This is a genomic window from Kangiella koreensis DSM 16069 (genome assembly GCF_000024085.1).
Lineage (GTDB): Bacteria > Pseudomonadota > Gammaproteobacteria > Enterobacterales > Kangiellaceae > Kangiella > Kangiella koreensis.
Genome location: NC_013166.1, coordinates 2708661 through 2766331 on the forward strand (window position 1 = coordinate 2708661; position 57671 = coordinate 2766331).

The 57671-nt window shown below is 44.2% G+C and carries 57 protein-coding genes and 1 pseudogene (2 of these 58 cut by a window edge); 37 read left to right on the forward strand and 21 right to left on the reverse strand.

Features of this window, described 5'->3' with window-relative positions; genetic code table 11:
• On the reverse strand, positions 1 to 413 hold the start of the coding sequence (gene tagH, locus KKOR_RS12570; RefSeq protein ID WP_015781517.1) for a type VI secretion system-associated FHA domain protein TagH. 988 nt of this gene lie to the left of the window's left edge; only the first 413 of its 1401 coding nucleotides appear in the window; the start codon lies at positions 411 to 413; its stop codon lies beyond the left edge, outside the window.
• A 363-nt stretch (positions 414 to 776) separates the two neighbouring features.
• Here tagH and KKOR_RS12575 point away from each other — a divergent pair, with 363 nt between their 5' ends.
• Positions 777 to 2864: a serine/threonine-protein kinase gene (locus KKOR_RS12575; RefSeq protein WP_015781518.1), complete on the forward strand. Its 2088-nt coding sequence runs from the start codon at positions 777 to 779 to the stop codon at positions 2862 to 2864.
• 15 nt (positions 2865 to 2879) lie between these two features.
• Here KKOR_RS12575 and KKOR_RS12580 read toward each other — a convergent pair whose 3' ends face one another.
• The 3 genes from KKOR_RS12580 to KKOR_RS12590 are packed head-to-tail and all read right to left on the reverse strand — an operon-like array spanning position 2880 to position 5584.
• The gene (locus tag KKOR_RS12580) at positions 2880 to 3761 is read right to left on the reverse strand and encodes an aspartoacylase (protein ID WP_015781519.1); all 882 of its coding nucleotides are present in this window, start codon (positions 3759 to 3761) and stop codon (positions 2880 to 2882) included.
• The gene (locus KKOR_RS12585; protein ID WP_041296064.1) at positions 3746 to 4240 is read right to left on the reverse strand and encodes a thermonuclease family protein; all 495 of its coding nucleotides are present in this window, start codon (positions 4238 to 4240) and stop codon (positions 3746 to 3748) included. The genes KKOR_RS12580 and KKOR_RS12585 overlap by 16 nt, the downstream gene beginning before the upstream one ends.
• Before the next feature lie 33 nt (positions 4241 to 4273).
• Positions 4274 to 5584 (reverse strand): threonine/serine exporter family protein, encoded by a 1311-nt coding sequence (locus tag KKOR_RS12590; protein ID WP_015781521.1) that lies wholly within the window; start codon positions 5582 to 5584, stop codon positions 4274 to 4276.
• 187 nt (positions 5585 to 5771) lie between these two features.
• On the opposite strand from KKOR_RS12590, the gene KKOR_RS12595 reads away from it, so the two are divergent.
• From KKOR_RS12595 to KKOR_RS12610, 4 genes are all read left to right on the forward strand, one after another.
• The gene (locus KKOR_RS12595) at positions 5772 to 6044 is read left to right on the forward strand and encodes a hypothetical protein (protein ID WP_015781522.1); all 273 of its coding nucleotides are present in this window, start codon (positions 5772 to 5774) and stop codon (positions 6042 to 6044) included.
• 75 nt (positions 6045 to 6119) lie between these two features.
• Positions 6120 to 8432, forward strand: coding sequence for a TonB-dependent receptor (locus tag KKOR_RS12600; RefSeq protein ID WP_015781523.1), 2313 nt, complete (start codon positions 6120 to 6122; stop codon positions 8430 to 8432).
• Between the two features lie 178 nt (positions 8433 to 8610).
• The gene (locus KKOR_RS12605) at positions 8611 to 9099 is read left to right on the forward strand and encodes a DUF2165 family protein (protein WP_015781524.1); all 489 of its coding nucleotides are present in this window, start codon (positions 8611 to 8613) and stop codon (positions 9097 to 9099) included.
• Positions 9100 to 9191: 92 nt separating this feature from the next.
• Positions 9192 to 10433, forward strand: a complete 1242-nt coding sequence (locus KKOR_RS12610) for a pepsin-like aspartic protease (protein WP_228638648.1) — start codon at positions 9192 to 9194, stop codon at positions 10431 to 10433.
• A 32-nt stretch (positions 10434 to 10465) separates the two neighbouring features.
• On the opposite strand, the gene KKOR_RS12615 is transcribed toward KKOR_RS12610, so the two are convergent.
• The 3 genes from KKOR_RS12615 to KKOR_RS12625 all read right to left on the reverse strand — a co-directional run bounded on the left by KKOR_RS12615 (position 10466) and on the right by KKOR_RS12625 (position 13798).
• Positions 10466 to 12241, reverse strand: coding sequence for an SLC13 family permease (locus KKOR_RS12615; RefSeq protein ID WP_015781526.1), 1776 nt, complete (start codon positions 12239 to 12241; stop codon positions 10466 to 10468).
• Between the two features lie 127 nt (positions 12242 to 12368).
• Complete coding sequence (gene rarD / locus KKOR_RS12620) at positions 12369 to 13301, reverse strand: EamA family transporter RarD (RefSeq protein WP_015781527.1); 933 nt, start codon at positions 13299 to 13301, stop codon at positions 12369 to 12371.
• Between the two features lie 35 nt (positions 13302 to 13336).
• The gene (locus tag KKOR_RS12625) at positions 13337 to 13798 is read right to left on the reverse strand and encodes a thioesterase family protein (RefSeq protein WP_015781528.1); all 462 of its coding nucleotides are present in this window, start codon (positions 13796 to 13798) and stop codon (positions 13337 to 13339) included.
• 206 nt (positions 13799 to 14004) lie between these two features.
• Here KKOR_RS12625 and KKOR_RS12630 point away from each other — a divergent pair, with 206 nt between their 5' ends.
• From KKOR_RS12630 to queG, 3 genes are all read left to right on the forward strand, one after another.
• The gene (locus tag KKOR_RS12630; RefSeq protein ID WP_015781529.1) at positions 14005 to 14448 is read left to right on the forward strand and encodes a c-type cytochrome; all 444 of its coding nucleotides are present in this window, start codon (positions 14005 to 14007) and stop codon (positions 14446 to 14448) included.
• A gap of 86 nt (positions 14449 to 14534) precedes the next feature.
• Positions 14535 to 14849, forward strand: a complete 315-nt coding sequence (locus KKOR_RS12635; protein WP_015781530.1) for a c-type cytochrome — start codon at positions 14535 to 14537, stop codon at positions 14847 to 14849.
• Positions 14850 to 14864: 15 nt separating this feature from the next.
• Positions 14865 to 16037, forward strand: coding sequence for a tRNA epoxyqueuosine(34) reductase QueG (gene queG, locus KKOR_RS12640; protein WP_015781531.1), 1173 nt, complete (start codon positions 14865 to 14867; stop codon positions 16035 to 16037).
• Here the strand turns inward: queG and KKOR_RS12645 are convergent.
• Positions 16034 to 16711 (reverse strand): YoaK family protein, encoded by a 678-nt coding sequence (locus KKOR_RS12645; RefSeq protein ID WP_015781532.1) that lies wholly within the window; start codon positions 16709 to 16711, stop codon positions 16034 to 16036. The genes queG and KKOR_RS12645 overlap by 4 nt on opposite strands.
• Before the next feature lie 167 nt (positions 16712 to 16878).
• On the opposite strand from KKOR_RS12645, the gene KKOR_RS12650 reads away from it, so the two are divergent.
• Entirely contained in the window at positions 16879 to 17286 is a 408-nt protein-coding gene (locus KKOR_RS12650; RefSeq protein WP_015781533.1) for an SRPBCC domain-containing protein, read from the forward strand.
• Between the two features lie 72 nt (positions 17287 to 17358).
• Here KKOR_RS12650 and KKOR_RS12655 read toward each other — a convergent pair whose 3' ends face one another.
• From KKOR_RS12655 to KKOR_RS12665, 3 genes are all read right to left on the reverse strand, one after another.
• Positions 17359 to 17706, reverse strand: coding sequence for a PDZ domain-containing protein (locus KKOR_RS12655; protein WP_015781534.1), 348 nt, complete (start codon positions 17704 to 17706; stop codon positions 17359 to 17361).
• A gap of 113 nt (positions 17707 to 17819) precedes the next feature.
• Positions 17820 to 18188: a SpoIIAA family protein gene (locus KKOR_RS12660; RefSeq protein ID WP_015781535.1), complete on the reverse strand. Its 369-nt coding sequence runs from the start codon at positions 18186 to 18188 to the stop codon at positions 17820 to 17822.
• Positions 18189 to 18233: 45 nt separating this feature from the next.
• On the reverse strand, positions 18234 to 18602 hold the full coding sequence (locus tag KKOR_RS12665) for a VOC family protein (RefSeq protein WP_015781536.1): 369 nt from the start codon (positions 18600 to 18602) through the stop codon (positions 18234 to 18236).
• Positions 18603 to 18893: 291 nt separating this feature from the next.
• Between KKOR_RS12665 and KKOR_RS12670 the strand changes: the two genes are divergently transcribed.
• From KKOR_RS12670 to KKOR_RS12680, 3 genes are all read left to right on the forward strand, one after another.
• Positions 18894 to 19724: a DUF2971 domain-containing protein gene (locus KKOR_RS12670; protein WP_015781537.1), complete on the forward strand. Its 831-nt coding sequence runs from the start codon at positions 18894 to 18896 to the stop codon at positions 19722 to 19724.
• Between the two features lie 123 nt (positions 19725 to 19847).
• Positions 19848 to 20396 carry a hypothetical protein gene (locus KKOR_RS12675; RefSeq protein ID WP_015781538.1) on the forward strand — a complete coding sequence of 183 codons (549 nt, stop codon included), beginning with the start codon at positions 19848 to 19850 and terminating at the stop codon, positions 20394 to 20396.
• Between the two features lie 3 nt (positions 20397 to 20399).
• Positions 20400 to 21038 (forward strand): hypothetical protein, encoded by a 639-nt coding sequence (locus tag KKOR_RS12680; protein WP_015781539.1) that lies wholly within the window; start codon positions 20400 to 20402, stop codon positions 21036 to 21038.
• A gap of 4 nt (positions 21039 to 21042) precedes the next feature.
• Here the strand turns inward: KKOR_RS12680 and KKOR_RS12685 are convergent, their stop codons facing one another.
• Positions 21043 to 21732: a penicillin-insensitive murein endopeptidase gene (locus tag KKOR_RS12685; RefSeq protein WP_015781540.1), complete on the reverse strand. Its 690-nt coding sequence runs from the start codon at positions 21730 to 21732 to the stop codon at positions 21043 to 21045.
• Between the two features lie 143 nt (positions 21733 to 21875).
• On the opposite strand from KKOR_RS12685, the pseudogene KKOR_RS13805 reads away from it, so the two are divergent.
• The 5 genes and pseudogenes from KKOR_RS13805 to KKOR_RS12710 all read left to right on the forward strand — a co-directional run bounded on the left by KKOR_RS13805 (position 21876) and on the right by KKOR_RS12710 (position 28802).
• Positions 21876 to 22514 (forward strand): annotated as a pseudogene (locus KKOR_RS13805) (glutathione S-transferase family protein).
• A 42-nt stretch (positions 22515 to 22556) separates the two neighbouring features.
• Positions 22557 to 23003: a hypothetical protein gene (locus KKOR_RS12695; protein ID WP_015781541.1), complete on the forward strand. Its 447-nt coding sequence runs from the start codon at positions 22557 to 22559 to the stop codon at positions 23001 to 23003.
• Positions 23004 to 23197: 194 nt separating this feature from the next.
• Positions 23198 to 23437, forward strand: a complete 240-nt coding sequence (locus tag KKOR_RS12700; RefSeq protein ID WP_015781542.1) for a hypothetical protein — start codon at positions 23198 to 23200, stop codon at positions 23435 to 23437.
• A 156-nt stretch (positions 23438 to 23593) separates the two neighbouring features.
• Positions 23594 to 26800, forward strand: coding sequence for an amidohydrolase family protein (locus tag KKOR_RS12705; protein WP_015781543.1), 3207 nt, complete (start codon positions 23594 to 23596; stop codon positions 26798 to 26800).
• A 127-nt stretch (positions 26801 to 26927) separates the two neighbouring features.
• On the forward strand, positions 26928 to 28802 hold the full coding sequence (locus KKOR_RS12710) for a tetratricopeptide repeat-containing diguanylate cyclase (RefSeq protein WP_015781544.1): 1875 nt from the start codon (positions 26928 to 26930) through the stop codon (positions 28800 to 28802).
• A gap of 53 nt (positions 28803 to 28855) precedes the next feature.
• On the opposite strand, the gene KKOR_RS12715 is transcribed toward KKOR_RS12710, so the two are convergent.
• A complete protein-coding gene (locus KKOR_RS12715; RefSeq protein ID WP_015781545.1) occupies positions 28856 to 29332 on the reverse strand; it encodes a Dps family protein in 477 nt (158 codons plus the stop codon).
• Positions 29333 to 29512: 180 nt separating this feature from the next.
• Here KKOR_RS12715 and tusA point away from each other — a divergent pair, with 180 nt between their 5' ends.
• From tusA to KKOR_RS12735, 4 genes are read left to right on the forward strand one after another with little or no spacing between them, the layout of a single operon-like run.
• The gene (gene tusA / locus KKOR_RS12720) at positions 29513 to 29767 is read left to right on the forward strand and encodes a sulfurtransferase TusA (RefSeq protein WP_015781546.1); all 255 of its coding nucleotides are present in this window, start codon (positions 29513 to 29515) and stop codon (positions 29765 to 29767) included.
• Position 29768: 1 nt separating this feature from the next.
• Positions 29769 to 30362 (forward strand): DUF1285 domain-containing protein, encoded by a 594-nt coding sequence (locus tag KKOR_RS12725; RefSeq protein WP_015781547.1) that lies wholly within the window; start codon positions 29769 to 29771, stop codon positions 30360 to 30362.
• 14 nt (positions 30363 to 30376) lie between these two features.
• On the forward strand, positions 30377 to 30610 hold the full coding sequence (locus KKOR_RS12730; RefSeq protein ID WP_015781548.1) for a hypothetical protein: 234 nt from the start codon (positions 30377 to 30379) through the stop codon (positions 30608 to 30610).
• A 59-nt stretch (positions 30611 to 30669) separates the two neighbouring features.
• Complete coding sequence (locus tag KKOR_RS12735) at positions 30670 to 31401, forward strand: L,D-transpeptidase family protein (RefSeq protein WP_015781549.1); 732 nt, start codon at positions 30670 to 30672, stop codon at positions 31399 to 31401.
• A 149-nt stretch (positions 31402 to 31550) separates the two neighbouring features.
• Here the strand turns inward: KKOR_RS12735 and KKOR_RS12740 are convergent, their stop codons facing one another.
• Entirely contained in the window at positions 31551 to 32099 is a 549-nt protein-coding gene (locus KKOR_RS12740) for a DNA-3-methyladenine glycosylase I (RefSeq protein WP_015781550.1), read from the reverse strand.
• 519 nt (positions 32100 to 32618) lie between these two features.
• Here KKOR_RS12740 and glyQ point away from each other — a divergent pair.
• From glyQ to KKOR_RS12765, 5 genes are all read left to right on the forward strand, one after another.
• Positions 32619 to 33545, forward strand: coding sequence for a glycine--tRNA ligase subunit alpha (glyQ, locus tag KKOR_RS12745; protein ID WP_015781551.1), 927 nt, complete (start codon positions 32619 to 32621; stop codon positions 33543 to 33545).
• Between the two features lie 2 nt (positions 33546 to 33547).
• Complete coding sequence (glyS, locus tag KKOR_RS12750) at positions 33548 to 35620, forward strand: glycine--tRNA ligase subunit beta (protein ID WP_015781552.1); 2073 nt, start codon at positions 33548 to 33550, stop codon at positions 35618 to 35620.
• 14 nt (positions 35621 to 35634) lie between these two features.
• Complete coding sequence (gmhB, locus tag KKOR_RS12755) at positions 35635 to 36183, forward strand: D-glycero-beta-D-manno-heptose 1,7-bisphosphate 7-phosphatase (RefSeq protein ID WP_015781553.1); 549 nt, start codon at positions 35635 to 35637, stop codon at positions 36181 to 36183.
• Complete coding sequence (locus tag KKOR_RS12760) at positions 36176 to 36970, forward strand: sugar nucleotide-binding protein (RefSeq protein WP_015781554.1); 795 nt, start codon at positions 36176 to 36178, stop codon at positions 36968 to 36970. Before gmhB ends, KKOR_RS12760 begins: the two co-directional genes overlap by 8 nt.
• Before the next feature lie 95 nt (positions 36971 to 37065).
• Positions 37066 to 37800: a DUF481 domain-containing protein gene (locus tag KKOR_RS12765; RefSeq protein WP_015781555.1), complete on the forward strand. Its 735-nt coding sequence runs from the start codon at positions 37066 to 37068 to the stop codon at positions 37798 to 37800.
• A 43-nt stretch (positions 37801 to 37843) separates the two neighbouring features.
• Here KKOR_RS12765 and KKOR_RS12770 read toward each other — a convergent pair whose 3' ends face one another.
• Entirely contained in the window at positions 37844 to 38380 is a 537-nt protein-coding gene (locus KKOR_RS12770) for a gamma carbonic anhydrase family protein (protein ID WP_015781556.1), read from the reverse strand.
• A gap of 199 nt (positions 38381 to 38579) precedes the next feature.
• Between KKOR_RS12770 and KKOR_RS12775 the strand changes: the two genes are divergently transcribed.
• The 4 genes from KKOR_RS12775 to KKOR_RS12790 all read left to right on the forward strand — a co-directional run bounded on the left by KKOR_RS12775 (position 38580) and on the right by KKOR_RS12790 (position 44046).
• The gene (locus KKOR_RS12775) at positions 38580 to 41012 is read left to right on the forward strand and encodes a bifunctional diguanylate cyclase/phosphodiesterase (protein ID WP_015781557.1); all 2433 of its coding nucleotides are present in this window, start codon (positions 38580 to 38582) and stop codon (positions 41010 to 41012) included.
• A 62-nt stretch (positions 41013 to 41074) separates the two neighbouring features.
• Positions 41075 to 41983, forward strand: a complete 909-nt coding sequence (locus tag KKOR_RS12780; RefSeq protein WP_015781558.1) for an ATP-grasp domain-containing protein — start codon at positions 41075 to 41077, stop codon at positions 41981 to 41983.
• Positions 41976 to 43004, forward strand: a complete 1029-nt coding sequence (locus tag KKOR_RS12785) for a TraB/GumN family protein (RefSeq protein ID WP_015781559.1) — start codon at positions 41976 to 41978, stop codon at positions 43002 to 43004. Before KKOR_RS12780 ends, KKOR_RS12785 begins: the two co-directional genes overlap by 8 nt.
• Positions 43005 to 43179: 175 nt before the next feature.
• Positions 43180 to 44046 carry a polysaccharide pyruvyl transferase family protein gene (locus tag KKOR_RS12790; RefSeq protein WP_015781560.1) on the forward strand — a complete coding sequence of 289 codons (867 nt, stop codon included), beginning with the start codon at positions 43180 to 43182 and terminating at the stop codon, positions 44044 to 44046.
• Here KKOR_RS12790 and gorA read toward each other — a convergent pair.
• Entirely contained in the window at positions 44033 to 45397 is a 1365-nt protein-coding gene (gorA, locus tag KKOR_RS12795) for a glutathione-disulfide reductase (RefSeq protein WP_015781561.1), read from the reverse strand. The genes KKOR_RS12790 and gorA overlap by 14 nt on opposite strands.
• Before the next feature lie 72 nt (positions 45398 to 45469).
• Here gorA and KKOR_RS12800 point away from each other — a divergent pair, with 72 nt between their 5' ends.
• From KKOR_RS12800 to KKOR_RS12820, 5 genes are read left to right on the forward strand one after another with little or no spacing between them, the layout of a single operon-like run.
• Complete coding sequence (locus tag KKOR_RS12800; RefSeq protein ID WP_015781562.1) at positions 45470 to 46522, forward strand: CDP-glycerol--poly(glycerophosphate) glycerophosphotransferase; 1053 nt, start codon at positions 45470 to 45472, stop codon at positions 46520 to 46522.
• A gap of 18 nt (positions 46523 to 46540) precedes the next feature.
• The gene (locus KKOR_RS12805) at positions 46541 to 46939 is read left to right on the forward strand and encodes an adenylyltransferase/cytidyltransferase family protein (RefSeq protein ID WP_015781563.1); all 399 of its coding nucleotides are present in this window, start codon (positions 46541 to 46543) and stop codon (positions 46937 to 46939) included.
• A gap of 25 nt (positions 46940 to 46964) precedes the next feature.
• Positions 46965 to 47777 (forward strand): glycosyltransferase family 2 protein, encoded by an 813-nt coding sequence (locus tag KKOR_RS12810; protein ID WP_015781564.1) that lies wholly within the window; start codon positions 46965 to 46967, stop codon positions 47775 to 47777.
• Positions 47770 to 49815, forward strand: coding sequence for an oligopeptidase A (prlC, locus tag KKOR_RS12815; RefSeq protein ID WP_015781565.1), 2046 nt, complete (start codon positions 47770 to 47772; stop codon positions 49813 to 49815). Before KKOR_RS12810 ends, prlC begins: the two co-directional genes overlap by 8 nt.
• On the forward strand, positions 49815 to 51356 hold the full coding sequence (locus tag KKOR_RS12820; protein ID WP_015781566.1) for an FGGY-family carbohydrate kinase: 1542 nt from the start codon (positions 49815 to 49817) through the stop codon (positions 51354 to 51356). The genes prlC and KKOR_RS12820 overlap by 1 nt, the downstream gene beginning before the upstream one ends.
• A gap of 321 nt (positions 51357 to 51677) precedes the next feature.
• Here the strand turns inward: KKOR_RS12820 and KKOR_RS12825 are convergent, their stop codons facing one another.
• From KKOR_RS12825 to KKOR_RS12835, 3 genes are read right to left on the reverse strand one after another with little or no spacing between them, the layout of a single operon-like run.
• Complete coding sequence (locus KKOR_RS12825; RefSeq protein WP_015781568.1) at positions 51678 to 52286, reverse strand: TetR/AcrR family transcriptional regulator; 609 nt, start codon at positions 52284 to 52286, stop codon at positions 51678 to 51680.
• A 32-nt stretch (positions 52287 to 52318) separates the two neighbouring features.
• A complete protein-coding gene (locus tag KKOR_RS12830; protein WP_015781569.1) occupies positions 52319 to 53110 on the reverse strand; it encodes an outer membrane lipoprotein-sorting protein in 792 nt (263 codons plus the stop codon).
• A 9-nt stretch (positions 53111 to 53119) separates the two neighbouring features.
• Positions 53120 to 55621, reverse strand: a complete 2502-nt coding sequence (locus KKOR_RS12835; protein WP_015781570.1) for an efflux RND transporter permease subunit — start codon at positions 55619 to 55621, stop codon at positions 53120 to 53122.
• Between the two features lie 153 nt (positions 55622 to 55774).
• Between KKOR_RS12835 and KKOR_RS12840 the strand changes: the two genes are divergently transcribed.
• Both KKOR_RS12840 and KKOR_RS12845 read left to right on the forward strand, forming a co-directional pair.
• A complete protein-coding gene (locus tag KKOR_RS12840; protein ID WP_015781571.1) occupies positions 55775 to 56110 on the forward strand; it encodes a DUF3703 domain-containing protein in 336 nt (111 codons plus the stop codon).
• A gap of 111 nt (positions 56111 to 56221) precedes the next feature.
• Complete coding sequence (locus KKOR_RS12845; RefSeq protein ID WP_015781572.1) at positions 56222 to 56788, forward strand: DUF1415 domain-containing protein; 567 nt, start codon at positions 56222 to 56224, stop codon at positions 56786 to 56788.
• Here KKOR_RS12845 and KKOR_RS12850 read toward each other — a convergent pair.
• Positions 56785 to 57507 (reverse strand): ZIP family metal transporter, encoded by a 723-nt coding sequence (locus KKOR_RS12850; protein WP_015781573.1) that lies wholly within the window; start codon positions 57505 to 57507, stop codon positions 56785 to 56787. The genes KKOR_RS12845 and KKOR_RS12850 overlap by 4 nt on opposite strands.
• A gap of 2 nt (positions 57508 to 57509) precedes the next feature.
• Positions 57510 to 57671: the end of a uracil-DNA glycosylase family protein gene (locus KKOR_RS12855; protein WP_015781574.1), read on the reverse strand. Its footprint extends 438 nt past the window's final position; the window shows 162 of its 600 coding nt (coding positions 439–600); the start codon falls outside the window, past its right edge; the stop codon is at positions 57510 to 57512.

Genomic DNA, 57671 nt, shown 5'->3' on the forward strand with positions numbered 1-57671 from the left:
TTTTTAGCAGCTGATTCAATGTGTGGTTCAGCCTGATAGCTACTTTGCTTCTGCACCCCTCCGGCATGTTCATAATCCATTGCTTCATGATTTCTGACTTCGACCTCGACTTCATACTCACCAATCTGCAAATAATCTCCATCCTGCAATAGGCGAGATTGGCCTTTTCCTACCGGTTCTACAGAACGATTGATAAACAAACCATTGGTTGAATAGTCGGTAACTGAATAACTGCCGGCTTCAAAACTAATAACGGCATGGGTACTCGATACAATCTTTTCTGGGTCAGGTAGCACCCAGTCTGAGTCTGCCGAGCGTCCAATAACACCACCCACTCGATCAAAGGTCTTGGTCGCGACCTGATCCGGAGATAAACGGTGAAAACTGGTAATTCGAAGTGTTAATTGCTTCATCTTCTATGACCTTTGTTCTTATCCCTTTTCGACTAAGTTTCAAAGACACCAAACCTTTTTGCGCCTTCGACTTGTTAGTCCAACAAATATAAACACCTGTTATAACGATTGGTTCTATATCTTTATGATTCTTCAATGATTGTCCTGGGCTTCAATATTGACGCCTGTTGTCGCATCATAGAAGTCGACAAATCACGTAGAAAATAAAAAATTAGCCGCAGATGATAGTTGATTTATTCAACAATTCAAACTCATTTTGGAATATTTGATAAATACTTCTCAGATATATTAAAGAATTGAATATTTATTGAGAATCGGTTAGATTAGCGCGCTTGATAAAGATTGGATCAGAGTTTTAATCAAATGGAACACTCACCGGAAGACAATAAAAACAAGCAGAATCAAGAAGATACAAAAGCATCTAAGTCCTTGGATACAGAGGATTCTCATGATGTAGGATCACAAGCCATTGATAACGACAAAACCATAGTTCAAGATTTTTCTGCTACCAATAAATCAAAAGCCACTACTGAACAGGTTAAATTAGGCGATTTGCTCAGTGAGCGTTACCGTTTGATCGAACTTATTGGCACCGGTGGTATGAGCCATGTCTACAAGGCGATTGACTCTTTTGCTGAAAAGGCTGGAGATACCGAGCCCTATGTTGCGGTTAAGATCTTAACTTCCGAATTTGCCAGCCATCCCGATGCGGTGACCATCATGCAGCGCGAGGCCAAAAAAACGCGCCTGCTCGCTCATCCAAACATTGTCCAGATCCATGACTTCGTTCTAGAAGGCAGATTGTGCTATATCGTGATGGAATATTTGCAAGGAGAAACTCTGGATCAAATCATCAAACGCAGCAAACCTAACGGACTGCCAAAAAATGGCGTGCTCAATATATTAAAACAGATGACTTCCGCCCTTGAGTTTGCCCATCAACAAGGGATTTTGCACAGTGATTTAAAGCCGAGCAATATCTTCATTACCCAGCAACAACGAGTTAAGATTTTTGATTTTGGGGTGTCCCGAGGCTTAAAACAGACAGTCGATGAATATGCAGTGCAACTCCATTCCGACCAGCCGGAATATGACGTCGGCGGCTATACGCCCGCCTATGCCAGTCTCAATATGCTCAACCAGCAACCACATGATGTTAAAGATGATATTTACGGATTAGCCTGTATCACTTACGAAATGTTTAGCAGTAAGCACCCGTATGCGCGTAAGCCAGCCAATAAAGCTTTTGCCGAAAAATTAAAACCACAAAAGATTCAGAAACTGTCCTTCATAAACTGGAAAGGGCTCGAAAAAGGGCTCCAACTTGAGCACGGACAACGCACTGAGTCAGTCAGCCAACTTCAGCAGGATCTGACTCGCAATATCCTTAAGCCTTTAGCCATTGCAGCCTCGGCTCTCGTCGCTTCTGCTTTAGCAATCAATGTATGGCTAAGCTCAAACCAAACGATTAATCAGGCTCAGTCTGAACTGTCACTTTATCAACAACAAGAAGCCCAATATCAACAGTTGCTATCACTTGCTCAGAACGATATGTCAGCATCCCTTGAACAACTTCAAGAGCTTCCGGATGTTTATCGAACGTCCATGCTTAACTTGCTGAATGATGATATTTACCAGCATTTCTATCAAGGTTCCGAACAGTTTCTAAAGCCGACAGACTCTGGCTATGCTGATTATCCCAAAGCTTTAGCAGTTATCGCTCAAGCAGAACGTTATTTAACCGATTCACACAAACTTAACAGCTTTAAACAACAGATTCTTGATTCGCAACAACAGCTGGTTTCAACTTTGGAGCAAAAGTTTAATCAGTTATTAGAACAGCAGGATTATACAAAGCGAGAGTCAGGTGATGATGTTTATTCTTTGCAGCAAACATTACTGACCATTGCTCCAGAACATACACCCAAAATTTCGGTTCAAGCAAAGGAGCTGTTTTTAACCGGCATCCAGCAAGCGTTAGCTGAGCATGATATTGCTGGACTTAATCGCTATCAAAAAGTAGGCGATGCAATTTTTGCCGCTAACAAAGACTATCAGTCACTAAAAAAACAGAGCGAAACATTCCTGTTAGCAGCTAAACAAATCGATGACTATCAAAAGCAGTTAACCGACAATCCAGATACACCATTTCCAAATAAGGCAGCCAGCGTTTTTTATCAGAAGCTGATTACTGACTTAAAAACCAAAATCAACGCTGCTTCCAATACTCGGGAATTAGAGCAGGTTGATGAGGAAGTTTTTGCGCTGGTTTCAACTCTTCCTAGCAACTTTAGGTTATCAATCGATTTACAAAATGATTTGGCGAACGCCTATCTCAAACGTGCGGACGAACTGAATGCAAGTCGCAGTTATCGGGCAGCGGCAAAAGCTCTAAGTCGTGGTCGAGAAATCTTGAATAAGATGAATCAGGGTAATGCAGAGCAAAGCTGACAAACAGGCTTAGCATTACCCAATATGATAGGTTCGCCTTTTCGACATCGAGAAGGCTTTCTTTTCATCGTAGTAGGCGGCTTCATTGATGAAGCTGATGGTGCAGTCTTCCCCTTCATAATGCTCATCCTTGCCATTAAACAGATGAAATATCGGCTCGCCTGACTTTAAGGTTTGGAAGTCTCTATCCTGAATATTTTTATGTACCATGCCACAGATATTGCCGAGCGGGTCAGTGGGTAAGTGCATCACACTGAAATATTCGTATATGTCTATGGACTCAGATGGTTGCGGTAGTTTGTGTTGATTATACAGCTCGATATATTCGGCAATGAGCTGAACCGTCTTTTCCGTTTTTTCAAAGACTTCATGTTTCAGCTGAGCTTGGGGCACGGGCCCAACCTCAACCAGCACATGCCGATCGGCAACCGTCATTAAAAAGTGGTGATCCTGTTGTTGTTCCAAGGTCACCGTCACTTCATCCATGCGTTGTTGGACATAATCGACCAGCATCAGATGAAAAGTATCAGTTTTAGTTAAAACCAGATTAACGCCCATCGGCGCTGTTGAAGTATGCAAATCGACAATCATGTCCACTCGCGAATCCCCCTTGGGGCCGAGCTGATCATTTATTTCTTTGGCACGCGCATTTTCATAACCTGACAATAATGGATCCTTTAAATCAAACAGTTTAAAACTTCGATTTAAGTCACGATCAAGATAGCGTCGATTCTTTTTAAAGGCTTCTGGGTTAGCTAACAGATACTCAACGTCAAAGGTTTTAGGCTGTAGTAAATGAGGATACTCATGATATTTTTCTAACAAATATATCCCTGTGTACTCATTGCCATGAGTTCCACCAATGATTGCTACTTTATTAACTATCTCCCTTTCCATGATCCTCTCCTCATATGTTTCTTGCGCCACTCCCAAGGTTCCATACGCTGATTTTCCGGCAGTGACCATAGCCCCTTTTCTTTCTCTTTAGCGCTATCTTCAAGTTGTTTCAGTTTTTTGCTTTTACTGTAGCGCCAGCGCCAGGCCATACCTTCGCGAATCATAATTTCATTGACGGATTTGCCATCCACTACTAAGTCCACCAACAAGCGACCATACTTATCCCGCTTATCGCCAACTAATTTAACCGGCTTATCCATAACCAATTCCTGCATATAAGCACGGGACTTTTCGGCATAAGGCTGATCCCTCTCCGGTGCATCAATATCTTTTAATCGAATGGTAAAACCATTACCTCGTTCGCAACAGATAATCATACTGTCGCCATCCTGCACGTATTTTACTCGATATTCCGCACTGACCGAATCGCACCCGGTCAGCAGAAATATCAACATCAAACACAATAACCGCTTTATCATTTCTGCCCCCGCCCTTCCTATCAATGCACTCAATTAACTCAATGGCTTGCCTAGCTTTGCTTTTGTTTTTGGTTTTGGCAAAGTCGCTATTGATGAAATCAACAAGCCTGTTACTAACGATATACCTATAATAATCATATTGAAAGCGGTATCCAAACCTCCAATAATGTCATGATCCAGCAGTGCGGTCAGACTTTTAAAGCCGACACTGCCCGGAACCAGAATAATGAAACCGGGCATTAAGCAAGTTGCCGTTGGTACCTGCTTGATACGATAAGCAAGGTTTGCAAACAATCCTACCGATAAGGCACCAATGAATGCACCGCTTGCGGGATTCATCAATTTCACTCCCCAACGCGACACAAAATAGGCAATACATACTGCGGCTATAATCCATGGAAAGCTTTTCCATCGCGTCTGGAACAAAACCACAAACGAAAAAGAGGTAGCAAAAATGGCAATCCATATAGTCCAGGTCGGCAGTAAAGTTAAAGGTGTGATAACGGTGGAAGGAAACAGAAAGTTACCCAGCTGAGTTCCAATTGCCACACCAAAGGTCATCTGGATGAAGATGACCGCAGAACCGAGCAGCCGTGCTGTCCCTGAAACCAGATTCTGAGTCGCTAATTCGGCCATGGCAATGGTTAGCATCATACCGGGCACTAGAATGATGATCCCGGCAACAATGGGAATATAAGTGGAACCAAGGCCTAACCATTTATTAAAACCCACCGATATTACAGACGCCATAAAAGCAGCTAATGCTGGCATTAAGTTAGCCACTGTTTCCGAGCGGGTTCCACCTATATTGACTAACAATCCCACAGATAAGCCAATTGCTGCACCCGTAATGACTTCCAGTAAGCCGCCATTAAAAATTCTGGCAATTGAGGCCGATACCAGCATAAAGCAGATAATGGTCCAGTAACGATTATGGACCGGTTTCGACTTGGTGATTTCATTGAGCTGGATAGCGCCTTCTTCAGTGGTCATATCATCATTAATAACGGCATAGGCGACATCCATGGTGCGACTCAATTTATCCACATCGACTTCACCAGAATTTGAGCGAATCACGTAGGTCTGCGGCTTATCCTCTTCCAGCATGAAGGTCATGGTAATGCTGGTCGGCACTGCAATACACTGCAAACCATAGCCAAGCTGCTCAGCCACATTAGTCAGCAGGCGCTCTAATTCATAGCTGGGCACGCCATAAGTATGCAACGCTTTAACCAGGCGTAACATAAAACCAACCGGTTCATGACGATTGGGGAAATGAGGTACCTTATCGAGCCTACGCTCGGAGATAGAGTCAGGAATTTGCTCGGTTGCCTTTTCACTCATATTTATTGCTCATTAATGCTAAGTTATCCCTCTAAATACAGCCTTGATATTAGGTCTGAGATCGGGTTCTTGGCTTCATGCTACCTGTTTTCGATCACTATTTGTAACATTAATCCGTGATTCTTGTATTGCCTATAAGTTATAAGGTCTTTAGTATATTAGCCCTCTGTAAGAGGAGTCGAAACACATGAGCAAATCCATTAAACACATACTACTGATAGTCGCTTTGCTAGGCATGGCGCTGGTAGGTGTTGCTCATGCTAAAGCTCCCGATCATGACGCCAGCGATTGTGCGATCTGTCTCTATCAACCGTTTAAAGATAGTCACAGCAGCTCTGTGCAACTCGTGGTGCCGTCTCCTTCCTTGATTGCGGAGCATACTCTAGCTTGGCCAACACCTGTAACTCACTCCTGTCCACGAACAGGCTACCGTGGCCGCGCCCCTCCAGTTTCTGCTTAATTTCTCAATTTTCTTTTAATTTATTTGCGTATTAACCGAATAGACGCTGGTCTGTTCGAATGAGGAATCATAAGCATGAAATATTCTGCTATAGCATTACTATTATCTGCGGCTTTAAGCCAACAGGCACAAGCTGCTGACAACTCAACATTATCTGGTGTTCTTCAGGATAGCGAAGGAAAGCCTCTGGCTAATGTTGAAGTTTTTATCTCTTCCCATAATCAATCGGCGACTACCGATGAAAATGGTCGCTTTGAATTTTCCGATCTGGAAACCGGCCGATATGTCCTCGACATCAAAGGCGGTAAACAGGGCCATATTAACAAAGCGGTCCAGCACACGGGTGAGAGCCTAACTGTTACCGTTGATTATTCCGACACTCAGACTCTGGTTATTACCGGTAATCCACTGGAACACACCATTCTTGAGATGGCAGCTCCGGCTGTGATTGTCAGCGGTGATGAGCTGACCCAAAAACGCGGCATAAACATTGGTGAAACGCTGGCGGAAGTGCCTGGCGTTAATCTTTCCAGCTTTGGTGCTGGCGCTGGTCGCCCAGTAATTCGTGGCCAACAAGGTAACCGAGTCACGGTTCTAAGCAACAACAGCACCACTCAGGATGCTTCCAATGCCAGTCCGGATCACTGGATTTCTGCCGAGCCGTTGCTCGCCAAGCGTGTAGAAATACTAAAAGGGCCAGCCACACTGCTGTATGGCGGTGGCGCAGTCGGCGGTGCGGTTAACGTTGTGGATAACCGCATCCCAACAGAACTACCGGACGGCATTGAAGGGGGCGTTGAAGTCCGAATGGGCGATTCCGCCACTGGTGAACGCAGTACCGTAGGGACTTTCTCAACCGCCAATGGTGGTCTTGCATTCAATATTGATGCCTTTAAATCGGAAACTGATGAGCTAGAAATTCCCGGTTTTGCTGAGTCTTATTATTTGCGTGAGCAGGAAGAAGCCGAAGGCGAAGCAGGACATGACGAAGAAGCGTCAGGTATCTTGGAAAATAGCGACACTGACAGCGAAGGCGGCAGCGTCGGTTTCTCCTACATTACTGATGCAGGCTACTGGGGCGTTTCATATTCTGACTACAAAAGAAACTATGGCTTACCAGGCCATGCTGAGCATCATGATGAAGAAGGTGAGCACGAAGAAGAGCATGGTGAAGAAGCTGTTCGTCTCGACCTGCATAAAAAACGCTGGGATATGAAGGGACGCTGGAACACTCCCTTTGATGGCTTCAAAAGTCTGAATCTTCATTTTGCCAGTACCGATTACCAACACCAGGAAATTGAAGGCGCCGAAATCGGCACCACCTTCTTAAACGATGCTCAGGAAACCAGGCTGGAACTGGTACATGATGCCTGGAGTGGCTGGCAGGGTGCTTTTGGTCTGCAATATTCTGACAGCGACTTTGTGACACTTGGCGACGAGGCTTATATCCCCGCTTCCAATACCGAAAAACTCGGTCTTTTCTGGCTGGAAGAATATGAAGTAGGCCAATGGCACACAGAACTTGGCGCTCGCTATGACAAGCAAACCATTACTACCGATCTGTTCGGTCAACGTGATGATAATGCTTTCAGTTTTGCCTTCGGCTCATTGTTGCATATTGATGAACATTGGACCTTGCCAATTAATATCACTCGCGCGCAACGTATAGCTGCTGTTGAAGAACTTTATTCTAATGCTGGTAATGATGAAGCCAATTATGTGCCTCATCTTGCGACTGCGACTATCGAAGTGGGTAATCCAAACCTAAGCAAAGAAACTGCTAATAATATTGATATTGGCGTTCGCTACAACTCTGATGTCGTTAGCGCTTCCGTAGCGATGTTCCACAACCGAATCAATGACTATATTTTCTTAGCCCATGAAGAGCATGAGCCAGCTCCTGGCGAAGTGCATGACCACGAAGAGTTCCCAGTGTTTAAGTATCAACAAGCAGACGCCACCTTTGAGGGTGCTGAAGCTGAGATCAACTGGACACTGGCTACTGACGGTTTAGCTGTTGTGCGTACAGGTTTATTCGGTGACTACACGGTAGCGAAATTGGATGATGGCTCTTACTTGCCACGTATTCCCGCCAAGCGTTTTGGTGGTTCGATAGGCCTTGATTACGACATGTTCACTAGTAATATTACAGCGATTAAAGTGTTCGATCAGGATCGTTTAGCAGAAGATGAACTACCAACCGATGGTTACACTCTGATTAATCTTGATTTAGGCTATAACGTCTTCTTTGATGATTCAGAACTGTTCCTGTTCCTACGCGGGCAGAACCTGGCTGATGCAGAAATCCGTGATCATGCTTCTTTCCTGAAAGACAGAGCGCCACGTGCTGGCCGCTCCTTGACCGCAGGATTCCGCTGGACCTTTTAACCCCTGAAATAAGCGAGTGATAGCTGATGCTATTGCTCGCTTTTCTGCTTCACCTGCCTTAAAACAGCACCTTCTCTTCACCACTTCTTCACCATTATCATTGCTGGCGATTCTGCCAAACTTTTCATATACTCACTCAACTGGTTATATTTTAACCATAACAATAATGGAGGGAGTCATGACTATTCGTCACTTTAAGTGTCTGTTCGTTTTGCTGTTAGCACTCATGTGTTTGATTTACGCATTCCAGAATATCGCCAATCTTGATGCCTGTTATCAAGCTATCGCCTATGTCTTATCGATGCAGGAACATACCGTCTACCCAGATTCGTTTATGCCGACTATCGAAGCCAGCTTTCTGGTGTGGTGTGTGGTGATATTAATTATTGCTACAGAAATATTAGCGGGACTGGTCTTACTTAAAGGCGCCTGGGATCTGTGGTCATCTCGACTAGCAGATGCCATGACATTTAACCACGCAAAAAAGTATGCACTAATCGGAGCCAGCATTGGCATTCTGGTCTGGTTTGGTTATTTTGCCGTCTTTGGTGGAGCCTTGATGCAAATGTGGCAGACACAGGCTGGTAGCATGTCGTTAACCGGTGCTTTCCAATACTTTAGTAGTTGCGTTTTTATTTGGTTAATTGTAAATAGTAAAGATACTTAAACATGAGCCTCATTTGAGGCTCTTTTTTTACCTGCTTTAGTTAGTTTTCTATTCATAAAAGACAAGGAACCATAATAATGCCCAAGGATACGATGAAACTACCGATTACCATAGTGCCTGCCAAGGGCGGCTATTGTGCGCCCATTCAGATTGGCTGCAACCAGGAAGTTGCCCATTTGCTGTTGGATACCGGTAGTAGCACCATTGCCGTCGAAACCAAAGCCTATGATCATGCGAGTGACTTTTACCTGAAGCCAACGCCACTGGCACAAGCCATCACTTATGGCGCGGGTGGCTGGGCCGGGCCCATAGTCGAAACACACTTGTCGTTGGAGCACGGCAGTCAGCGCATGTTGCTAAAAGACGCTCACATCGCTGTCATAAAAACCGAGCAGCAGGATAACTTCTACGGAGCCGATGGCATCTTGGGTCTTGGCTACCGAGAACTGAATCGTGCTCATGACCTTACGGAATATTTCTTTGAGCGAAATCAAGATCCAGCCCACACCTATCCTTGGCCATTTGAGGTTGAATCGAGCAAAAGTGGCATTCGACAATTTCGCAAACAGTTAAAGCAATATCCAGGACTGTACCCCAAAGCCTTTTTTACTCAACTCGAAGAAGAGAAAATCAGTAAAAACAAATTTGCACTTTATACCAAGCGCTCAATTGTGCATGTTGCCGACCCTACCTATACCGATGAACACTTGCATGCCGACCCATTAAATCAGGGGCTGTTAATTCTTGGAGCAGGTGAAGTCCATCGCGAACTTTACCACGGCAATCTGGAAACAATAGACGTTGTGCATGACAGCTACTACAACACCAAACTCATTTCGATGCAGGTGGGCAATGGGCGTGAAATTGCTGCGCCACCCATTCAAACGAATTACCGCAGTAAAGGTCGCTCCAATAGCATCATTGACTGCGGCTCCAGCTTTCTGGTCTTGCAACGTTATTTATATCAAGAATTAATGGATGAGTTGATTGATCTAAATGTTGATTTCATTCGTCATATCGAACGCTTCCAGAACGCCAATCAGGCTGGAAAAGGCTACTTCCCTACCGATTTGGATCTAAACCAATGGCCTGAGGTTCACTTTTATTTCCTTAGTCCTTATGGTGAAAAAATTCGCATGAGCTGTACCCCTGACAACTATTGGCAAATCAATGCGCTGGAACATGGTCGCGCCTATTTCATGGTTATGGATCAGCTGAAAAACTGGCCTGATATGTCGATTATGGGATTGCCACTGATGAGTGATTATTACTGCGTTTTTGATCGTGAATACGATGCCAACGGTGTGATTAAAGTTGCCAAGGTGAAACTCTAATCAGCTTGGCAACCTCTATTGTTGACCCTAATCTAGAAAGGAAAAAAGAGCGGAATGACCGCGGTCGCTAACAGTGCAAAAATAATATTCAACGGAATACCGATCTTTAGGAAGTCTTTAAATTTATAACCGCCAGCGCCGTAAACGAAGGTATTGGTTTGATAGCCAATCGGCGTTGCAAAGCTAGCGCTCGCAGCAAACATCACAGCCATAATAAAAGGTCTCGGGTCGAGCCCCAATTGCTCAGCCAGCGCGATAACCAGCGGGCCAATCAAAACCGCTACCGCGTTATTACTGATCATTTCCGTCAATAGTGATGTCAAAACATATACCGTAAATAATAACCCCACTGGGCCGATACCATCGGTAATACCAACCACTCCATTAACCAGCAACTCAGCAGCACCCGTTTTTTCCATACCCAGACTGAGGCCTAGCATCCCAAAAATCAAAAACAGAATACGCCAGTCAATCGCATCAAAAGCTTCATCAGGATCAACGCAACGCGTCACCATGACAATAGTCGCACCAATAATGGCCAATCCAGCAATAGGTAGTACTTTCATTGCTGCAAGCACCATGATGCCAATAATAGTAATGAAAGCGATAGGAGCCTTGCTGCGTCGGATAGGCCTGTCTTGCGGCTCGGTTAAGTTGATAATGTTTCCATCTTCCAGCAAACGCTTGATCCCTTCTGCTGGTCCCTCAAGTAAAAGGGTATCACCAAACTTTAATTTGATACTTTCAAAATCCTCATTCAAATTCTCGTCATTTCGGTGAATAGCGATCACATAGACCCCGTATTTTCGCGCCAGGCCTAAATCAACCAATCGGCGTCCGAGTAATCGAGACTTTTCGTTGATACTGGCTTCCATCAGCAAAGACTCGCTGGCAGTCACTGGTTCAAATCCCTGCGGCAATGATGAACTAAACTCAACCTGACCATCTTCTTTCAAACTTAACAGCTCGCTGGCATCAGTTTTCAAAATGAAACGATCACCACCCTTAATTTTCAGGTCATTCATTCTTCGCCTGACCGATATATTTCGCCGAACCATGTCGATAACTCTGGCCCCTTGAACGGGCAAGGAGAAGTCTTTTACAGGCTTACCAATATGGTCCGAGTCTGCCGGAATCAGAATTTCAGCAATAAACTTTCGCTCTGGCTGACTGCCAACGATATTAGCAAGAGAGTATCGGTCGGGTAATAGAAAACGGCTTACCAGCATCATATAGGTGAAGCCCACCGCCACAAAAAATAGAGCCGGCAGAGTCATTTCGAACATACCAATTTCTGGCTGGCCATGTTCGGTTGCCACAGTACTCATCAAGATATTAGTAGAGGTTCCGACTAACGTTAATGTCCCCCCGAAGATTGAAGCAAAAGATAAGGGGATCAATAACTTGGAAGGTGCCATATTAATACTGGCCGCCAATGAAATGACCACCGGCGTCAGCATGATGACAATCGGCGTATTATTCATGAAAGCTGACGAAATCATGCTGAAAAACATGATGACCAATATTGAACGAAGATAGGAGCCTTTTGCACTACGTTTGAGGATATTGCTGATGATCTGCAAGACCCCGGTGCGCTCTAACGAAGCACTGATAATAAACATCATGGCAATAGTCATCGGCGCACTACTGCTAAATACTGATAAAAACTCCCCAGTATCCAGAATACCCACCACCATCAAGATGGCTGATGATGCCAAGGCTATAACTTCGGGCGGGTATTTCTCCCAGATAAAAGCGATAAACACCGCCAGAACTAGCGCAAAAATGAACATGACTTCAAAGGTCATACAAACTCCGTTTGTACCATTAATGAATGAGCAGCCTATTCAATTTATCATAATTCGCTGCGTCACCAATATGATTCTCTTCTACGGCTTAGCACAAAAAGTTATTGGTTTTACACACTTTTTCTACTCACTTTTCTTTCAGTTCATTTTCCACCAGCTTTGCTGCTGCCTTTCTGTCCAGTCTTTTTCGGTTCTGCTGTCGCACAACGCCGATGGTATACACGATTAAGCCTGCCCAGATCAGAGCAAAGGTGATCAATAAGTCTGTATTGAAATGTTCTTTGAATACAAACACCGCCAACAAGAAAGTTAATGATGGAGCAAGGTATTGCATAAAACCAATGGTGTTCAGCGGTAGCAGTCTGGCGCCAGCGGAAAACAAAGCTAATGGTACGGTAGTAATAATACCGCCAGCCAGCAACAGCCAGTCAATGGAAACTGAAGTGTGTAGGAAAGCACCGGTTTCGGTGTACCACAAGTAAAGGATGTAACCAGCGGTAATCGGCAACACGATCAAGGTTTCAACCAACAAACCCTGCAATGGCCCGATATTGACCTGCTTACGTAACAAACCATATAAACCAAACGAAAAAGCCAGCCATAAGGAGACCCAAGGCAGGCTTCCTAACGATATAATTCGGTAAACTACGCCTAACGTCGCTAAAATCAAGGCAATCTTGCTCCAAGTTGTCAGCTTCTCCTTCAAAAAGGCAATGCCCAACGCAACGCTAAATAATGGATTAATAAAGTAGCCAAGACTGGTTTCCAGCACCCGCTCATTGGTCACCGCCCAGGTAAAGGCAAGCCAGTTGCCAGAAATTAAGATAGAAGTGATGATAAGAATGGAGATGGTCTTCTTATCTTGCAGGATATTTTTGGGAAAAGGACGCTTAATCGCCCACATGATCAGCAATACCACCGGAACTGACCAGGCAACTCGGTGCGCCAGAATCTCAAGTGCGGAAACACCTTCAAGAGCCTTAAAATAGATTGGCGCAAGCCCCCAGATAACAAATGCCAAAATGCCGTAAATGTATCCCGCGCGATTAATATTTTGCATGCTTACACTCTATTGTCTTTTTAATATTAAGGGGGTTAGCCGACCATATAAGTGCCAGTCGCCACCGCAATTAAAGAACCTTCATTATTTTCCAGCTCCATACGCACCACCGCCACCTTGCGGCCAGCTCTTAGAAGTTGCGCCTTTGCAAAAAACTGCTCGCCCCGGCCGGGACGTAGATAATCCACACGAATGTCTATAGTGCTTAATTTTGCCAGCTTAGTTTTTAACTGTGGTAAGTGGGTTGCTGGGTTGTCATTCAATATGCCCACCGCAGCCATAGTGCCGCCGACCATATCCAACGCCGAAGAAATAACTCCACCATGGAGAATACCATGAAAGTAATTACCTACTAACTCGGGTTTCATATCAAACTTGATAACACATTCCTCGTCACCGACGCTCTCATATTCGAGGCCGATATGGCGATTGAAGGGTATTTTATTGACCAAAGCCTCGCCAAGCATCTCCAGCGCTGTTCGTTTCAAGAATCCCATGCATCCCCCATCTCAGAGCTTTTGCGCTAGTTTGCCTGATTTACCCCTAAAAACCTATGCTCGTTTGCCGATAATTCCGCCTATTTTTTGCGCTGATAGCATTCTGACTATTTGATCGTCGGTCAATAACCGTTATAATCTGCGCCACGTAAAGCCCTCGACTCATGCCGAGCTGGGCGAACAGGCATATATTAGAGAGAGATGTCATGACCAATTTCAAAAACGTATTAGTTTTTATCGCCAGCTTCAGCATTGCCGGTTTTGCTGGTATCGCTACGGCAAAACACATGAGTGATCACAATGTCGAAGAACGCTTGAAGCCTGTTCACAGCGTTTATGTTGAAGGTGATGAAGTGCCACAAGTAGCTAATGCAGCTCCAGCAGCCGCAGGTGGTGGTTCTTCAGCTGCACGTTCTGGCGAGCAAATCTACAACACTAACTGCATGGCCTGCCACACCACTGGCGCAGCGGGCGCACCTAAAATTGGTGATGCTGCTGACTGGAATGCTCGCATGGAAAAAGGCATTGATACGGTTTACTCACACGCTATCGACGGCTTCAACGCCATGCCTCCTAAAGGTACTTGTGCAACCTGTTCAGATGATGAAATCAAAGCAACGGTTGATTACATCTTAGAAAACAGCAACTAAGATTTGTCGTGAAAGCCGATCCAAGTGATCGGCTTTTTTGTGCCTGTCGTTTATAGCCCTGATTAAGAGCACCCAATAGCCCGCCCATGAAAAGCCTACTTTTATTGACCATCATCCTGTTCGCCAGCTTACTATCTGGCTGCACCTCGGAACCGCAAGAGCGCACCGGCGAAAGCATTTACTACCAATCCTGTTTCAGCTGCCATGAACGCGGCCACGGCGGCGCACCCATGCGCGGCGATATGGAACAATGGCAACCGCGACTCGACAAAGGACAGGAAGCCATGATGACTAGCATGGTTGAAGGCTACAAAGGAATGCCACCCAAAGGCGCCTGCTTCGATTGTAGCGAAGCCGACCTGCAAATGGCCTTCGACTTTATGTTATTGCCAAAGGAATAGCGTTACCATGTGGACATGGTAAATTCTAAACCTCCTGAAATGCCCTTAACCGACCAACAACTCGAACAGATCAAACAAACGGCGGTTAAGCTGGCCAAACAGCATGGCTTTCAGGATCTGCGCGTCTCCGATACCAACACCAGCGGTTATTTCGAGCGCTTCAAGCAATGGGTTGATGATGGCTATCATGGCTGCATGTCGTTTCTTGAGCGTAATCAGGAATTGCGCCAAAATCCTGCCGAGCTGCACCCCAATAGCTGTCGTGTTCTCTCTCTGCGCTTTGACTACCTCAATGACAACGCCAGCTTCACGACACCACTCAAAGATAAATCGATTGCCAATATTTCACGTTATGCACTGGGCCGCGATTATCACAAATTGATGCGTAAACGCCTGCAGCAAGTGATCGAAGAATTAAAGTCGACATTAAATGATGAGCTGGATATTGATTATCGGGTATTCGTCGATAGCGCCCCAGTTCTTGAAACCGCCTTCGCCGAAAAGTCTGGGCTGGGCTGGAAAGGCAAACACACGCTGATTATCAATAAAGATGCAGGCTCCTGGTTTTTCCTCGGTGAAATCTTCATCAACCTGCCGCTACCAGTGGATGAGCCCGGCGAAGATATGTGTGGTGGCTGCACTTCCTGCATCACACTCTGCCCAACCAATGCCATTCTGGATGACCGTAAGATTGATGCGCGGCGCTGCATTTCTTATCTGACTATTGAGAATCAGGGAGCTATCCCCGAAGAACTTCGGCCTTTAATGGGTAATAGAATCTATGGCTGCGACGACTGCCAGCTGGCCTGCCCCTGGAATCGCTATTCGAAACAGACACAGATAGATGACTTTTCGCCACGCCATAACCTGCATACTATTTCACTCGAAACCTTATGGGGCTGGGATGAACAAGAATTTCTTGATAATTTTCAGGGGAGTCCAATACGCCGCATCGGCTACCAGAACTGGTTGCGCAACCTTGCCGTCGCTATTGGCAACTCCAAGCAGCCTGCGATGATTGAGCCGCTTAAAGCCAAATACGAAGACGCCAATGAAATGGTACAAGAACATATCGACTGGGCCATCGACCAACTCAGCAACCCTTACAAAACCGACACCAGCACAATCGATAAAAAAACGCAGAAACTGATTCACTGCGTGACAGTAATGCTACCGAGAGACGCTTAAGACTCTACTTTTTTAGAAGCTCTCTTCACGTTATAAATTCGATAGCCAACCCCTAAAACCAGGACAATCGCACTGGGAATGATCAGTGCATTAAAAACCAGGTGGTCGAATAACACAGCACCAATGACGCCACCAACAACAAATCCTGTAATGATAATCAGAAATAAAATGGCTTTTCGCTTATCAAATGACTCACCTCGAAGCTTTGCTCCAAACATGATCCCCAAATCGGTAAAAATCCCTGTTACATGAGTGGTTCGTACAATGGCTCCGCTGTAGGTTGTGGCCAATGCATTTTGTAACCCACAGGCCGCTGACGCCAAATAATGACCAGCAATTGCGCCATCATTGAGTAGTACCAACGCACTAAGTAACAAGATGCACTCGAGATATAACGCCGTATCGTAATGTCGACCAAGCCGTAAGGTACTACCATGCAAGATGAACCCGGAAAGTCCCGCTCCCAGGAAAAAACTGACCAGAACTGCGACAAGATGCAGCACATTCTGTGCAGAAGAGCTGATTAACTCAGTGCCAAGCAGGGTTGCTGTACCCGATAAATGCGACACTGACTGATGCTCAAAACCTAATAACCCCACCGCATTAACATAACCGGCGACAAAGGCCAAAATAAACGCGCCAAACTCAACCCAACGAGGAAGTTTAGAAATCACGACAACACCATTAAAATTTTGAGAACAGCAAGAAGAGTCTAAGAATGTACGACTTGGTTCAGCTTTTTACAAGTGATTGCCCAAAACTTCGAACTTCTTCTACCCATTTTCTCTTTTTTATCGGGTAAACTTATCTATCTTTAATACTGCAGAGGATTGCAAACTTCATGAAAATAACAATATCAACCACAGTAAATGCTGATCTCAATACCGTATGGAACTGTTGGAACAATCCAAACGACATCAAACAATGGAACACCGCTTCCGAAGACTGGCACACCACACAAAGCATGGTTGATCTACGCGAGGGCGGGAAATTCACATCACGGATGGAAGCCAAAGACGGCAGTATGGGTTTTGATTTTGCAGGAACTTACACCAAAGTCGACAAACCCAATCACATTGAATATGTCATGGATGATGATCGCCAGGTAACAATTGATTTCAAACAAACAGAGAGTAGAATAACCGTCACAGAAACCTTTGATGCAGAGGAGCAACATGACTCCGAATTCCAGAAGCAGGGCTGGCAAAGCATTCTAGATAACTTTGCGCGGCATGTTGAAAACAAGTAGCGTTCAAAGAGGACTCCAATAATTGAAAAAGCCCAGTAAATCTACCGGGCTTTTTAATCTTGCCGAAAGTCACTACTTTGGCTCTCCAACCTTAATGACAATATCTTTTTCTTCACCTTCCTTAGTTTTCACTTTCAACCTTAACTCCTCACCGGGCGCTCTTTCCATTAACTCCTGAGCATCATCAGTATCACAACCCGGAATTTCACAATCCTCAATAGCTAATACCTCATCTCCTGCCATAAGCCCAGCTTTCTCAGCTGGCGAATCCGCGTAGACTTCTTTTACTTTAAAGGAAGCAATCTCAGGATTAAAAAAACCATCTACAGCGACATCCCCAGAAAAACCTATCGAACCTTTTTCTCCAGCATATCCCGTACAGGCAAAGCATAATATGAGGGCTGCTATTATTGTCTTCATCTTGTTATTTCCTTCTTTATTTATTAGTTAATTGATTACCCGAATACTATCGACTCTTAAAGCCTTAAAAAATTCCATCGTAAATACAACGATTTACTCAATCACAAACCAGCTTATTCCCCAAACAATATCCAACGCCTGGCTGCTTCAAACTCATCAAACGTAAAGTGTCTTATCTGTGCACTGATAAAGTGATTGCCAATTGCTTGGGCAAAAGAACCGACAGGCGAGTCAGTGACAAACGCAATTCGTTTAACACTTTTATGATGTTCCCGAACAAAACGAAGATGCGATACCAAAGCAGCAAAAGAATTCCAGCCAGGAAATGACCGGGTTCTGATGATAATACCTGCCAATGAACCTGCTTTTTCAATTACCGGATCAATCAACTGCGCAGCGAGTCGAAAGTCATTATCAGTCAAAGCACCGTCCGGCTCTAAAATGACCAACCCACGATCCGCATCAACTTTAACATTCAACATATCCGTATCTCCTTTGTTTCGCTTAGCCTTATACTAGCCCTTATATTAATCCGAATTAGTGACCAAGTGAATAATATTGGACGGACTTGAAATCCAGAAGCCCTTAAAGCCCTCAGGCAAAGGCTCGATCTCATCGCAACGCACCACCTCGCTTTGCTGAAAGTACTCAGTCGCCGCATCAAGATCATCAGTCACAACCTCTAACCAGATTTCCCCCTGACTCACCGTCTCCACCCTATCAATCCACAACACCTTATCGCCAAACTTAAAACGAATCGTATCCGTCGTCTCATCATTATCAAGCGGTATCAGCTCAAAACCCAACACATCACGATAAAACGCCACAGTCTTATCATACTCATGCGCCGGCACCTTCATCGCCATATTACGCCCTGGCTCAAATTTTGGTTTCATACGTCCTCCATGAAAAAGTCAGTGAACGCTTAGTTATACAAAATATCATTATCAAACAAAAGCGGCGTAATAATCACCCAACCAGTACCGGTTTTATCTGTGATATAGCCGATATGGCGGTATTGAGGCACCCAAGGGCATTCCCTGCGGTCATCCCTTGATCCTCGAAATACGACCAAAGGAAGTGCCCGTGGTAACCCTAAAATCGACACTTGTATCAACAGAGCAATGATAATAAAGTCTTACGAATCTATTCGTATAAAAAATATTACATTTTCAACGGAGTATCGAGTGAACTTCGATTACATATATAAGTTTCATAAAGTTACTGATCATTCCAAAAAGGCGTTACTCAATAGAAAAATATGGCTTTCAACACAAGAATCATTGAATGATCCATTTGAAGGTGTAACGAAAACAATCTACCCAACTGATCGAACAGATCTCATCACAAAGTGTGTAAATTACATGACAGAAATGTTATGTGATGAAGAAAACCTAGAAAAAAGCCATGCTCAAAATATTGTTCTTCAGAGATACCTTGAAAATCCAGACGGATTCCTTGAAATAGTTCTTGAGCAAGCCAAAAAAGAACACAACTCAGCAATAGAACACACTAGAAATTTAGGCATATATTCAACGTCTGCTGATATACCAAACGATGAACGCTCTCATATCGCCAATATGATCATGTGGTCTCTGTATGCTGATGGTTTCAAAGGGTTTTGTATAAAATACAATGCAAAGGAGCTTTATAGATCACTCAGAGAATTAAATTCAGAAGATAAGTTCTCATATACAAAAGTCAATTATGTAACACAGCCTTATGAGGTAGATCTATTTTCGCTGGTACATAAAGACAATATTGCGTATCTGAAAGCATTACAATTCAAGCATGAGCAATGGGAGCATGAGTGCGAATGCAGAATATTAAGCACATCTGCAGGTTTAAAAGAAATATCCCAAAACTCTATTGAAGCCATATATTTTGGAGATAAAATCTCTGAACAAAATGAAATTGGTCTCATTGAAATAATGCAGCAATCGTTCCCAAACACTCCAATTTTTCGTGTAAAGCTTGATAGCCAAAGCTATGGGATTAGAGTCGGGGAGAAAATATAACAAGTAAATACAGGTGACGCCTACGTCGCACCTAGTTTTGGCGTTTGGGACACTCACAAACCTTAACCCATCTTTTTGGCCCACAATACTAACACCAATCAATAAAATTTAACTGAGGACACAATGAGTAAAAAATTAAGCGAAGAATTAAAAGATGTTGAAGATTTTGATCTGGATAAACCCTCTTTCGAAGAGCTCTGTAAGAAGAATCATCCCAAGCAATGGAAAGTTGCAACGCTTCTGATGTGGTTAATTTTTATTGGTTTTGTTTCGGTTTCAGTCTTTAACTATTACACTAATGCGAATCAAGCGCGTTCTATTCTGGCCAATAATCAAGAAGTTGCTGCTGAGGTTGTTGATTCAATTCAAATTCTCGAAGATGGCAAATATACCGATTATTCTGTCGATTTAGCATTAATGGTCGACGGCTCTACGCAACAGCTTAACCTTGAGATACCGGAAGACATTTTTGAAGAAAACTATCAGGACGCCACCGAGTTAAAGATCATCTATGTTGGCCCGCAAGAGTATAATCTAAAGAGCTATTACGAACGCAAATCCAATATGTTCTCTAACTGGTTCGGTATTCTGGCCGGTTATCTTATCGTGTTTGTTTTACTCTTCATTGCTCGCCATTATCTTCTTAAGCTGCTGTGTGGTGAGCAAGAGTAACCTATGGGCCACCCCGCGCAACCTACTCCAGCACATGGCTTCAGCATGTATCAACTGATTCTTGTATTATTAGCTGTGGTCATTGGCTGGAAGTTGCTTAACTATTCGGGCGTGGTTTCATACGGCCCCGGAGTCATGGCGCCCGATGAACCTATTCAGGAAGCAATCGACCCAGCAGTTAATTTCGAGTTCGAAAACTTTACCATCACTAAAGTTGCGAGCTTTAGCCTAACCGCAAAAGTCCTGTCGAGAGAAGACTACCACTTTGATCGTGGCGCCGATCTTTCACCTGTGGATTTAGCTTTGGGCTGGGGCAAGATGTCTGATGAAAGCATTCTCGAACAAATCAATATTTCACAATCTGGTAGATTTTATCGTTGGCGTGTCGAATCCTTCCCGATACCCCGACGCGAAATAGAAACCCAAAGTGCCAATATGCATCTTATTCCTGCTAATGACTATGTTGCCTATGCCATTGATAATGTTCGTAAAGGGGATATTATCGAATTATCTGGCAGCTTGGTAAATGCGAGATCAAAGGAAGACGGTTGGTACTGGCCCACCTCACAAACACGTAACGATACCGGCAATGGAGCTTGCGAATTAATTTGGGTTGAGAGTTTTCGTGTGGTGACTTATTAGTCGCTTACTTTTTACAAGGTATTTCGAAATCCACATGGTAATGTTCATCGTGACGTACCCATGATCTTCTATTCGATAGCTTTATATTCTTTTTGATGTAATCGCCAAACTGGGTTTCAAATAAACCTGCTTGTAGTTCAGGGTCAAATATTACGCGCCATAATTTATGACCTCTTGCTTTTGCTGCTTCATCCAGGGCAACAATGTGAGCGGCAAGTGCTTCGTAATCAATTTTTAGATTATTATATTTACCATTTTTATCAAACTCTATGTCGTAACCAAACCGGTTGGCTGGGTTTGTGTGTAAATGCACAGATTCACCTTCAGCATTGATAACTGGCGTCATAAAATCGACCGACAATCCATTTCTGTGGGTTTTGTGTGGCTTAAATTCACCGCCTTTTTCCCAGCCAGTCTCAGCGTATTTATAGACTTTCGCAGGCCGCTCTAATTCTAAATATTTGTAAGCGTCAATAACAATATCTTTTACTTCAGAATGAACATAGGTTCGCCCAACCAGGTGCGCGATGTCGCTATAGCCAACAAAGTTAGATCCACTTTTAGGTAATTGTACCCCTCCCTCAAGACGACCTGCAGAAGTTGTGCCATAACACGTGCTTTCTTTGGCGTATGAAACTTTAGGTACTGTAGCGACTAAAATAATTAGCAATATAGGAAGTATTGTTTTGTTCATTATGATTATTTAGTTTATGAGATGTCTTGTAATATACATCATCTTGTTGCGACATTCTCGCCGAGCGCTTTATCACTTCTTGGTTTAATGCACTTATTATTAATTGTGAATTCTGGATGATTTTTAGTTTAAGGAATATATTAATGGCTGATCTTATTCTCACCACTTTTGACTGGGTCCCTGATATGCCAAGAGGTTATATACGTGATCTTCGTGTGCGTTGGGCGTTGGAAGAAGCGGGTTTGTCTTATAAGGTTAACAGCGTGCCTTTTCGGGATAGGGGTGATGAACATTTTTCGAGTCAACCTTTTGGGCAGGTTCCCTAGCTAACTGATAGCGATATTACCTTATTCGAAAGTGGCGCGATTCTGTTGCACCTGGCGGAGCAGAGTTACAATCTGATGCCTTCTGATTCTCAAAGTCGTAGCCAAGTTATCCAGTGGATATTTGCAGCGCTGAACTCGGTTGAAATGGCGAGCTTGCCGTGGTCCTTATACAAATTTTCTGGTGATACCACCGAAACGCCTGGCCGCAAACATTTGGAAAACTTTCTGAGTGCTCGACTCAAGCACATGGAAGCTATTTTATCTCAATGCGATTGGCTTGCTGGTGATTTCTCAGTTGCGGATATTCTAATGGCAGACGTGTTACGTCTGGTGGATCGATTTGATGGACTTGCAGAGTTTCCTTCCTGTCGAGATTATGTGGCGCGCGCAACATCACGCCCTACCTTTAAAAAGGCTTATGATGATCAGATGGCGCATTTTGCAGCAGCGGATTGATTCAAAGATATCCCTAATATTTACTCATCATAAAGGAAATATATGAAACTTCTTATTGGATTTCTATTAATACTCTCTGTTGGTTTAGCATCCGCTGAAAACTTTGATATTAGAGGTACGCATCAGCAATCGGTGCAGCTTGGCGGTGCAAATAGTATCTACATTGAGTGCTACTGCCCCAATAGAAATGTCGTTATATCCAACAGTAAAAAAGATATTCAGTTAATCATTGAAGCCAAGTACAGCAGTATCGGGTACCACGGAAAACAAACTATCCCAACCAGTATTGAACCTGAACAAATGCAGTTTCAAGTCAATCGCTCAGACAAAACCTTAAAACTCATCAGTCTAGAGTGGGCTTTTATGCATCATTTGTTTGAAGTTGAACGATTGCAGGCCATTGCTCCGGAGGGTATCGACGTTAATTTTATTGACTTAAGTTACGACGACTTAGAAGATAGAAAACGAAAGCTCCTAGAATCACAATGATTAGTAAATAATATTTATAAGCTTTTACCATAGGATGGGTTAGCATTTATGCGTAACCCATCCTATAAGAGCAGACTTATCTACCCCTCATTTAACCTTTCCTTACAATTCAACGGCTCAATACTTTGCTGATTGGTATCGGGTCACTATATTATTAGTAACTACGGTGGAATATTTCAAACAAGGATATTATCTTGAGCTACTCATTTTGGATTAAACGATTCTTTGCGGTTCTGATCGGCGTGTTTGTTGTTGTTGCTGTGGCTCAGTATCTTAAGAACGATGACGTTGCTTACGCTTTAACACAGGGTGCTATCTGGGCTCCGATTACCGCTATTATTTTTACCGCCAGTCGATTCTTTCAGGCGAGACGAGGGCAACATTGCGCTCTTTGTAAAGATACCCCTGAAATGCGCGATGAAAGTAAACCTTAATGCAATTTTAGTTATAGGATGGGTTTAGCCATCCTATAAAAGCTCCTCATTTAACCTTTTCTTACAATTTACTGCCCTGATCTTTTGCCTATTCGCTTTTGCCCCTCTATATTGCTAGGTTGAGTCATTTTCATTAATTAACTAAAGAGTCTGGCAATGAAGAAATTATCTATCTTATCCAGCCTGTTGGTGCTGTCTTTGGGGACTGTGGCGAATTCAGCTACGGCGGCAGACGAGGACAAGGCTAAGTGGGATGTGAACAACCCTCCCGGCACTCCAATTTTTGCGGATATTCAGGTCAATGAAGGCACCTGGATGAATCTTGATGTTAGCCCGGATGGCAAAACCATCGCTTTTGATATGTTGGGTGACATCTACACCATGCCAATGTCCGGCGGTAAGGCGACTAACATCACTAATAGCATGGCGTGGGATATGCAGCCACGTTTCTCGCCAAATGGTCAGCAATTAGCGTTTACCACGGATCAAGGTGGCGGCGACAATATCTGGGTCATGGATTCCGATGGTTCGGATCAGTATCAGGTCACTAAAGAAAGTTTCCGTTTATTGAACAACCCTGTGTGGAGCCCCGATGGCAACTATATCGCGGCGCGTAAGCACTTTACCGGCACTCGTTCTTTAGGTGCAGGCGAAATCTGGTTGTATCACAAATCAGGCGGTAGCGGCGTTCAATTGAACAAGCGTCCGAATGAGCAGAAAGACCTCGGCGAGCCAGCCTTTACGCCAGACGGCAAGTACGTTTTATTCTCGCGTGATTCCACACCGGGCTCTTATTTCGAGTACAGCAAAGACTCGAATGAACAGATTTATGAAGTGTTTGCGATTAACCGCGAAACTGGTGACATTGAAACCTGGATTGATGGCCCGGGTGGTGCGGTACGCCCAACCCCTTCGCCAGACGGTAAGTTCATTGCTTTCGTGCGTCGCATTCGTGCACAAAGTGCATTGTTCCTGAAAGACCGTGAAACCGGTGCTGAATTCCCAATTTACGAGGGTTTAGAGCGCGATATGCAGGAAACCTGGGCAATCCACGGCGTTTATCCGAACTTTGCCTGGACTCCGGATAGCGATGAAATCGTGTTCTGGGCGCAGGGTAAGTTACACAAAATTGATGTTGCTTCCAAAGAAGTGACCAATATTCCTTTTGAGGTTAAAGACCGCCGCGAAATGCGTCAGGCCGTGACTCAGAAGAATGCCGCTTATGAAGCTAAGTTCAATGCAAAAATGTTACGTTGGTTGCAGGTCTCTCCTGATGGCGATCAGGCGATTTTCCAGGCTTTGGGTAAAATCTACAGCATGAGCCTGCCGAACGGTAAGCCTAAGCGTTTAACCCGTCAGGACGAGCATTTTGAATTCTACCCGCGCTTCTCAGCTGATGGCAGCAAGATTGTTTACACCACCTGGGATGACAAGACCCTCGGCACAATCCGTATCGTCTCTTCGCGTGGCGGTAGCGGCAAAGTCGTTTCTGAGCAGCCCGGTCATTACACCAACCCTAGCTTGAGCCCGGACGGTGAAACGGTTGTAGCTCAAGCCATTTCTGGCGGCTATTTGACCAGCCCATTGTATTCTCAAGATACGGGTATCATTGCCATTAATCTTGATGATGATAAGCAATATGTTTTATCGAAACGTGGCAGTAATCCATTCTTTGCGGGTAGTTCCAGTCGCGTATTCTTCTCGCAAACTACCCCAAGTGGCGAGACATATAGCAGTAAGTTAGTCAGCACTGACTTAAGCGGCAACGAAATGCAGGAGCACTATGAAGGCAACTGGATCAGTGACTTTACGGTATCGCCAGACCAGCAATGGTTAGCGTTTACCCAGCGTTATCAGGTTTATGTCACTCCATTTGTGCAAAGCGGTAAAGCAATCAATACTGGCCCCGGTGCAAATAACCTTCCTGTGCGTAAGTTCTCCAAATTTGCCGGTAGTAACCTGGCCTGGTCAGAAGACAGTAAATCACTGGCATGGTCACTTGGTCCGGACTTATATCAACAAGCACTTACCGATCGTTTCGAGTTCTTGAGTGCTAAGACTGACGAAGATGCGGAAGCTCCTGAAGCGAAAGCAACTCGCATCAACTTTACGGTTGAAGCAGATAAGCCCGATAGTTCCATTGCTTTAGTTGGTGCGAAAGTCATCACCATGGAAGGCGAGCAAGTCATCGAAGATGGCGTGGTCATCGTTGAAGACAATCGCATCAAGGCGGTTGGTAAGCGTGGTGACGTTGCTATTCCATCGGGTGCTAAAACTATTGATGTAGCTGGCAAAACCATCATTCCTGGTTTAGTCGATGTCCACTGGCACGGCCCTTATGCCAATGACCAGATCCAGCCGCAAACTAACTGGAATGCCATGGCATCATTAGCCTTTGGTGTGACGACAACGCATAACCCTTCGGCCGATACTGAAGCAGTGTTCTCGGCCAGCGAAATGCAGAAAGCCGGTGTGATTACTGCACCTCGCCTGTTCTCGACCGGTACAATTTTGTATGGCGCGAACCACTTCATCACTGCCGAAGTGGACAATCTGGACGATGCCGTTGGCCATCTTGAACGCATGAAAGCAGTTGGTGCTTTCTCGGTTAAGAGCTACAACCAGCCACGTCGCGATCAGCGCCAGCAGGTTCTTGAAGCTGCCCGTCAAACTGGTTTATTAGTAGTTCCTGAAGGTGGCTCTTTGTTCATGCACAACATTTCGATGGTGATTGATGGCCACACCACCATTGAGCACTCAATCCCAGTAGAAAAAATCTATGATGATGTGAAGCAGCTTTGGAGTCAGAGCCAAACCTCTTATGTGCCAACACTGGGCGTTGCCTATGGCGGCATCTGGGGCGAGCGTTACTGGTATGACAAAACCAAAGTCTTTGATCATCCGTTATTGACCAAGTTTGTACCACGCGAAATCCTTGATCCTGTTTCACGACGTCGCTACACAGCGCCGGATGAGGACTACAATCACTTCAACAATGCTACGGTTACTGCAGAACTGCGTGACTTGGGTGTTAAAGTGGGTATCGGTGCGCATGGTCAGCGTGAAGGCCTGGCAGCTCATTGGGAGCTTTGGATGTTTGAGCAAGGCGGTATGACGCCTCATCAAGCACTTGAAGCTGGCACTATGGATGGCGCTAAAATCCTGGGTATGGCTGATGAAATCGGCTCTATTAAAGAAGGCAAACTGGCTGATTTAGTCATCCTCGACGCGGATCCTCTAATCAACCTTAAAAACAGCGAAAAGGTTAATATGGTTATGTTGAATGGTCGTCTTTATGATGCCCAGACCATGAATCAAGTAGCTCCAAAAGAAGTAAAGCGTCCTGCTTTCTTCTTTGAATAAGCATCCATAATAGATTATTTCAATCTTGCAATACTGTAATGCAAATATGCATTACAGTATTGTTCATTTTTGCATCAATTTAGGGTAAAGTAATCTCACTGACTAAATAAAAAATTAAAGGAATAACGTGGTTAACCTCACGAAATCATTAGCATTTTTGCTATTGCTAGGAAGCGCACTTAGCTTTGCGGCTGCGCCTGCTGATAACCTACCTTTACAAAACCAGTTATACAGCATGAGCAAGCTCACAATTCCTGAACGTAGTCAGGAATCATTTCTTACTAAAGTCCAATCTATTTTGCGAAATGAGCTGGATCCTCACTCGGAAGCTTTAGCTAATGTTTTAGCTGCGGATTATTATATTCATACCAATGAGCCACTGCGCGCACGTGAGCATCTTAATATTGCCAAGCCTTTCGTTAACACCGTCGATAAGCCATCACTATATCAAGAGTACAACTATGTCTTGATGCTCGTATTACGGACCGAAGGTAATCTTAAAGAGGCAAAGTATACAGCTGATGCGCTTTATCGTGACGTTCGTGAATCTTGGCCGGATAATAAACTGAGCGATATTGTACTAGAGCGTGCCTATATCAACTCTTATCTGTATCGATACCAAGAGGCTTTCGAGTTAATGGAGCTGGCTCTTTCTCACGCTTATGAGAGTAACGATCCTTTTCAATTAGTTGAAACCTACAACGTTTTTGCCATTCTTTATGGTTCGTTAAACGACTATCCTTCCTCTATAGACTATCTTAAAAAATCTATAGAAATTATGGAGGCTAATCCGCAATACACCCAGAACACTTATTTGTACGTTAACCTTGCAGACTCCTATCGCGCTTCTGAAGATTTCGAACAAGCCAATACATATCTGGATAAATCGTTCCAAATCGCCAAAGATACCAATGATGTATCCTTAAAGGCATATGCACATCAAGTCAAAGGGCGCTTATTGGTTGATCAGGAAAACTACGAAAGCGCGCTCAACCATATTTTGACCTCGCAAAAATTGCATAAAGAGGTAGGCGAAGAGTTATTTAGTTTTGAAATTCATACGGAATTGACTCGCATTTATCTGGAACTGGCTCAGCTGGACAAAGCTAAACTGCATTTAAGTTTAGCTAAAGAACATGCACAGCAACTTGGCAGTCAGGACACCCATTACATTAACCGCCTTGAAAGTGAATTGTTCGTCGAAGATGGAAGTTTTGAGCAAGCTTATGAATTATTGAATGAATCCTATACCCAATATCGTAAGCAGTTCAACGATAACCTTACCTATGTTTCCAACCTGTCCCGTGAACAGCTTGATCAGGAGCGTCTGGTCTTCGAAAACAAACTGCTGGAGCAGGAGAATAAGCTTAATTCACAATATGTTGAGGAAAGCCGTAAGTACAGCTACCTACTGTGGGTTCTCATCTTACTATTACTCTTAGTAGTAGCGATTGCCTTGTGGATTATGTTGCGCTACCGCAATTTGGCTAAAGCCAATCACCAAATGGCTTTCACCGACAATTTGACCAAAATGCCCAATCGTCGCCATGTTTTCCGAACGCTAGAACTACAGCACAAGGCGAGTGGCCCGGGAAGAAAAACCTACAGTGTCATATTGTTCGATATAGACTTCTTTAAGAGTATTAATGATCGCTTTGGCCACAATATCGGGGATAGAGTGATTCAATCCACTCGTGATATTTGCGAAGCTGTATTGCGTGAGACTGATACTATAGGTCGCATCGGTGGCGAAGAGTTTTTGATTTTACTACCTGACACCGAACTCAAAGCTGCCTACAACATAGCCGAGCGTCTGCGAGAATATTTTGAAACCTATAATTTCGAAGATATCGCTCCCGGACTCACCGTTACCTCCAGTTTTGGTGTGACCGAATACCTGCCGGAAGATGAAACCTTGGATTTAGTTGTCAATCGAGCAGATCGATTGTTGTATAAAGCTAAAAATGAAGGGCGTAACCAGGTAATGGCAAGTTTTGCTTAAGTCAAAATATTAAAAAAGGCGACCCAAAGGTCGCCTTTTTTAATTCTACAAACTTACTTCTGCAAATGAGAACGTAGCATCCAGGCGGTTTTTTCATGCACCACCAATCGGTCTGATATCAAGCTGACTGATGATTCGTCATCGGCTTCTTGCGCGATGGATAAAATCTCTCTTGCGGTTCTCACCACAGTCTCATGACTGTCGACCAGACGCTCGAGCATTTCTTCGGCACTGATATTACCTTCAACTTCTTTAATGCTGGTTAACTTGGCGAACTCTTTATAGGTGCCAGGAGACAAAATACCTAAAGCACGAATACGCTCTGCTATGTCATCTACCGCAACAGCCAACTCCGTGTAGTGAGTTTCGAACAAGGTATGCAGCGACTGGAAGAATGGGCCAGTGACGTTCCAGTGGAAATTATGAGTTTGCAGGTATAGGGTGTAAGTATCTGCTAAAAGACGTGATAAACCATCACCAATTTTTTCGCGATGGTTTTCATTGATTCCGATATTAATCGCTTTGTTCATTACTAACTCCTTATGATTAATGTATTCACAATACTAACCTAACGATCTTAGTAGTTAAAATCAATCCTTACTAACAAATCGATATATTGTTGCTATTTAAAGTGGTATTAACTTCATGTTAGTGGTGAAAAAGTCTAAAATTCGCACAATTTCAGCATACAGCAATTGCTTTACTACACTATGACACAGCTCAACTTTGATCAATTCGACCGTAAACTCGATGCACTAGGCCTTCGCTGCCCTGAGCCTGTGATGATGGTGCGCCTCAATGTCCGTAAAATGGAGGATGGGCAGGTGTTATTAGTATTAGCGGATGATCCTTCAACTACTCGTGATATTCCCAAGTTCTGTACTTTTATGGAACATCAGCTGATTGGTAGCGATACTGAGCAGCTGCCTTACAAGTATCTGATTAAAAAAGGAATGGCCGCTTAATATGACTGCCTCAGATTCTGATCAAGAAGCTCAATCCAAAAAAGATCTCGGTCAAATTTTAGCCGAGCTCGAGAAAACCAGCGACGGCAAATCATTACCGCCGGTTGAGCAATGGGATCCTGATTTCTGCGGCGATATGGATCTGATCATCAAGCGTGATGGCAGCTGGCATTATCAAGGGTCACCGATTGGCCGCCAACGCCTGGTTAAACTCTTCTCAACTGTCCTCAAAAAAGAAGACGACAAATATTTCCTGGTTACTCCGGTTGAAAAACTGGGCATTCGTGTCGAAGATGCACCCTTCCTGGTTATTCGCATGCAAGTTAAAGACACTGTCGAAGGACCTGTTATCAGCTTCGAGGATAACTGCGATAATCAGATAATCTTGACCAAAGGTAATCCTCTGTGGGTTGAACAAGACTCTAAAACTGGCGAACCATCTCCCTATATCATGGTGCGTCGTAATCTATATGCCCTTATCCATCGCAATGTTTTTTATGAACTCGTAGAGCGAGCCGAAGAAAGAGTCATTGATGATCAAAAACACCTCGGCGTTATTTCCGCTGGTGAATTTTTCAGTTTAGGAACCATTTAGGTTATAGGTAACAGATGGTCAAGTTTCAAGCACTGCCTAAAATCACCATTATCTGCTACATCATTTCGGTAGTCATAATTGGATTTGTATTTGCCGAGCAATTCGGCGAATGGGATCTCTTTAGCCGACAAGTCAAAATTGGCATTCTAGTCAGCGCAGCGATCATTGGCGTCTTTGGCTCAATCATCAGTATCGCCAAACAGCTTGCCGGATATCTCAAGCGAAACAAGTCTTCTTCTAACGATTAATATTTGTCACCCCAAAACGATTAAGCTACAGTAAAAAAATACACACAGCTCGGTCGCCAATGAAACACATTCTTTCTCTCATCTTTCTAGTTGCCACGCTTATTGGAATTTACCTTATTTATAATTTCGGACGTGCTTACTGGCATCCTTTGTATATCAAAGTTGCCGGAGCACGTACTGTAGAAGATGTTGTGCAGACTTATGGCGAGGAAGCGCGAAACCGAATGGTTCCGTATTTTGAAGCCGCTGGCTCAAGTTATCCACCTGGCTCTGTGGCGCTGATAGCCATAAAAGAAGAAGCAACACTGGAGTTATGGGACACCTCAGCAGCAAACCCAGTATTCATTCGTAAATACTCTGTTCTCGCTCAAAGCGGAGTTGCAGGCCCCAAATTGCGTGAAGGTGATATGCAGGTTCCTGAAGGCATTTATCGGATTGAATACTTAAATCCGAATAGCTCTTACCACTTATCAATGAAGTTAAACTATCCGAATGATTTTGATTTAACACATGCTAGAGCTGAAGGGCGAAGTGAACCGGGAACTAACATCTTTATCCATGGTAAAGCTGTCTCAATAGGGTGTTTAGCAATGGGAGACGAGGTTGCTGAAGAGTTATTTGTCCTGGCCAGCGACATCGGGCATCGCAATATAGACGTCGCGATTGCACCCAAAGATCCAAGAAAAGAACAGTTGCAGCCAATATCAGAACTACCTTGGACAGAAGAACTTTACCAAGATTTAACAGCTTACTTTGCACCTTTCGTGGAAAAGAGATCGGCGGAACTTTAGTTACAGACAAATCTTCCCAACAACCACACCACTATTGAATATTGTTAGTTTTGAGTGCGGCTATGTCTTTTTGAGGAAGGGATTTAGTTGCTGTTAAATGACAGGCGATAAAAAGACTTATAACAAACCTCAGAGCGAAAAAGGTAATTTTACTTTTTGAAACAATCTTTCGTGTGATCATCCACCATCCCCGTAGCCTGCATAAAGGCATAACAAATCGTACTGCCGACAAATTTAAATCCGTCTTTTTTGAGTTGCTTAGCCATGGCATCTGACTCAGGGGTTGTGACAGGAACTTGTTTCAAGCTTTGCCAATTATTAACGATCGGTTCACCACCTACAAACTGCCATAAATATTCGCTGAATGTTCGTTCTTCTTTTATGCGTAGATAATTCTGAGCATTAACAATAAAAGCGTTTACTTTGAGTTTGTTGCGAATAATACCTGCATCCGAAAGCAATTCTTCACGCTTGCCCTCGTCGTAGGCCGCGATTTTTTCAGCATCGAAATTATCGAAGACTTTACGGTAATGTTTGCGTTTTTTGAGCACCGTGATCCAGCTTAAGCCTGCCTGCGCACCTTCCAGGCACAGCATCTCGAATAACTCTTGGTCATCATAGGTAGGTACGCCCCATTCGGTATCATGGTACTCAATATAAAGCGGATCATCGCTGACCCAGCCGCAACGTGTTTTCATTTTTTGCTTCTGATTATTTAAATTACACCAGATATTATCACGCCCTACTTAATTAAACATATAGTACCAATAACCCCTTTTGATTGAGCTGAGTAGTAGCCAAGACATAGCAATTCAAATCCTGGATGATTTGAATAGTAAAATTCGGGCCAAGGATGGAACGTATTTTACGGTGCGTTAAGTGACTTGGCGGATACGAAGGGAGTTGAGCAAAGCGAAACCTCAATCACGGGGTGGTCTTCTTTTGGTTACTTTTCTTGACCACGCAAGAAAAGTAACTCGCCAAAGGGCGAAACAGCAAGCCAAAGAAAAATATAATCACTGGACCCCGCTATCAAGCGACCGAAGGGAATGCCTGTGGTATAGCGGGATGACAAGTATGAATGAGGCTCAATCAGGATTAAAGCTACAACTATCTGGATATTTCACGCTTTAAGGTTAGAAAATGACCTGAATTACCGTATAATTTCGCTCTTTGCGCAAAATAACGCATATAAGCATCCATTAAGGGCACAGATTGTGGCAGATACTAAGACCTTTCAGGGGTTAATCCTGACCTTACAGAATTATTGGGCCGAGCAGGGCTGCGTGATTCAGCAACCGCTGGATCTTGAAGTCGGCGCTGGCACTTTCCATCCCGCAACCTTCCTGCGTGCCATTGGCCCAGAGCCGTGGAGTGCAGCTTATGTCCAGCCTTGCCGCCGTCCAACCGATGGTCGTTATGGTGAAAACCCTAACCGCTTACAACATTACTACCAATTCCAGGTAGTGATTAAACCTTCGCCACTGGATATCCAGGAAATGTATCTGGGCTCATTAAAGGCGATGGGGCTTGATCCGCTTGAGCATGATATTCGCTTCGTTGAAGACAACTGGGAATCACCGACACTTGGCGCCTGGGGTCTGGGCTGGGAAGTCTGGCTAAACGGCATGGAAGTAACACAGTTTACTTATTTCCAGCAGGTGGGCGGTCTTGAGTGTAAGCCGGTGATGGGTGAAATCACTTATGGTCTCGAGCGTATTGCCATGTATTTGCAGGGCGTCGACAGCATTTATGATCTGGTATGGACTGATGGACCTTTGGGTAAAGTCTATTACCGCGATGTGTTCCACCAAAACGAAGTGGAGCAATCCACTTATAACTTTGAGTACGCCAATGTCGAGAAGTTGTTTGAGTTCTTCGATTACTGCGAAAGCGAATCTATGAGTCTAATGGAACATAATTTGCCATTGCCAGCTTACGAGATGGTGCTAAAAGCTTCGCATGCCTTTAACTTGCTGGATGCGCGTCATGCTATTTCAGTCACCGAACGCCAACGCTTTATTTTGCGGGTTCGTGCCTTAGCGCGCTCAGTAGCCGAAAGCTACTACGCAGCTCGCGAGGAGCTAGGATTTCCGATGCTTAACAATAGTAAAAACCAAGCCAATAAATCGGAGGAGAAATAGTCATGTCACAACACGATTTATTGTTTGAGCTGGGAACTGAAGAACTACCACCCAAAGCGCTAAAAACATTAAGCGATGCGTTGCGCGATAACTTTGCAGCTAATCTGCAAAGCAATGATTTTACTTTTGACAGCATCGAGAATTATGCAGCACCACGTCGCCTAGCGCTCACTATCCGCAATTTAGCGGATAGTCAGCCAGATAAGAATGTAGAACGCCTTGGCCCTGCGGTTGCCGGAGCCTTTAATGATGATGGTTCGGCCAAGCCTGCAGCCGTTGGTTTTGCAAAGTCCTGTGGCGTTGAAGTGGATCAGCTGGATCGCATAGAAACTGACAAAGGTGAGCGCCTAGGTTACACCATCGCACAAAAGGGCCAGCCACTGTCTGAATTGATTGAAGATATGCTCAATTCAGCATTGAAAAAATTACCGATTCCCAAGCCAATGCGCTGGGGCGATCGTAGCGAGCAGTTTATCCGCCCAGTGCATTGGGCAGTATTACTGTTTGGCGATCAAGTCTTAAACGCCACCGTTTTAGGCGTTAAAACCTCCAACCAATCACGCGGCCATCGCTTCATGTCGCCGGATTGGGTGACCTTTAATTCTGCTGATGATTACTTGTCTAAACTGTTAACGGCTAAAGTGAATGCCGATTATGAGCAGCGCAAAGAGCAGATCCGCGGCCAGGTGAAAGCTGAAGCTGACAAGCTAGGTGGTGTGGCTCAAATCGATGAGAGCTTGCTCGATGAAGTAGCCAGCCTGGTTGAATGGCCAGTAGCATTAACCGGTAAGTTCGACACCGAATTCCTGGCAGTGCCAGCTGAATGTCTGATTTCCTCAATGGCCGAACATCAGAAATATTTCCACGTGTTCGACAAAGACGGCAAATTGATGCCGAACTTTATTACCGTCAGCAACATTGAAAGCAATCGTCCGCAAAGCGTGATCGAAGGTAACGAAAAAGTGATTCGTCCACGTCTTGCTGATGCGATGTTTTTCTTTGAAACCGACAAAAAAGTTAGCCTGGAAAGTCATCAAGACCATCTACAAAAAGTTGTTTTTCAAAAACAACTAGGTTCAATATTAGACAAATCAATTAGAGTAGCTCACCTTGCAAAGTATATTGCCCCAAAAATTGGAGCAATCCCTGAAGACGCTGAGAGAGCCGCATTGTTATCTAAGTGTGATCTAGCCACTAACATGGTCGGTGAATTCGATAATCTACAAGGCATAATGGGTACTTACTATGCCCGTCACGATGGCGAGAACGAGAATGTTGCTATTGCCATGACTGAGCAGTACTTGCCCAAGTTCTCAGGTGACGAACTGGCTAAAAATTCTGTGGGACAATGCTTGGCAATTGCCGATCGTGTTGACTCATTGGTCGGTATTTTTGGTGTAGGACAAGGACCTAAAGGTTCTAAAGACCCCTTTGCATTACGCCGTGCCGCTATTGGCTTACTTAGAACTATCGTAGAAAACCGCTTAGAACTAGATATTAATGAATTACTATCTAAAGCGAATCAATTAATATCTGAACGTATTGATAAAGCAAACTTTTATTCTCATAAACAAGAAGCTCTTCTAGATTTTCTCTTTGAGAGACTACGCGCTCTATATCTCGACCAAGGCGTCAGCAGTAATACCATTTCAGCCGTTATGGCATTGCGTCCTACTCAACCGCTGGATTTCGATGCCCGCATTAAAGCGGTGCAGTTCTTCCAGACGTTGCCGGAAGCGGAAAGCCTGTCTGCAGCCAATAAGCGTGTGAAAAACATATTGGCCAAAGCTGATATCGAAGTACCAGACGCGATTGACTCTGGTTTATTACAGGAAGCCGAAGAGCAGGCGCTGGCAAAAACCATTACTGATGCGGAAGCTAAACTATCAGCCATGAACAGTTATCAAGACAAGCTGCAACATCTGGCCAGTCTGCGTGATGATGTCGATGCTTTCTTCGATAAAGTAATGGTTAACGCCGACGATGCAGCGGTCAAAGCTAATCGTTTAGCCATGCTGAAAAAACTGCAGGATTTGTTTGGCTCGGTTGCTGATATTTCCCTGCTTCAAAACTAAGACTTATATAACTTATGTCTGCAATCGATTGGAGCAAAATCAAAGTGGTCGTTCTGGATCGTGATGGCGTCATCAATCACGATTCCGACGACTATATTAAAACGCCCGAAGAATGGATTCCGATTGCTGGTAGTTTGCCAGCAATCGCCAAGCTCAATCAAAAGTTTAAGGTTGCGATTGCTACTAATCAGTCAGGAATTGGGCGCGGCTATTATGATGAGCAGATTTTGCATGCCATGCATGACAAGATGGATGGCTTGTTGAAAGAATATGACGGGCATATTGATCACATCGAATTTTGTCCTCATCATCCTGATGACGGCTGTGCCTGCCGTAAACCAGAAACGCAAATGCTCGAACATATCGCCGAAAAGTTTTCTGCTGAACCACAAGAGATCGTTTTTGTAGGCGACTCTAGTTCCGACTATCATTGCGCTCAGAATTTTGGCTGCCCTTTTATCCTTCTCCTAACTGGTAAAGGACTTAAAACCCTTAACAAATTGGCGGGTAAAAATTTGATTGTTGAAAAAAGCTTAGCCATGTTGGTGGAATCCATTGACTAACCAAGGCAAGAATCTAATCGTTGGTGCAGGTAAGCTTGGTCAGCGTCTTTATAATCACCTTAAGTCGCTGGATCAGCCCACGATTACCTTATCCAGAAGCCCCAAAGGATGGTCCGATCAACACATCTGTTATGACCTGTTGCATGATGAGAGGGCTTTGCCAAAACTCCCCAGGTTAAGCACCGTGTTTATCATTCTTGCTCCCGGCGAGCGCACTGAATCTGCCTATCGCCAAACCTACATCACTGCGATTTCCAATCTGACGTCCTTGTTACATCAGCAACAGACTGACTTTTACTGCGTATTTGTGTCCTCTACATCAGTCTATGGCGGAAATACAGAGCCACTGATAAATGAACAAACCAAGCCTTTGCCAGATTCCTTTTCTGGGCAGACTCTGCTGAAGGCTGAGCAAAACATCAAGAAAATGCACAACAATACCTCAATTGTCAGACCTTCCGGTTTGTATTCCTCACAGCGTCAACGCCTAATTGATAGTCTGCTCGATCCCGAACAGTACCAAAATTCCAAATGGCTTAACCTGATTCATGAACAGGACGTTTGCCAATGGCTATGGCAGACAGCTGTTAATCAGTGGCCATTGACGATTGCTTCTGATGGTTTTCCATTCCAACGTAAACAGTTGCAGAGTTTTCAGCAATCACTACCTAACGCAGATGTACCTTCATTGCCCGACAATTCAGCTAAACGCTACCAATCTCGTTATCTTGACCAGATTAAATTGCAACACCCTTCAATTTTTCACTGGTTAAAGTCGCGAATGTAACGTTTTATAACATATTGTGTATTTTTATTAGTCCATGATTTGTTAAAATCACCAGCTTTAATGGCTTGTAGATTGATATAAAAAGCGAGAGTGACATGAGTTTCAAAAAATCCCTGGTGGCATTAGCCATTTGTTTTTCTTCCCCCGCACTATTTGCACAAAGTGGTTTATTATCCGACGCACCTGAAGAAGGCTACATTGGTAATATTGATTTTGGCTATATCAGCACCTCTGGTAACACAGAAACTGAAAGTCTCAATGGTGCCTTCAGATACATCACGCGCATTTCAGATGAATGGTCAACCGGTGTGCATATTACTGGCATGACCAATACAAATGATGAAGTGCGTGAGGCTGAACGCTATACATTCGTGTGGAATAACCGCTACGACCTGTCTGAACGCTCATTTGTTTACAGTGTTGTTGATTACATGAACGACTATTTTGGTGCTTATGATTATCAAGCAGGTGCTTATGTCGGTTACGGTCATGAATTATTTAAAGATGATACTGGTCACTTCTCACTAGGCCTTGGTTTGGGTTACCGCATTAATGCCCTTGAAGCTGGAGAAGATGAAAAAGAGAACGTTGTGCGTGGCGACCTTGACTATCAATATAATATTTCTGAGACAGCTACCTTCACTCAAGTTGTTGCCGCTATCTGGGGACAGGACTTCGATACCTATGCATCTGAGACCGCCCTAAGAACCAATATCTCAGAAAGCTTATCACTGAAATTGGCTTACCACATAAACTATAACTCTGAAGTTCCGCTTGGTGCCGAGAAACGCGATACCACCACAACCGTGAGTGTGAGTTATAGTTTCTAATACAGCACTAGTATAAAAAAAACCGGCTTTTGCCGGTTTCTTTTTAATCGTCCTGATCTAAATACTGATTTTTCAGCTTGACGTAATTATCTGCCGAATATCTAAAGAAGTCAGTTTCTTCTTCGGTGAGTTTTCTAATCTTTCGCGCCGGAGAGCCAACCCAGAGATAACCACTTTCTAAGACACGACCCGGTGGTACCAGACTGTTAGCACCAACAATGACATTTTCTTTAATCAAGGCACCATCCATCACCACCGTGCCCATACCAATTAAGCAATTACTTTCGATGCGGCAGCCGTGCAAGATAGCTTTATGCCCGATGGTGACATTATCCCCAACATAAAGATCGTGTCCTTCGGGATCATAGGGACCAGCATGGGTCACATGACATACAGTTCCATCTTGAATACTTGTGCGCGCACCAATGTGGATTGAATGCACATCGCCACGCAGTACGGCCATCGGCCAAATTGAGCTGTCTTCGCCAATATGAACATTACCCACCACTAGAGCAGTCTGGTCAACATAGACTTTGTCGCCTAGTTGCGGTTGGTGCTGATTAAATTTTCTAATCGTCATTAGATTATATCCTGTTACGTTCTGCCGCTATTTTAGCCTTTCTCGCCTTAATCTCAAACCGAAAGTCTCTTATCTGCTTATATTTCCATTGATGCTACCTGAGTAGCCTTTTTAGCAAGTCATATTTGCACTTATAACAATTGATGGTTATGCTTATTAAACTAACAGGGAGTACCCAATAAAGGCGGATTTAGTTTTGATGTTCAGTAAACCTCCATTACCTGAATCTACCCTACAAAGCCTTGTCGAAAATGACTATTCAGCAGTCCTCGTATGTAACGAAAAGTATGTTATAAAAGCGATCTGTATTGATAAGTCTATCTCCTCTTCGACACTTCAAGGGATAGAACTGAAAGAATGGCTACCAGCAGAGTTGCTTAGTGGTGAGAAAAATCGCGCCATTGTTACTTTGCCGGATATTCGCAAGCAGCGTTTTTTTATTGCTTCGATCACTCGGCTGCCTAAAGATAAATCACACCTTAATATCCTTGTTTCACTACAAGCAGCACCTGAACTTGCCCCAGATAATGGTGAGTCATCGCCCAGTCTGCTATCAGTATATAAGAATACCGTTCTCAATAAAGCGCCTATATTTCTTTATACTCTTGATTACCGCACCAAGTTATTTGTCGAAGGCCTGGAATACTTCAGCAATCTACTCGGATACACACAGGAAGAGTTCGAAGCGATGCCTGAGGGTGTTTACTCAACCGTTCATCCTGACGATATTCCTGTAGTCCAAGAACAGGAACAGCGGCTATCCGCAAGTGATGACAAAGATGTTATTCCAGCCGACTTCAGGGTGAAAAAGAAAGACGGTGAGTGGATTTGGATTCAAGTACACAGCACCATTTATTCCCGCGATGAGGATGGTAATGCGATCATCGAAATTGGCTCAATTCATCAAATTCAAAAAGATTTCAAAACCGAGCAGGCCTTACGACGTAAAGATAAGTACTATCGTACGCTGGTCGAGAACAGCTATGACTGTATCTTGATGTATGACCGTAATATGAATGTTACTTACATTTCTCCATCAGTGACGCGGGTTACCGGCTATACCGAAGAAGACCTTATCGGTAAAACCCTTGAGATGTTCATTTTTGAAGAAGATCGAGAAGAAGCAGAAGCAAATTTGCGTTATGTGGCTGAAAATCCGGGTGCCTTATCTGTTGTTGAACGACGTATAAATCACAAAGATGGTCATATATTATGGATTGAAAGCCGCTTGGTTAATCATCTGGGTGATCCCGATATACAAGGCGTGACGGTCAATTTCCACGTTATAACTGAGCGCAAACAGGCCGAGCAAAAGATCCATAATTTGGCAAATTATGACCCTTTAACGCAATTACCCAACCGTTATTTACTTCGCAAACGTTTACTCAAAGGGCTTGCAGACTCGGTTAAGAACGAGTCCAAACTAGCTTTAATGTATATCGACCTGGATCGCTTCAAAGAAATCAATGATACCCTAGGCCATTCGGTAGGTGATGCTTTGCTACAAACTGTCGCCAAAACCATTCATAAGTGCTTACGCAGTTCAGACACGTTAGCCCGCGTGGGTGGCGATGAGTTCACCATTGTTCTACCGGAAACCTCCGAAAAAGAAGCTCGTTACATTGCTGAACGTATTCTTCAGCAATTCAGAACTCCCTTTAAAGCTGATAGTCATACCGTTCAGACTGGCGCCAGTATCGGTATCAGTATTTTCCCTGATCACAGTAAAAAGGCTGAAGACTTATTCCGTTTTGCGGATATTGCTATGTATTCGGCTAAAAAAGAGCGCAACCAATATCAACTGTATGAACTGCGCCATAGCGAACGCGAAAATCGCCGTCGCTCTGTGGAGAAGAAACTCAAAACGGCCATTGCTAATGATCACTTACGCCTTTATTACCAGCCTCGTGTGGATATTAAAAGCGGTGCCATCAAAAGTGTCGAAGCTCTTTGTCGCTGGTACGATCCAGACCATGGCGATATTTCACCAAGCGTTTTCATTCCGATTGCCGAAGAAAGCACCCTGGTCCATGAACTGAGCCAGCAGGTCACTGATTTAGCCTGTAAGCAACTCGTCTCCTGGCGCAATATGGGCATTGACACTACGGTTGCTTTAAATCTATCCATCAAAGATTTGCGCAACTTTAATTTGCTCAATCAGTTTGCCGACACCATGCGCACCTATGATATTCCTGGCAGTGCTCTGGAAGTTGAAATCACCGAAAGTGCAGCCATGACCGATGTGGTTAACACCGTCAAAGTACTTAATCAATTCAAGGATTTGGGGATTAAATTATCGATTGATGACTTCGGTAAAGGTTATTCATCCTTAGCCTATCTCAGTCAGCTGCCGGTCGATAATCTTAAAATTGACATGTATTTCGTTTCCCAGCTTAGTAGCCAGAAGCAGGATCGCATGATTAATGTGAATATTATTCGAAGTATCATCTCCCTGGCACAAAGTTTGGATTTACACACGGTTGGCGAAGGCGTTGAAACGATTCAGCAGATGTCTATTTTGCAATCACTCGGTTGCGATATGGGCCAAGGCATGTTGTTCTGCCGCCCGATGTCGGCAACTGCCATCACCGACTTATTGCGCGAAGGTAAAGTCACCTTTGCTCGTCGCTAATTGTTTTTGATATGCCTTGTGCTCCATAATAGTTCCCCTGTTATCAAGTATCCGTTTTATTTATGAAGATTGCCATTGCCACTCGACACAACCTGCCCGATTGGGAGCAAGACGACCAACCCTTTTTTCAAGCCTTGACTGATGCTGGTATCCAACATGATGTGATGCCATGGGACAGCGACATTCGCTGGAGTGACTATGATCTCTGCTTACTTCGCACCACCTGGGATTACCAGGAACGCTTTGAGGAATTTACCCAGTGGGTCAAAACTGTCAGCCAACACACCCAGCTGTGTAATCCTGAAACCGTCATTCACTGGAATAGCCATAAAGGTTACTTGCGGGAACTTGAGCAGAACGGGATTCAGATTGCCCCCTCAGTCTGGCTTGATCGAGGCCAAGCCTATGATATTAAAAGTATAATGGCTGAAAAAGGCTGGCAGCAGGGTTTTATCAAGCCGCTAATCGGTGCGAATGCTCGCGAATGTTGCCGCTTCAATAGCGATGAACCAGGGCTAGCTCGCGCCAAAGCTCATATTGACCGCTTAATCACTTATGAAGATCTGGTTTTGCAGCCATACCTTTCCACGGTAGAAAGCTTCGGTGAAACCTCAGGCATTTTCTTTAATAATCAATTCAGCCATGGCACGCGCAAGGTTCCGGTGCAGGGTGATTTTCGCGTTCAGGACGATTACGGTGCCAGCGACTTCCCTTATCAGCTGAGTGACGCTGAAAAAGTACTGGCCGATAAGGCGCTGAAGTATGTGTGTGACCACTATTTACCACCCGGCCAAGAGCAATTACTGTACGCTCGTATCGACTTTTTACACGACGCTGATGGAACGCCTTACCTGAATGAAATGGAGCTGATTGAGCCTTCATTGTTTTTCAGACATGGTGGCAAACAAGCATGTGATACTTTGGTATCCGCGATTCAAACTATAAAAAATAATGGAGTTATTAATGAATAAAATCTCACGTTTTCTCTTAATTGCAGTAGTTTTACTTCTAATTGTCATTAGTGCAGTTTTCCTTTCAAAAACACAAACTATTGACCAGGCCACGCCTGAAGCTAATAGCGGTTCGCAACAAACCAACGAACAACCATTAGTAGAGACCACTTCAGAAGACACTGCTAATGAACCAGCTCAGCCAGAGCAAGAGGCAGCAACAGTTGCGAACTATAACCCCGCTATCTGGAAAGTTGAGCATAATGGTGTAACTTCGTATCTTTTCGGCTCTATTCATATGGGCGATCAGAGTATGTATCCTTTGCCAGAGAAGGTACAAAAGGCTTTTCAAGCAAGCGAGGTGGTAGCAGTTGAAATTAATATGAATAACCTTAATCAGCTTGAAATTGCCCAGACCATTCAGACGATGGCAGTCACTCCTGGCAAGCCTCTAAAAGACCATATCTCAGAAGAAACAGCGATCAAATATGATGAATATTGTCAGCGTACTCACTCGCCTTGTGCCATGTTTAATAATTTCGAACCATGGTTTGTTGCCGCTACGTTAGAAGCTTTAAGCATGCAACAGCAAGGTTATCAGGAACAACTTGGCATTGATAAATACTTCCTGAGCGAAGCGAAAGACAGCAAGGAGATTGTTGAACTGGAGAGTTTTGACTCTCAACTGGCGATTCTTGACGGTATGCCTTTGGAGCTACAGGAGCTTATGTTATTGGGCACTGTCACCCGCGAGGAAGGTGGAACAGAAAGACTCATGCAAGCCTGGAAAACGGGTGACGTTGAGACTTTCCTGGCGGAAGAGCAACTTTCAGCAAAGGATCAGGGGGTTAGCGAAGAAGATTATGAAGCCTTTATGGATCTATTCTTGTATCAGCGTAACCAAGGCATGGCCGATGGTATAACCGAGCTTCTTAAGCAAGGTAAATCTGTTTTTGCCGTTGTTGGTGCAGCCCACTATGGCGGCGACAAAAGCGTTAACTACTATCTTAAGCAGAAAGGCTTCAAAGTTACACGTATGTAATGTCTAAGGTTATTAGCCATCTGAGCATTACCCCTTTGGTGGCTACTCCCTTCATTCCTTCCAGTTATTTTTATAAAAATCTGGCCCTATTTCTCACTTTATACCTTAATTAATCGAAAACTCCCCAATTACCAGTACACTGTCCCACTGGTTAACATTTTGTTACAACTCCATTATGCCTCTGGCAAAAATTGCGCAAAAACTTTTTGGACCAACTCAACTAACTCCATCAAAGAACCCTTTCTTTGATGGTAAAACTATTGCAATTAATTTTTTTGAGACTACTCAAAACTGGGGAGACACCATTAATTTGTATTTGCTGGAAAAAATCTCCGGCAAGAAACCCGTAATTGCCCCACCTTCCCAACAACACATACTGGCAGTAGGCAGCATTCTAAGAATTGCCAATCACAACAGCATTGTCTGGGGTTCAGGCTTTATCTCGAAAAAAGGTAACATCAAATATAAGCCACTGAAAATATGCGCTGTACGAGGACCACTGACCCGTAGCCTGTTATTGAAAAAGGGCATAGAAACGCCTGAAGTTTATGGTGACCCAGCACTGCTTATGCCCCGTTTTTATCACCCAAATGTTGCGAAGAAATACTCACTTGGTGTCATTCCACATTACCGAGATATTGAACACCCAGTGGTTAAACAACTTGAGCAACAGGGAGCCCGCATCCTTGATATAAAGAAAAATGCAGAAGATTTTGTTGATGACCTTTTGGAATGTGAGCATACCATCTCATCATCACTGCATGGGCTGATTGCTTCTGACAGTTATGGTATACCAAATCAATGGGTTACCCTTAAGAATGAACTGACTGGCGGCAGCTTTAAGTTTCAGGACTACTACCAATCCATCGCGCAGCGGCATCAAAGTCCTGTTTCTGCCGAAGAGCTTGCCACCATGTCATTGCAACAAATTATCGAACAGTGCCAGCTAAAGCCTATAACTCTGGATTTAGAAAAGCTGCTGGATGCATTTCCCTTGGACTTAGACTCAGCCGACACTGATATGGATACTAACGCAGCGTAACAAACTCTTCCGCTGAAGTTGGGTGAATGGCAACGGTTGCATCAAAGTCAGCTTTTGTCGCGCCCATCTTCATAGCCACAGCAAAGCCCTGTAAAATTTCATCCATTCCCTCACCAATACCGTGTATACCAACGACTTTTTCGTTCTCACCCTGACACACTAGTTTGAAAGTACTTAGAGCTCTATGTGGAGTAACTGCGTTATACATGGCCGCAAATTGAGATTTGTAGACTTTGACATCATCGGCACCGTATTGCTCGACGGCATCGGACTCTGATAAACCAAGGCTGCCTATAGGAGGATGTGAAAAGACGATGGTTGGGATCTGACTATAATCCATATGCACATTAGGCATCTCAGGATTAAACAGGCGCTCGGCCAATAAACGGCCGGCTTTAATCGCCACTGGTGTGAGTTGAGCTTCGCCGGTGATATCTCCCACCGCATAAACACCTTCAACATTAGTATTTTGGAATTTGTCGGTTCGAATGAAGCCCTCACCATCCATTTCAATACCTGCTGCTTCAAGGCCAATATCATCAGTTGCTGGCTCACGCCCAATCGCCCAGATGACACAGTCCACATTATCAATACATTCGCCCTTGCTGGTATGCACTTCCAGCAAACCTTGGTCATCCTTTTCGATCTTGCTTACATCAGTATGGGTGTGCAGCACAGGGCCATCCAGCTCCATTCGATCCAGCAAAGCATCGGTTAGATCCTTATCGAAATAACGAAGAGGACGATCTTTGCGCACCAGTAAGTGAGCATTACTCCCTAACGCATGGAGCACACCGGCAATTTCCACTGCAATATAGCCTGCACCGATCACTACCGCTTTTTTAGGCCGCTCTGTCAGAGCAAAAAATCCATCAGACTCAATGCCAAGCTCAGCACCTGGAACATCAGGAATAATCGGGCGACCTCCCACTGCGATCACAATATGATCTGCCGTGATCTGCTCACCATTTACTTCGACAGTGTTTTTATCGACAAAACGGGCATAACCTTCAATAAAGTCAACGCCGTTTGATTCAAAGCCACGATGGTAAGCACCATGAATACGCTCGATATAGGCTTCGCGGTTTTGCACCAGACGCGCCCAATCAAAACCTGTTTGTTCTAAATCAAAACCATAGGCTTCGCTGTACTTAATCGCTTCAGCAATATGCGCTCCGTACCACATGACCTTTTTCGGCACACAACCCAGGTTAACGCAGGTGCCACCGACAGCTTGGGCTTCAATGACCGCCGCTTTGGCACCACGAATGGCGGCACGATTCGCGGAGGCAATCCCGCCACTACCGGCACCGATGGCTAGAAAGTCGTAATGTTTGATATTGTTAGACATAAGCTTCTGTTTTTTCGCTATAATGCGTCGATTATAAAGGTTTTAAAAGTCATATAAAGCACAGGTTTTTACGTGAAAATACTATTCGATGTTGCCTATCTCTATTATTTGCCACACTTTACGCCCGTTCTTGACGAACTCAAGGCGCAGGGTACTGAATTAGGGATTGTTTTTCACAGCGAACCTCCAGCGACCATTAAAACCCAGCTGGCATCACTTGCTGAAATACATATTATCAATGAAGACGATTTAGTCAGCTTTTACATCACTCAAAATCCAGACTGGATTGTTTTTGGTCATGCCGCGGAAATTGCCGAACAACTAAACTCTCATTGTAAAACGGCCCTGATTTTACATGGCCTTGGCCCAAAATCGACCTATTACAATGCTTCTTCAAGCCCCATCCAGTATCGGTTTGTGGAGTCAGAGCATCGCACCCAAACTTTACAGCAGTTGTATCCTGATAAAACCTTTGTCACCACCGGCTACACCAAGCTGGATCCACTGGTCAATGGTACTAGCGAGAACATTGATCTCGCCGATAAAGGTTTAGTGCCCGGCAAAAAGACCATTCTTTATTCACCCACTTTTTATCCCAGCACTATCGAGAAATTTCCCAAGAACTGGCCCGAACAATTTTCCGATTATAATATCCTGATCAAGCCTCATTACTTATCATTGATCAAGTCAGCCTACAAAAAGCAGCGCGAACTATTCGAGCATTGGAAAAACTATCCCAATGTGTATCTTGCCAGCCCAGAAGAGCAAAGCCTGCTCCCTTTTATGGCCACTGCAGACTTGATGATTAGCGAAACCTCATCTGCCCTGTTTGAGTTTATGGCATTAAACAAACCCGTGATTGTCGGTCATTTCCTGAAGTTACGCGTTGGTTATTGGGGCTTTTTAAAATATCGCCTACAAAAACGACTATCCGATGACTATCGATTGTTTAAAGAGATTGGCACCAACATCAACCATTACCATGAATTGAAAGAAGCCGTTGAAAACAACCTGCGCAACCCCAAACTCTTTGAACAACAACGTTTGAAGTATATTGAACAAATTGTCGGCACTGTAGATGGGCATTGCTCGAAACGGGTAGCCAATTTTTTACTTAATAACTAATCACCAATAAGGATACTCATGCGCGTCATCACCTTTGGTACTTTTGATGTTTTCCACGTTGGACACGTCAATATTCTTGAACGCGCTCGCGCTATGGGCACCGAGTTGTATGTGGGCGTTTCCTCCGATCAGCTTAATTTCGAAAAGAAAGGCCGCTATCCGATTTATTCGCAAGAAGATCGCATGCACATATTAAGTGCATTAACCTGTGTCGATTTTACATTTATTGAAGAGTCACTGGAAAAAAAAGCTGAATATATTCAGAAGTATCAAGCAGATCTTCTGGTCATGGGTGATGACTGGCAGGGTAAGTTTGATGAGATGAAACAGTTCTGCGAAGTGAAGTATCTTCCGCGCACACCATCTATTTCCACCACTGAGATTATCGAAGTGGTTCGCCACACTCCTCATAAATAATGGGTGCCAAACTATGAGCCCGACTATGAACGAACATTTAGCCGGAAAAATTCCTGTCAGCGTTTTTATTGTTGCGCAGAATGAAGAGCAGCATATCGCGCGGGTCCTAACAAGTTGCCAAGAGTTTGATGAGGTTATTGTTGTTGATAGTGGAAGCACAGATAGCACTAAACAAATCGCCGAGTCACTCGGTGCCAAAGTTGTTCATAACGACTGGCCTGGTTATGCCAAGCAAAAACAATATGCGATGTCGCTGTGTAAACACGACTGGGTGCTGAACCTTGATGCCGATGAAGAGTTGACCCCTGAGTTCATTCAAGCGACACAAAACTTTATTCAGCAATCAGAATTTGTTGCCCTAAAATGTCGTCGTAATGATTGGTTTATAGGTAAGTTTTTCCCAACTTCAATAAGGCTTCCCACCAACACCCGCTTATTTAAAAAGGATCGTGTCCAATATTATCTTGATAACCTGGTGCATGAAGGGCCTGAAATAAAAGGAAAAATCAAACATACTTCGACTGCTTTCAAACACTACGGCTATGCTGACATTGAAACTTTAAACAAAAAATACGAGTACTATTCAACACTGAAAGCCCGGGAAAAATTTAACAAAGGCAAGAAGCCTTCGCGCTTAAAACTCCTTCTAGTAGCACCATTAGAATTTATCCGCGTTTACCTTATATATCGTTACTGTTTCGCCGGCTTGCGCGGTTTTATTTTTGCCAAGCTATCTGCGCACTATGCGTTTTTAAAAGAGTCGAAACTCTATTCTTATCACCGCTCTCATTCTCATTCTGAGCAAAAAGATTCTTACAAGGTTGATAAACATGACTAACCCTTTACTTAATGTCACCGGCTTACCGGCCTTTTCTAAAATTCAACCGTCTCACATGCAAGAGGCGATCAAAACCATAATTGATGACAGCCGTCGTCAAATTAATGCACTGATTGATTCACTTGATAAAGACTCAGTTACCTGGGAAAACTTTGTCGTGCCTATGGAAGAAATTGGCGATCGCCTTGATCATGCCTGGTCACCCATAAGTCATATGCAGGCAACCGTTAACTCCCCTGAAATTCGCGATGCTTATAACAGTTGCTTACCTTTACTTTCCGAATACGGAACTGAAATGGGTCAACATCAAGGCTTATATCAAACGATCCACAATTTGAATGATAAAGCTGATGATCTTCAGCTCGATAAAGTTCAACGCAAGATCCTTAAAGATGATTTGCGTGACTTTAAATTGTCGGGGGTTGCACTGCCTAAAGACAAACAGCAACGCTATGGCAAAATTCAATTGCGTCTTTCTGAATTGACATCAAAGTTTGAGCAAAATATCTTGGACGCTACCATGGCCTGGCATAAAGATTTAACTGATGCCTCTGCTTTGGATGGGTTGCCAGAGTCAGCTATTGAAGCCGCGCAACACACAGCTAAGGCAGCCGATTTTGATGGTTACCGGATCACACTAGACTTCCCTTCTTATTTGCCGGTCATGATGCATGCTAATGATCGCGAGTTACGTCAGGAGGTTTATACAGCCTTCTCTACGCGCGCCTCCGATCAGGGCCCTAACGCTGGTGAATTTGATAACTCCGAGATCATGCCGGAAATTTTAGCCTTACGTCAGGAGCTGGCTGAGCTGTTAGATTTCGATAATTACGCCGAGCTCTCGCTTGCCACCAAGATGGCCAAAGATCCTTCGCAAGTTATAGAATTCTTACAAGATTTGGCCGATAAATCTCATCCGCAAGCGCAAGCTGAATTAGCCGAGCTTGCTCAATACGCCAAAGACAAGCACGGTGTAGAAAAACTTGAAGCATGGGATATCGCTTACTACAGCGAAAAGTTGCGCATGGAAAAATACAGTATCTCGCAAGAAGAGTTGCGTCCCTGGTTCCCTGAGCCACAAGTCATCAAAGGTCTATTCGACATAACAGGGCAATTATTTAACATTCGTTTTGAACAACGTGATGATGTGGATATCTGGCATCCTGACGTGCGTTTTTATGATATCTACAATGCAGAAAATCAGCATATTGCCAGTTTCTATTTTGATCTTTACGCCCGAAAGAATAAACGCGGTGGCGCCTGGATGGCTGACTGCATGGGTCGTCGTCGCACTAAAGATGGTATCCAAAAACCGGTCGCATTCCTGACCTGTAATTTCAACAGCCCTGTCGGCGGCAAACCTGCGTTATTTACCCATGACGAAGTGACGACCCTGTTCCATGAATTTGGTCATGGTCTGCATCATATGCTTACGCAGATTGAATATGCTTCTGTGTCAGGCATTAACGGTGTGCCGTGGGATGCGGTTGAGCTACCCAGCCAATTCCTGGAAAACTTCTGCTGGGTCAAAGAAGGGCTTTATAAAATCGCCAAGCATTATGAAACTGGCGAAGGTCTGCCTGCTGACAAATTAGAAAAACTGTTAGCCGCTAAAAACTTCCAGTCAGCGATGCAGATGGTACGCCAACTTGAGTTCTCTCTGTTCGATTTTGAAATCCACACAGAACTGGACCTAACGCAGGACAATCCCATTCAACATGCGCTGGATGAAGTGCGCAAAAGAGTGTCTGTGATTAAGCCACCGCCATTTAACCGCTTCCAGCACGGCTTCAGCCATATCTTTGCAGGGGGTTACGCGGCAGGTTACTATAGTTATAAATGGGCAGAAGTTCTTTCCGCTGATGCATTCTCACGCTTTGAGGAAGAGGGAATATTCAACCCTCAAGTGGGGCAGGACTTTTTGCACAACATACTGGAAAAAGGCGGGTCAGAAGAACCCGCTGATTTATTCAAAGCCTTCCGCGGTCGCGAACCCTCGGTTGAACCTTTATTGAAACACTCAGGAATTGGTATTTAATGAATAACAAGACCCTGCTCGCCATCGACAATGGAACGCAAAGCCTGCGTGCCATCCTGTTTGATTTGCAGGGTCAGATTCTAGCCAAAGTTCAAATCCCACTGAGTTATTACAGCGATCAGCCTGGCTGGGCAGAGCAGGATCCGCAGCTATTCTGGAATACCCTGTGTCGTGCCTGCCAAAAGTTAGCGCAAGACCCTAAGGTTGATCTTTCTACCATTCAAGCCGTTTCTGTCACCACACTGCGCAATACCGTGGTCAATCTTGATAAGCACGGTGAACCGCTTCGTCCAGCCATTATCTGGACCGATCAACGTGAACTTGAATCCATCAAGCCCTTAAAAGGTATCTGGCCCTATCTGTTCAAGCTAGTTGGCGTCAGCGACACCATTAAGAATTTCCAGTCACGCTGTCAGGCAGCCTGGATTGCCCACCATCAGCCCAATATCTGGTCTAAAACTGATAAATACCTGATGTTGTCTGGCTATCTGAATTACAAGCTGACCGGTGAATTTAAAGACTCAACGGCTTCTCAGGTCGGCTACATTCCCTTTGACTACAAACATCATCGCTGGGAAAAGCCCAACAGCTGGAAATGGCAGATAGCGCCTATAAAGCGCGAGATGCTGCCCGAGTTGGTTCAACCTGGCCAGTTAATTGGGCAAATCAGCCAAATCGCCAGCGAATCAACTGGCCTGCCGCAAGGATTGCCGGTTATTGCTTCTGGTGCCGACAAAGCCACCGAAGTGTTAGGCAGCGGCTGTATCGAAGAGCACCAAGCCTGTTTAAGCTATGGCACCACCGCCACCATTAACGTCACCAGCCAGCGTTACATTGAGCCATTACGCTTTATTCCACCCTATCCTTCAACCGTTGCCGATGCCTACACCATCGAATATCAAATCTATCGTGGTTACTGGATGGTCAGCTGGTTCAAAGAACAGTTTGGTCATCGCGAACAGGATCTGTCTGTCGAAATGGGCGTGACAGCCGAGCAGTTGCTTGACGAAGCCATAGCGCAAATCCCGCCCGGCTCCGATGGCCTGATGCTGCAGCCTTACTGGTCGCCTGGCGTCAAGGTGCCCGGTCCAGAAGCGCGCGGTGCCATCATTGGTTTTAATGATGGCCATACTCGCGCCCATGTTTATCGTGCGATATTAGAAGGGATAACCTATGGCTTAAGAGACGGCAAGGAATCGATTCAACTAAGAACCAAGCTCCCGATTGATGAATTGATGGTTTCCGGCGGCGGCTCACAAAGCGATGTCGCCATGCAATTGACCGCCGACATTTTCAACCTGCCGGCAACACGCCCACACACATTTGAGACCTCCGCACTTGGCGCCGCTATCAACGCTGCCGTTGGTATTGATTTATTTGAAAACTACCAAGACGCGGTTAAAGCCATGTGCCACAAAGGCAAAACCTTCGAGCCCATAAAAGAGAACGTCGATCGCTATCAGGAACTCTACGAAAAGGTTTACAAGAAAATGTATCAACGACTGAAACCGATATATCAGTCGTTGAGAAAGATGGGATAATTATTGGAAAAGATGCTAACCGTACACATCATATAGACTAACACCTATACAAATAGCCATTATCCATAATGTAAACTTAACCCTTCTAACGTATTTGAAATCTTCTGGATTGAGATCATATTTGTATAAACCAGCCATAACAAACTCCAAGGTAAAGTGAACCTTTCTGACCTCAGTTTTATTTTCGATGAAATAATGACGATATACTTTGGGGTACTTACTATTGATTTGATGAATTAGTAAGCTTGAAGTTATTTTATTTAGAATTATTGCAACTATTACCAGTCCGGGCGTTATCAAAATGGCTGTATTGCATCCATACTACGCTCTCAAAGTCTTAACATAATCCTGTAAACATTTTCCGGCTTCATCAAAGGCCTGATCACTCATGTAGCATTTACATTGGCCGATGATACCTTCGATAGTGGCGATGAGGAAGCGCGCGATATTATGAGGATTAACGTCTTTTCTGATAAGTCCTGTTTGCTGACCACGTTCGAAAGTTTCCGCCAATGCCTCGTACCAGATTTCCCAGATGGCAACAATGCGCACTCGGAATGACTCATCAAGCGGTGACATTTCGTGTGTTAGATTATTGAGGGGGCATCCGGTATGCAGCTCATTAATATTAATTTCTTCGCGTGAATCATTCATCATTTTAATCAGGTCAGTGATTGGATCTTTAACCTGTTTCAATGGCTCAATCCAGCGCTCATGAATCCATGGCTTTAATACTTCATCGATTACTGCATGACCCAGTTCTTTCTTGCTTTTAAAGTGATGATAAAAGGCACCTTTGGTAAAGCCGGTTTTTTTCAACACTTCATCCACACGCAATCCCTGGTAGCCTTTTAATAGAATTTCTTCAAAGGCCACCTGCAATATATTTTGCCGGGTTGCATCAGGATTTCGTACCGCTACTTTACTCATTGATTTACCTTTTACCATCACTAGATTATTGCTTATCGGGCACGCTTTAGACTACTTTTGTTGAAGTCATCTTCGCTTAAGCCCACATTAAACTCAAAGTTTTTCCAGACAATCGTTGTACTTTTACCGGTTTGTACATTTTCCATCTCTTGACGATGTGCGCGCCAGTATTTGCCCATATACTGTTTAAATTCTGACATGTTAAGCTCTTTTAACTTGTCATTTTTCTGGTCAAAGAACTCGATGCGATGAACTCGGTAATGTTCCTGATCAATCCAGGCAATGGTTTTACTGTAACCTGAGTTGTTATAGGTTGGCACCATTTCTACCACAAACATTTTTTCGCCATTTAATTCATCTTCTCGTAAAAATTTATAGCTATACTTTTCCACTTCGAACGATGATAAATCTTCATAGGCAAACTCACTGCCCATCCAGGGACCCGATTTGTTTGACGAAGATATTCTTTTGACGCGCTTCAAGGCCGGTAAAAATAACCATTGATCATCATTACCTTCAATATGCGAATACGTCAGAAAGGCAGTGCCCTCGACATCACGCGGTTGTTCGAAAACACTTAAACCTTTATCGCCATCACCTTTAACTTCCAGATTTTTGACTACTACGATTCGCTCTGCTTCATTACCGCCTTTATCACGCAGAATCATGGTCATGTCTGCCTGACTGTCACCCCAGCCGGTGTTTCTGGCTTTGGCTTCTTTGGCAATTGCCAAACCTTTCTCTTCTGGTGTTTCGGCAAAAGCAGTCGTAATCATGCTCACTGCTGCTACGGCCAATAATAAACTTGATAGTATTCGTTTCATGCGTATCTCCTAATTCGCTACTTTGTCTTTCAATTTTTTGCTACCCAACATTAATAATGGTGGGAGTAATAAGAAATCGATTATGAGGGCCACGGCTAATGTAATTGCCGTTAGAATCCCCATGTGGCTATTCATCACATAGTGCGACATGCCCAATACCAGGAAGCCAAGCACCAGTACGATAGTGGTAACCGTCAGCGCCATACCCACGGTATGGAAGGCGTATTTTACAGCGGCTTCCTTGTCTAGGCCTTTCTCGCGACGTGCCCGCAGATACTTACTCATGAAGTGTACCGTGTCATCTACCACGATCCCTAAAGTCATGCCTGTCACTACTGACAATCCCATGCCTATCTGTCCCTGAAATATGCCCCAGATTCCGAATGCCACTGCCATTGGAACTATATTGGGTATGAGACTTAACATGCCCAGCTTCAGGGATCTTAACGCGAATATCAGTAGCAATGATATTAATACTAATGCCCAGGCTGTGCCTTTAAGCATTGAGTAAATATTATTCTGCCCGATATGGGCAAACATGATCGCCGGGCTTGAACCTGAAATCTCCATTGCAGGGGCGTTCTGCTTAAACCAATTACTGAAGCGATCTTCAAGATTAAGTACCTGTACGCTGGATAGATTTTCTAACGCTAACTGTATGCGAGTGGCTGATTTATCGCTATTAACCTGATTATTAATAGACAATCCACGCGGCAGAGAGGTTTCATAGATCAGGGTATATTGAGCAGTTAGTTCTCGAATTAATGTTCCTAACTCGGCCACTTCGCCATCTTCCAGCAGGACCGCATTACAGCCCTCTTCTAATGATGGCTTAGGTAGCGCATAGCATTCCTCACGATCGCCATTCATACTTTTATTCAAACGCTTCATAACGTCGGTATAACTTTGCACATGCAAAACTTCCGGCTGCTGCTCAGCGTACTCTACAAAATCCTGCAGCATCGCCATAAACTCGGGTTCATGAATGCCGCTGCCGGTTTTGGTATCAATGCTGTAGAAAGCGGTGTAAAGCCCGGTTAGATTTTCTGCTGTATAGTCAGAGTCCACACGGAAGTCGATGGATTCATCAAAGTATTTAACGAATTCATCGTTCAGTTCATTTTTGGGGATAGCTGCAATAATAGCGATACTCACTACCGCCATAACCGGTAATAATATTTTGCGTTTGTTCACAACAAAGTCAGCAAAGCTATCCATCCAATGATGGCCTTTGCTTTTCTTGTCGCTGACTTTAACGGGCAATAACATCATCATCGCAGGCAGGAAGGTGACAGAGAATATAAACGCCAGAGTCACACCGACTGCAACGGTATTACCCATATCGCGGAGCGGTGGAACTTCGCTGAAGTTCATGGTCATGAAGCCAATAACCGTAGTGATACTGGTCAGGAAGATCGGCATCATGTTAATACGAATACTTTCCACCATCGCATCCTGCTTACTCATGCCGTGCCGCATCCCCTGCAGGAATGTGACCAGCAGATGCACCGAGTCGGCAACGGCCATGGTCGCCACCACCGTTGGCACTGAGAACATTGGCGCGGTCATGGCAATGCCTAACCAGCCGGCACCACCTAGAGCACCCATAATTGAGAATATGATGATAACCACGCTGGCTACGGTGCCGCTGATGCTTCGAATCATGAAATAGAGCGCTAACGGAATCACCAAAAACAGCATGATAGGCGTTAAAGTCATCATGTCGTTCTTACCGGTCTCGGCGAAGGTGTTGTTCATCATCACCACACCGGTCAAACGAACTTCAAGGTTCGGGTTGCGCTCCATCAATTGAGTCTGCAAATCCTGAACATGCTCCGAAACTTTAGTTACCGCAGTCAGAATCTCTGTTTTCTTTTCCTTCCAGGCTTTGCCTTCAATTCCTTCTAAATCCGGATCCTGTGGTAGTTGCACAGTGACATTGACCGCTGTCACGCTGGAGTCTGGGTTGATGACACGATTCAATAACTGAGGCTCGTGCAAAACAATATCTTGCAGACGCTTAATTTCAGCATCACTCAAATCATCAATCATCTGTTCCGTGACCGACTCGTGTTCGCACTCACTATCAAAATTCGATGATTTATCTGGAATACACAGCAAGGCACCGACCAGCATGTAGTCTTCGTCTTCCGGGGTCACCCAGGTATGCTGATAGTTGGTTATAGAGTCAACGCGGGTGGTGTATGGAATTTGCCAGGCCTGCTCAGTTAACCAATGAATACTTTTTAAGGTTTCACGATCAAACACGCTGCCTTCTTTCGGCGTGATCACAAACATCGCATTGTCGGCTTTATCGTAGGTATTCTGGATATTTTCAAAAGCAATTAACTGGGGATTATCTTCGGCGAAAAAGACGCGATAGTCGGTCTTAATCTCTAGGAAGCGTGCACCAAAGGTTGTTGCAACAACTAACAATATCGATGCAAGGATAATCAGCCACGGGTGGCTGATAACAAAACGACCAAATTTAACGGTATTATTTTCTGGCATAGTCGATCCTGACTGAATTGATTCAAGAGTCTGCAATTTGCACAATCTTGTTAACGATCTTGTATGGAAGGCTTGCTATTTAACTACAGACCAACTAGTCTGTCAATTCATCCAAGCAAGTAAATCGACCTGTTTATTGAAGGAATACCAAGCATGTCACAATCTCTAAAAATCGCTTTCGCTAAAGAGCTCAACCAAGGTAAGTTACTCTTTTATAAAGGGAACTTGGATTTATCCTTCTACCACTTTGAACGTGCCCATATCCTCAGTCAGCCCTTTTACGGACGCCATGTTAAAAGTCATTGGTGGATGCTACGGGTCGGCATTAATCGTTTGGATCTGCGAGAAACCGCTGGTCAAATCATTCGTATCATTGGTTCAGCAGGCTCTTTAATCGGCAAATATCCTATAGGAAATACTGGCGGGGCTAATGTTTCTCCCTTCAAACCAATGCCGATACCGGAGGATTTGAAGGTTTATTTTAATTAAATCTTGCGGGCGACCGCAGGTCGCCCCTACAGACTTGTCTGACTTACATAATCTCATTAATTGCTAACAATTCTGTTATTATTACCCGACTTACTCAAAACTTCATTTTTTATGCCTCAACCTTCTAACACCACCGTCATAAAAGCTACTCGTTATTGGCTTGAGCACGCAGTCATTGGTTTTAATTTCTGCCCATTTGCCAAGCGTGAGTTTGTCCGTCAATCGATTCGATATTGGGTATCAGAAGCTGACAAGATTGAAACAGCGTTAGAGGACTTGATGGCGGCAGTTACAGAGCTTGAGAAGGATAGCTCGATAGAAACCACTTTACTGATCCTGCCGCAGGGTTTTGCTGATTTTGATGATTATCTGGATTTGCTGGATATGGCAAACCAATTAATGGCTATGCAAGAGTTGGAAGGTATTTTCCAGTTGGCCAGTTTTCATCCAGACTACTGCTTCGATGGCCAGTTAAAAAATGACCCTGCTAATTACACCAACCGTTCGCCCTACCCTATGCTTCATTTATTGCGCGAAGCAAGTATCGAAAAAGCGCTTGAGTTCGTTGATGATCCAGATGCAATTCCAGAACGTAATGTTGAGTTTGCACGTGAAAAGGGGGCTGATGTTTTCAAAGCTATATTGTCAGACTCTCTTCTAAACAAAGAAGCAGACTAATGGCTCACCACCATCTCACTGAACAACGCCACACAAAAACCTAATACGGCTCCTAGTGGTGGTGCCCAATGGTGGTTTAGCCTTGATTGCGGAGCTATGTCCTGAAAGATTAGATAGAGAATACCGCCGGACGCGAACAGCATAATACCCCCCAACACATCAGGAAAATCGGATAATAGAAAATACCCTATTAGTCCCGAAGCAGGGCCTAATAAAACCAGTCCCATCATCACTAATATTGTCCAGTTTTTATCACTTGGTTTCTTTAATTGTTTTAACTCGCGGTAACTATTAAATCCTTCGGGCAGATTTTGTAATCCAATCAAGAGAGCCAACAGAGGTGCAGCTTTAGCTTCCACCGCAACCATTCCACCAAGCGCTATGGCTTCTGGTACATAATCCAGTACCATGCCCATAAGCTGAGGAGCTTCTCTTCTCCTCAATCCCAATATTCTCTCAACTCCAAAAAAACATAATCCCCCACCCAGAAAGATCGGTATCGCTAACAGCGGCACACTGAGTTGGCTTTTGCCCTCCGGAACTAATACTACAGCAATGGCACCGATTAAAATGCCACCACCAAAGGCAATCACAAAATGACGGAACTCTTTATCCAGCCACTGAGGTCGAAACTTTTCAAATCGTGCCAGTAATCCACCCAAGGGAATACAGGCACCGGCTAACCCCGTTAATATAATGATAGTTAAGACTTCCGACATGCTCACTCCTTGTCTGGTGCTAGTAGTGCCGTGACCAGATTTTTCAGCTCCGGTATCAGCTGTTCTTCAAACCACGGATTTTTCTTAAGCCAGATATTGTTGCGCGGGCTTGGATGCGGCAATGGCATGACAGGGGTATCTTGTTCAATATAATGACGCCAGTT

Excerpts from the sequence above, each read along its gene's own strand:
- KKOR_RS12575 (WP_015781518.1), top strand. The coding sequence starts at position 777 with ATGGAACACTCACCGGAAGACAATAAAAACAAGCAGAATCAAGAAGAT.
- KKOR_RS12580 (WP_015781519.1), bottom strand. The coding sequence starts at position 3,761 with ATGGAAAGGGAGATAGTTAATAAAGTAGCAATCATTGGTGGAACTCAT.
- KKOR_RS12585 (WP_041296064.1), bottom strand. The coding sequence starts at position 4,240 with ATGATAAAGCGGTTATTGTGTTTGATGTTGATATTTCTGCTGACCGGG.
- KKOR_RS12590 (WP_015781521.1), bottom strand. The coding sequence starts at position 5,584 with ATGAGTGAAAAGGCAACCGAGCAAATTCCTGACTCTATCTCCGAGCGT.
- KKOR_RS12595 (WP_015781522.1), top strand. The coding sequence starts at position 5,772 with ATGAGCAAATCCATTAAACACATACTACTGATAGTCGCTTTGCTAGGC.
- KKOR_RS12600 (WP_015781523.1), top strand. The coding sequence starts at position 6,120 with ATGAAATATTCTGCTATAGCATTACTATTATCTGCGGCTTTAAGCCAA.
- KKOR_RS12605 (WP_015781524.1), top strand. The coding sequence starts at position 8,611 with ATGACTATTCGTCACTTTAAGTGTCTGTTCGTTTTGCTGTTAGCACTC.
- KKOR_RS12610 (WP_228638648.1), top strand. The coding sequence starts at position 9,192 with ATGAAACTACCGATTACCATAGTGCCTGCCAAGGGCGGCTATTGTGCG.
- KKOR_RS12615 (WP_015781526.1), bottom strand. The coding sequence starts at position 12,241 with ATGACCTTTGAAGTCATGTTCATTTTTGCGCTAGTTCTGGCGGTGTTT.
- rarD (WP_015781527.1), bottom strand. The coding sequence starts at position 13,301 with ATGCAAAATATTAATCGCGCGGGATACATTTACGGCATTTTGGCATTT.
- KKOR_RS12625 (WP_015781528.1), bottom strand. The coding sequence starts at position 13,798 with ATGGGATTCTTGAAACGAACAGCGCTGGAGATGCTTGGCGAGGCTTTG.
- KKOR_RS12630 (WP_015781529.1), top strand. The coding sequence starts at position 14,005 with ATGACCAATTTCAAAAACGTATTAGTTTTTATCGCCAGCTTCAGCATT.
- KKOR_RS12635 (WP_015781530.1), top strand. The coding sequence starts at position 14,535 with ATGAAAAGCCTACTTTTATTGACCATCATCCTGTTCGCCAGCTTACTA.
- queG (WP_015781531.1), top strand. The coding sequence starts at position 14,865 with ATGGTAAATTCTAAACCTCCTGAAATGCCCTTAACCGACCAACAACTC.
- KKOR_RS12650 (WP_015781533.1), top strand. The coding sequence starts at position 16,879 with ATGAAAATAACAATATCAACCACAGTAAATGCTGATCTCAATACCGTA.
- KKOR_RS12655 (WP_015781534.1), bottom strand. The coding sequence starts at position 17,706 with ATGAAGACAATAATAGCAGCCCTCATATTATGCTTTGCCTGTACGGGA.
- KKOR_RS12660 (WP_015781535.1), bottom strand. The coding sequence starts at position 18,188 with ATGTTGAATGTTAAAGTTGATGCGGATCGTGGGTTGGTCATTTTAGAG.
- KKOR_RS12665 (WP_015781536.1), bottom strand. The coding sequence starts at position 18,602 with ATGAAACCAAAATTTGAGCCAGGGCGTAATATGGCGATGAAGGTGCCG.
- KKOR_RS12675 (WP_015781538.1), top strand. The coding sequence starts at position 19,848 with ATGAGTAAAAAATTAAGCGAAGAATTAAAAGATGTTGAAGATTTTGAT.
- KKOR_RS12680 (WP_015781539.1), top strand. The coding sequence starts at position 20,400 with ATGGGCCACCCCGCGCAACCTACTCCAGCACATGGCTTCAGCATGTAT.
- KKOR_RS12685 (WP_015781540.1), bottom strand. The coding sequence starts at position 21,732 with ATGAACAAAACAATACTTCCTATATTGCTAATTATTTTAGTCGCTACA.
- KKOR_RS12695 (WP_015781541.1), top strand. The coding sequence starts at position 22,557 with ATGAAACTTCTTATTGGATTTCTATTAATACTCTCTGTTGGTTTAGCA.
- KKOR_RS12705 (WP_015781543.1), top strand. The coding sequence starts at position 23,594 with ATGAAGAAATTATCTATCTTATCCAGCCTGTTGGTGCTGTCTTTGGGG.
- KKOR_RS12715 (WP_015781545.1), bottom strand. The coding sequence starts at position 29,332 with ATGAACAAAGCGATTAATATCGGAATCAATGAAAACCATCGCGAAAAA.
- tusA (WP_015781546.1), top strand. The coding sequence starts at position 29,513 with ATGACACAGCTCAACTTTGATCAATTCGACCGTAAACTCGATGCACTA.
- KKOR_RS12725 (WP_015781547.1), top strand. The coding sequence starts at position 29,769 with ATGACTGCCTCAGATTCTGATCAAGAAGCTCAATCCAAAAAAGATCTC.
- KKOR_RS12730 (WP_015781548.1), top strand. The coding sequence starts at position 30,377 with ATGGTCAAGTTTCAAGCACTGCCTAAAATCACCATTATCTGCTACATC.
- KKOR_RS12735 (WP_015781549.1), top strand. The coding sequence starts at position 30,670 with ATGAAACACATTCTTTCTCTCATCTTTCTAGTTGCCACGCTTATTGGA.
- KKOR_RS12740 (WP_015781550.1), bottom strand. The coding sequence starts at position 32,099 with ATGAAAACACGTTGCGGCTGGGTCAGCGATGATCCGCTTTATATTGAG.
- glyS (WP_015781552.1), top strand. The coding sequence starts at position 33,548 with ATGTCACAACACGATTTATTGTTTGAGCTGGGAACTGAAGAACTACCA.
- gmhB (WP_015781553.1), top strand. The coding sequence starts at position 35,635 with ATGTCTGCAATCGATTGGAGCAAAATCAAAGTGGTCGTTCTGGATCGT.
- KKOR_RS12765 (WP_015781555.1), top strand. The coding sequence starts at position 37,066 with ATGAGTTTCAAAAAATCCCTGGTGGCATTAGCCATTTGTTTTTCTTCC.
- KKOR_RS12770 (WP_015781556.1), bottom strand. The coding sequence starts at position 38,380 with ATGACGATTAGAAAATTTAATCAGCACCAACCGCAACTAGGCGACAAA.
- KKOR_RS12775 (WP_015781557.1), top strand. The coding sequence starts at position 38,580 with ATGTTCAGTAAACCTCCATTACCTGAATCTACCCTACAAAGCCTTGTC.
- KKOR_RS12780 (WP_015781558.1), top strand. The coding sequence starts at position 41,075 with ATGAAGATTGCCATTGCCACTCGACACAACCTGCCCGATTGGGAGCAA.
- KKOR_RS12785 (WP_015781559.1), top strand. The coding sequence starts at position 41,976 with ATGAATAAAATCTCACGTTTTCTCTTAATTGCAGTAGTTTTACTTCTA.
- KKOR_RS12790 (WP_015781560.1), top strand. The coding sequence starts at position 43,180 with ATGCCTCTGGCAAAAATTGCGCAAAAACTTTTTGGACCAACTCAACTA.
- gorA (WP_015781561.1), bottom strand. The coding sequence starts at position 45,397 with ATGTCTAACAATATCAAACATTACGACTTTCTAGCCATCGGTGCCGGT.
- KKOR_RS12805 (WP_015781563.1), top strand. The coding sequence starts at position 46,541 with ATGCGCGTCATCACCTTTGGTACTTTTGATGTTTTCCACGTTGGACAC.
- KKOR_RS12810 (WP_015781564.1), top strand. The coding sequence starts at position 46,965 with ATGAACGAACATTTAGCCGGAAAAATTCCTGTCAGCGTTTTTATTGTT.
- prlC (WP_015781565.1), top strand. The coding sequence starts at position 47,770 with ATGACTAACCCTTTACTTAATGTCACCGGCTTACCGGCCTTTTCTAAA.
- KKOR_RS12820 (WP_015781566.1), top strand. The coding sequence starts at position 49,815 with ATGAATAACAAGACCCTGCTCGCCATCGACAATGGAACGCAAAGCCTG.
- KKOR_RS12825 (WP_015781568.1), bottom strand. The coding sequence starts at position 52,286 with ATGAGTAAAGTAGCGGTACGAAATCCTGATGCAACCCGGCAAAATATA.
- KKOR_RS12830 (WP_015781569.1), bottom strand. The coding sequence starts at position 53,110 with ATGAAACGAATACTATCAAGTTTATTATTGGCCGTAGCAGCAGTGAGC.
- KKOR_RS12835 (WP_015781570.1), bottom strand. The coding sequence starts at position 55,621 with ATGCCAGAAAATAATACCGTTAAATTTGGTCGTTTTGTTATCAGCCAC.
- KKOR_RS12840 (WP_015781571.1), top strand. The coding sequence starts at position 55,775 with ATGTCACAATCTCTAAAAATCGCTTTCGCTAAAGAGCTCAACCAAGGT.
- KKOR_RS12845 (WP_015781572.1), top strand. The coding sequence starts at position 56,222 with ATGCCTCAACCTTCTAACACCACCGTCATAAAAGCTACTCGTTATTGG.
- KKOR_RS12850 (WP_015781573.1), bottom strand. The coding sequence starts at position 57,507 with ATGTCGGAAGTCTTAACTATCATTATATTAACGGGGTTAGCCGGTGCC.